The organism is Acidovorax sp. (genome assembly GCF_046314175.1).
Classification (GTDB): domain Bacteria; phylum Pseudomonadota; class Gammaproteobacteria; order Burkholderiales; family Burkholderiaceae_C; genus Acidovorax.
This window is the reverse complement of the sequence record NZ_JBKBXG010000023.1, coordinates 1-54,599: the sequence shown is the minus strand read 5'-3', so window position 1 is coordinate 54,599 and position 54,599 is coordinate 1. Positions and strand designations below refer to the sequence as shown.

Genomic DNA, 54,599 nt, shown 5'->3' with positions numbered 1-54,599 from the left:
GCAGGCAACCTGCTGCGGATTCAGCGGCACTATCCGAGCAGCCTCCACATCAAAGCCCCAGGCGGCTTCCACGCCTGGCGGCCCTTGCACTGTGGCTTCCCCTTTCCACCGTACCAAGGCCACAAAGCTGCTTCCTCCACCCCCATCCAGATCGCACTGCCCGGCAAAGGAGTCCACAAGCTCCAGGAGCCCGGAGCCATCTCCGTCTGCGCCGTAGTTTGAAACTTTGGGCAGCTTCTGGACGGCAAGGATCCTATTGCGTGGATAGGGCTGAGGCGGGTTCCCGCCGGACACCGCAAACTGCGTAACTCCAATGTTCTTGGCCAAGAACAGGTACGGCACGCTCTCACCGCACAGCAGCAGGCCGCGGGTCCAGCCGGACATCTCGACGCCTGCCTGCCACACGTCATCAGTCGCGGCGAACTTGCACGCAAGCCCCTCGGCAACGGTGTCGCTGAACGGGACAACAGCATACTCATGCCCGATCAAGCGGGAAGCCACAGCGGTCGTCTCAGCCCTCCTGTTATCTGGAGGACTGCATGCTGGCAGTGCCACACACAAAAGCGCCCAAAGAATATGTTTGGCCTTCACCATCGCCGCATATCCTGCGCATTGATCTTGAGACCCGCGCCACTAGATTTCAGCAATCGCTTTTGCCCATGAGATTCAACGATTGCGTATTCGCGAGGTGCTCTTCCGTAAAGTGTTTGGGGGTCAACGCGTCCGCTAAGCCCCCTTCCGGCTTCCAGTTCATTGCGAATTTCAAAATGCAAGTGCTGGTCCTCGCCCGTCATGCCATTCGCATTGCCGGACGTCCCCGTATACGCAATGACCTCCCCTTGCGTAACTTTGGTTCCTCGTGCTACCGATGCGATGCTGAGGTGCGAATACAACGCAAAAAGAGTGCGCCCTTGAAATAGAAACTCAAGGACCACCAATTTGCCGTGTCCTTTAGCATCGTGGTCCTCTCTTTTGCGAATCACCCCATCCGCAATCGCATAACAAGCTGTAAGCGGAGTCGCCACCAAATCCCACCCCTGGTGATCGCGCTTCGTGCCGTCGGCATTACGACGGACTGTGCCAAAAGTATTGTTCGTTACGTCGCGCCGAATGCGGTTCGTTTCCAAAGGCCAAGCCAAAAAACCCATCGATGAAATCCCTCCATGATTCGCAGCAGCCTCTGTCGGGCGTTAGCGGCGGAAATCATAGGAGTCAAGGCGAATCGGCGCAGTGGGCTGCGCGTAACAGTCTGACTCGGGTGTAACGGCTGATACAGATCAAACCTGCGTAGCGCAGCCAACTGCGATGCGGGTTATCCATCTGCACGGATCAGTGCGTCGCGCTTAAAACAATGAGCACACATATGAAAGGCAAACAATGATCCGGATCGCTCAACAACACCGTCGCTACGCCCTGTCCACCATTGCTGCGCTAGCACTTGGTTCGATCTCCGCTTTGGCGACCACGGCCGCGCACGCGCAGACAGCCTGGCCCAGCAAACCCGTGCGCATCGTCGTGCCCTTTGCGCCTGGTGGCACCACCGACATCCTGGCCCGCGCTTTGGTACCGGATCTCAGCGCGGCCCTGGGCCAGCAGTTCATCGTGGACAACCGCGCGGGCGCCGGCGGCAACGTGGGCGCCGACATCGTGGCCAAGTCTCCGGGCGACGGCTACACCCTGCTAATGGGCACCGTGGGCACGCACGGCATCAACCGCGCGCTGTACGCCAAGCTGCCCTACGACCCCATCAAGGATTTTGTGCCCATCACGCTCGTGGCAGCGGTGCCCAACGTGATGGTGATGAACGCCGACAAGGCCCGGCAAATGGGCGTGAAGAACGTGCAGGACTTCATCCGCGTGGCCAAGGCCAACCCGGGCAAGATGAACATGGCATCGAGTGGCAACGGCACGTCGATCCACCTGGCGGGCGAGCTGTTCAAGAGCATGACCGGCACCTACATGCTGCACCTGCCGTATCGCGGCTCAGGCCCCGCGCTGATGGACATGGTAGCGGGCAACGCGGATGTGATGTTTGACAACCTGCCTTCGTCGATGGCGCAGATCAAGGGCGGTAAGCTGACCGCCCTGGCAGTGACAAGCGCCGAACGTTCGAGCGCACTGCCAGACATCCCGACGGTGGAACAGGCCGGTGGCCCTGCGCTCAAGGGCTACGAGGCAAGCTCGTGGTTTGGCCTGCTGGCCCCGGCTGGCACGCCGCCCGAGATCGTGAACCGGATTCAGCAGGAGGTTGCCAAGTCGCTGGCGTCACCCGCGATGAAGGAGCGCCTGATGGCGCAGGGCGCCATCCCCGGAGGCAATACGCCTGCCGAGTTTGCCAAACACATTGACAGCGAGCACAAGAAGTGGGCGCAGGTGGTGAAAACCTCGGGCGCCAAGGTGGACTGACAGGGACTGGCACAAGGGCAAGGGCGCTGCCCCCGGCGGCACGCCTGCACCACGACTACGTTTGCTACCCCGCTTCAAGGTGGAGGCAGCAGGCGTTTTTCACCCGTGGCAAACGAAGCCCGCTGGATACGCCCATCCACCACTTCATACACACACAACATCTCCAGCGTGCCCAGGCCCTCGGGAAAGTTGCGGGTGATAAGCTCCGAGTCCACCACCGTAGCACCCACCACGGTGCGCGACAGCAGACGTGCATGCAGGTCGGGCTCTGCAAAACGGGCCAGAAAGCGATCACGCATCTGCGCATGCCCTTGCGCCAGCCGCTCGCCGTGCAACACGTACTGCTCGGCATCGGGGGCATAGGTGGCCAGCAGCGCGTCAATGTCCTTGGCGTTGTAGGCATCGAGCTGCGCCTGCACCACCGCCAGGGGCGATAACACCGGGGCCATGGCTACACGCCCCAGACCACATCCACCTGCTCGGCGGCACTGCGGCGCAGCATCTCGATGAGGGGCGTGACACGCTGGCGCAGGCGTACCGCCTCGACGGGCTCCTGCTCCGTCACCTCTTCGCCTGTCTCACTCTCCGGCGGCTGGGCTTCTTCGGCAGCCACGGCGGCCTCAAGCGCAGCGATGGCGCCCGGGATCTGTGCCACCGTCACGATGCCATTGGCACCCGGTGTCTTGCCCATGATGGTCACGATCTGCCGCCCCTGGGGCTCCAGCATGATCAGATCAGCGGTGGCGCGGGACTTGAATTTGTAAAGCATGGAGAGAGTCCTTTCCTGGTGATTCCCACAGTGGCCGCGCAGGCAGCACGGCACCTTCAGGGTGATTGTGCGCCGGTCGGGTGGCAGAAGCCACGAAAGTCGGCTCGGGAACGCCCCATTGACAGCAATTTGTTTAGGCCTAAACTATTTTGACATGAACATCCTCTGCATTGGCGGTGGGCCCGCCGGTCTCTATTTCGCCCTGCTCATGAAGCAGCAAAACCAAGCGCACCGCGTCACGGTGGTCGAACGCAACCGGCCGTTCGACACTTTTGGCTGGGGCGTGGTGCTGTCGGACCAGACGCTGGCCAACCTGCAGGCGGCCGATGCCCCCACGGCTGCATTGATTGGCGATGCGTTCAACCACTGGGACGACATTGAGGTGTTCTTCAAGGGCCGCAGCGTGCGCTCCACAGGCCACGGTTTTTGTGGCATTGGCCGCAAGCGGCTGCTCAACATCCTGCAGGACCGGTGCCTGGCGGTGGGTGTGGAGCTGGTGTTCGAGACCGACGTGGCCGACGACCAGCAGCTCGCCGCACAGTACAACGCCGACCTGGTGATTGCGAGCGACGGCCTCAACAGCCGCATCCGCACCCGCTACGCCAGCACCTACCGGCCCGACATCGACCTGCGCGAATGCCGCTTCGTGTGGCTGGGCTCCAAGAAAAAGTTCGACGCTTTCACCTTCGCCTTCGAGCAGACCGAACACGGCTGGTTCCAGGCGCACGCCTACCAGTTCGATGCCGACACCTCCACCTTCATCATCGAAACGCCCGAGGCGGTGTGGAAGGCCCACGGCCTGGACCAGATGGAGCAGCCCGAGGCGATTGCGTTCTGCGAAAAACTGTTTGCCAAATACCTGGACGGCAACGCGCTCATCAGCAATGCCACGCACCTGCGCGGCTCGGCCAACTGGATCCGCTTTCCGCGCGTGATCTGCAACACCTGGGTGCACCGCGAAACCGTCAAAGGCAAGCAGGTTCCTATCGTGCTGATGGGTGATGCGGCGCACACGGCGCATTTTTCGATTGGCAGCGGGACCAAACTGGCGCTCGAAGATGCGATTGATCTGGCCAACGAATTCGCCACCGGATTGCCCATGGACGACGTGCTGCAGCACTACGAAGCGCGCCGCAGCGTCGAGGTGCTCAAGATCCAGAACGCCGCGCGCAACTCCACCGAATGGTTCGAGAACGTGGCCCGCTACACCGGCATGGAAGTGGAGCAGTTCGCCTATTCGCTGCTCACGCGCAGCCAGCGCATCAGCCATGAGAACCTGCGGCTGCGCGATGCGGCGTGGCTCGAAGGGTACGAGGCATGGCTCGCAGGCGGCAAATCTGCCGTGCCGCCGATGCTCACGCCTTTCACGCTCAAGGGCCTCACGCTCAAGAACCGTATCGTCGTCTCGCCCATGGCCACCTACAGCGCGGTCGATGGTGTGCCGCAGGACTTCCACCTGGTGCACCTGGGCGCCCGCGCACTGGGCGGCGCGGCGCTGGTGATGGTGGAGATGACCAGCCCCACGCCCGAGGGCCGCATCACGCCCGCCTGCACGGGGTTGTGGAACGACGAACAACAAGCGGCGTTCACGCGCATCGTGAACTTCGTACATAGCAGCACAGCCAAGATAGGTCTGCAGTTGGGCCACAGCGGGCCCAAGGGGTCTACCCGTGTGGGATGGGAAGGCACGGACGAGCCACTGGATGCGGGCAACTGGTCCCTGCTCGCCGCGAGCCCTATCGCCTATGGCGCACAGAATCAGACACCCGCCGCGATGACCCGCGCGGACATGGACAGCATGACCGCCGCGTTTGTCGCCAGCGCCCGACGCGCCGTGGCCTGCGGCTTCGACTGGCTGGAGCTGCACTGCGCGCATGGCTACCTGCTGGCCAGCTTCATCAGCCCCATCACCAACCAGCGCACGGATGAATACGGCGGCAACTTGGACAACCGCTGCCGCTATCCGCTCGAGGTGTTCACCGCGCTACGCGCCGTGTGGCCACAGGACAAGCCGCTCTCCGTGCGCATATCGGCCCACGACTGGGTGCCCGGCGGCACCACGCCGGACGACGCGGTGGAGATTGCGCGGCTGTTCAAGGCAGCAGGCGCGGACCTGATCGATGTGTCGTCCGGCCAGACCACGCGCGCAGCCAAGCCGGTATACGGCCGCATGTACCAGACACCGTTTGCCGACCGCATCCGCAACGAGGTCGGCATTGCCACCATGGCCGTGGGCGCCATCACAGAGGCCGACCACGCCAACAGCATCATCGCCGCAGGCCGCGCCGACCTGTGCGCTATTGCCCGCCCGCACCTGGCCGACCCGGCGTGGACCTTGCACGCCGCCGCGCAACTGAGCCCCGTAGCCGCAGCGCACACCGACTGGCCCGTGCAGTACGCCAGCGGACGCGACCAGATGCTGCGCGAAATTTCAAAGCAAAAACAGGCCGTAGCGCTTGCCAGTCAAGCGCAAGCAGCTACCAAAAGCAGAGCACCCGAGGAAGAAGGCTAGCCATGGACCTCGAAGCCCGCCTGCACGGCTCAGCCCCGAGCGAGCACCCCGAAGCCCTGCGCCTGTGGCTGCGCATGCTCACCTGCACGCAGCTCATCGAAAAGCAGGTGCGCAGCCAGCTGCGCGCGCAGTTCGACACCACCTTGCCGCGCTTCGATTTGATGGCGCAGCTGGAGCGTGCCCCCGATGGCATGAAGATGAAAGACCTCTCGCGCCGCATGATGGTGACCAGCGGCAATATCACCGGCATCACCGACCAGCTAGTGGCCGAAGGACTGGTGGAACGCATGGACGTGGAGGGCGACCGCCGCGCTTACCTGGTGCGCCTCACACCCCAGGGCCGCCAGCAGTTCATCACCATGGCACGCCAGCACGAGCAGTGGATCGTCGAGGCCTTTGCCACGCTGGGCGAGCGCGATATCAGCACCTTGTACCGCCTGCTGGGCAAGGTGAAAGAACACACGCAAAACAATTCTTTGGAGACAGCGGAATGAAACACTTCATCGGGGCGAGCAACCCCATGCGCGAGCAGTTCAACCCCCAGGCCAGCTACGTAGCCGAACATTTCGCGTGGAGTTTCGATGCTGGCGTGGGCACCGTCACGCTCAACCGGCCCGACCGCAAAAATCCGCTCACCTTCCAGAGCTATTCGGAGCTGCGCGACTTCTTCTACGCGCTGCGTTTTGCCACCGATGTGAAAGCCATCGTGGTCACGGGTGCGGGTGGCAACTTCTGCTCGGGCGGCGATGTGCACGAGATCATCGGGCCGCTGACCACCATGACCATGCCCGAGCTGCTGGAGTTCACGCGCATGACGGGCGACCTGGTCAAAGCCATGCGCGCCTGCCCGCAACCACTGCTGGGCGCCATCGACGGCATCTGCGCCGGTGCGGGCGCCATGATGGCGCTGGCCTGCGACATGCGTTACGGCACCGAGGCGACCAAGACCGCCTTTTTGTTCACACGCGTGGGCCTGGCAGGTGCCGACATGGGCGCCTGCGCGCTGCTGCCCCGCATGATCGGCCAGGGCCGCGCCAGCGAGCTGCTGTTCACCGGCCGCGCGATGACGGCGCACGAGGGCCTGGCCTGGGGTTTCTTCAACGACCTGTATGAAAGCGCCGACCTGCTGGCCAACGTGCAGGCCACCGCGCGCGCGCTGGCCGATGGTCCCACCTTTGCCCACGGCATGACCAAGACCATGCTCAGCCAAGAGTGGAGCATGACCATCGAGCAGGCCATCGAGGCCGAGGCCCAGGCCCAGGCGATCTGCATGCAGACCGAAGACTTCCGGCGCGCGTATGAGGCGTTTGCCGCTAAACAGAAGCCCGTGTTCCAGGGAGATTGAACCCATGCACGTCGCCACACCCCCCGCACCCTGCCCGCCCTCCACGGCGCACCTGGCACTGCCCTTTTTTGACGACGCCCACCGCGCGCTCGCCGAGGGCCTGGTGCCCTGGGCTGCTGCGCAAGCGGTCGACGAAACCGACGACCGCGCCGCCTGCCGCGACTGGGTGAAACGCCTGGGCGCAGGCGGCTGGCTGCGCTACTGCGTGCCCGCCGCGCACGGCGGCGCGCTGCCCGCGCTGGACTCGCGCGCGCTGGTGCTGCTGCGCGAGACGCTGGCCTACCACTCGCCGCTGGCGGACTTTGCGTTTGCGATGCAGGGCCTGGGCAGCGGTGCGATCACGCTGGCGGGCAGCCCGGCGCAGCAGGCGCACTACCTGCAGGGCGTGGCGCGCGGCGACCTGATTGCGGCATTTGCGCTGAGCGAGCCCGAAGCAGGTTCGGACGTGGGCGCTATGCAAACAATAGCTACTTGCGCTTATCCATCAAGCGCTAGCGGCCAAAAAGACTCATATTCCCTGAGCGGAACCAAGACCTGGATCAGCAATGGCGGCATTGCGGACTTCTACTGCGTGTTTGCGAAGACCGACCCGGCGGGCGGCACGCGGGGCATCAGCGCCTTCATCGTCGATGCCAACACGCCGGGGCTCGATGCCTCGCGCCACATCCACGTGATAGCGCCCCACCCGCTGGCCACGCTGCAGTTCGATCAATGCAACGTGCCCGCCAGCGCGCTGCTGGGCGACGAGAACGGCGGCTTCAAGCTTGCCATGCGCACGCTCGACATCTTCCGCGCATCCGTGGCCGCCGCCGCCCTGGGCATGGCGCGCCGCGCACTGGCCGAGGCGGTGCACCACGCACGCCAGCGCCGTATGTTCGGCCAGACGCTGGCGGACTTCCAGCTCACGCAGGCCAAGATCGGCGAGATGGCGGCGCTGGTGGACAGCGCCGCGCTGCTCACCTACCGCGCTGCGTGGTTGCGTGACACGGGCCAGGCGCGCGTGACTGCCGAGGCGGCCATGGCAAAAATGACCGCCACCGAAAACGCCCAGCGTGTGATCGACATGGCGCTGCAACTGCACGGCGGGCGCGGCGTGGAAGTGGGCAGCAAGGTCGAGTCGCTGTACCGCGACATCCGCTCGCTGCGCATCTATGAAGGCGCCACCGAAGTGCAGCAACTCATCATCGGCAAGGCCGTTTTGCAGGAGTAATCGCATGAAAGCCGCATCCGCCCAGCCCGACCACTTTGTGCACGACCGTTTACCACCACCCGAGGCCTGGCCCACGCTGCGCTACGACCTGCCCGAGCTGCAGATCGCAGACCAGGTCAACTTGGTGCAGGCCCTGTTCGACCAGGCCGAGCGCGCCGGCAACTTCGACCTGCCCTTGCTGCGCGGCCCACACCGCACCTACACCTACCGCGATGCGCGCGACGAAGCCGCTCGCATTGCCGAGGTGCTGACGCAGGACCACGGCCTGGTGCCCGGCAACCGCGTGCTGCTGCGCGGCGGTAACACGGTGGAAATGACACTGGCGTGGCTTGGCACGGTCTACGCGGGGCTGATCGCGGTGGCCACCATGCCGCTGCTGCGCGCGGGCGAACTCGCCAGCATCATCGAACGCGCACGGCCCACGCTGGCGCTGTGCGACGGCCGCCTGCTGGCCGAGCTGCAGATGGCACAGGCGCAGCACCCGGTGCTGGCCACCATCGTGCCCTTTCACACCACGCCCGATGCAGCCGACCTGATCACGCGCGCCCAAGAAAAACCCGGCACCACCCCGCCCTGCCCCACGGCGGCGGACGATATTGCGCTGATGGCCTTCACCTCTGGCACCACGGGCGCGCCCAAGGCCGCCGTACACACGCACCGCGACGTGCTCGCGGGCTGCGAGGCCTGGCCACGCCACGTGCTCAAGGCCACACCCGACGACATCGTTGCGGGCTCGCCGCCGCTGGCATTCACGTTCGGTCTGGGCGGACTGCTGGTGTTCCCAATGTGGGCCGGGGCCAGCGTGTACTTCCCCGACCAGCCTTACACGCCAGAAACCATGGTGGTACTGATGCGCGACGCAGGCGTCACCATCTGCTACACCGCGCCCACGTTCTACCGGCAGATGGCGCCGTTCGCCAAGAAGATCGGTCTGCCACAACTGCGCATCTGCGTGAGCGCAGGCGAGGGCCTGCCGGACGCCACGCGCCAGCTCTGGAAAGCAGCCACCGGCATCGACATGACCGACGGCATCGGTGCCACGGAAATGTTCCACATCTTTGTCTCGTCCGCAGGTGGGGAGACACGCGCGGGCGCCATCGGCAAGGTGGTGCCCGGCTACACCGCCAAAGTGGTGGATGACGACGGCAACGAGGTGCCCTACGGCACGGTGGGCAAACTCGCGGTGATCGGCCCGACCGGCTGCAAATACCTCGATGACCCGCGCCAAGCCAAGTACGTGAAGGGCGGCTGGAACTACCCGGGCGACGCCTTCACGCAAGACGCCGACGGCTACTTCTTCTACCAGGCGCGCGACGACGACATGATCATCACCGCGGGCTACAACGTGGGCGGTCCCGAGGTGGAAGACGCCCTGCTGCGCCACCCCGCCGTGGCCGAGTGCGGCGTGATCGGCGTGCCCGACGATGAGCGCGGCATGGTGGTCAAGGCCATCTGCGTTTTGAAGCCCGGCCACCCCGGCGACGCCGCCATGGTCAAGACCTTGCAGGACCATGTGAAAGCGACCATCGCACCATTCAAGTACCCACGCGTGGTGGAGTTCGTCACCGCACTACCGCGCACCGAGACGGGCAAGCTGCAGCGGTTCAAGCTGCGCCAGGGCGCGGCGTCTGCAGCTTCTTCTTCAACAAAAACAACATGATGAAAAACACCCTTTTGCAACCCGAAGGTTGGGTCACGCCCAAGGGCTACGCCAACGGTATGTCCGCCCGCGGAACGATGGTTTTCACTGGCGGCCAGATCGGCTGGAATGCGCAGCAGCAATTTGAAAGCGATGACTTCATCGACCAGACGAAGCAGACGCTGCTGAATGTGCGCGCGGTGCTGGAGGCTGGCGGTGCAGGGCCTGAGCACTTGGTGCGGCTGACCTGGTACGTGGTGGACCGCAAGGAATACAACGCGCGTTTGAAGGAGCTGGGCGCTGTGTACCGCGAGGTGCTGGGCAAAAATTTCCCGGCGATGGCGTGTGTGCAGGTGGCGGGTTTGATGGAGGAGCGGGCGAAGGTGGAGATTGAGGCAACGGCGGTAGTGCCGGATGCAGCCTGAAGCGCAGCGCAATTTTTGACACTTCTTAAAGCACTGCTGTGATGTCACGCCTGAAGCCGCTGCCACCCGAGACCACGCCTGAGCTCAAGGAGCATTTCGATTTTTTCCTGGGGACGCTGGGCTTCACGCCCAACAGCGTGCTGACCATGCAGCGCAAGCCCGCACTCGTGCAAGCGTTTGCGCAACTCAACGCGGCCGTCATGGACCCAGCAGGTGAGGTGGACCTGGGATTTCGCAGACTGATCGGCCATCTGGCGAGCAAGGCAGCTGGCTGCCTGTACTGCCAGGCGCACACCCTGCTCGGAGCGGCCAACTTTGGCGTCAGCGAAGAGAAGCTTGCCGCAGTGTGGACCTACGCCACCAGCCCGCTCTACAACGACAAGGAGCGCGTGGCGCTGGAGTTTTCTCTAGCGGCAGCAGCGCAACCCAACGCGGTCACAGATGACCTTTTCGAGCGACTGCGCGCCCACTGGAGTGAGGCGCAGATCGTCGAGATCCTGGGTGTGGTGGCCATGTTTGGGTTTCTGAATCGCTGGAATGACAGCATGGCCACGCCACTCGAAGCAGTGCCTCTGGCGGTGGCGCAGAAAGCGCTGGGGCCCGCGACCTGGAGCCCTGGGAAACACGCGAATTGATGCCCGCTTGTCCGGCCGCACGCAGCCCCACCAGCCCAGATCGGCTCCCAGGTTTGGCCGCTCACGCATCTACCCACCGGTCGACGAATTCACGCCCGGCGGCAGCAGCGCCTGTGCATCCGGGCTGCTGCGCCGCCAGATGCGCTGTAGTGCCGGGCCGTACAAGATAAACACCAACGCCGCAGCAATCAGAGGCAACGCCGCAAACACCCACCCCGTCAACAGCTCCCCCCCCAGCGCCACCCCCACCAGCAACGCCACCGCCGGGTTCACAAACGAGTAGCTCCCCGCCAGCGCAGCCGACGTGTTCTGCAACAGCCACAAATACGCATTGAGCGCCACCAGCGTGCCAAACACCAGCAGGTAGATCCATGCCGCCCAAGACCTGGCGCTGACCTGGCCCAAGGCGCTCAATGGCTCAAACCACAGCGCCACCACCAACCCCATGGCACCGCCCGCAAACCACTGCGCCGCAGACGCCATGGCCGGGGCGGGCAAAGACAACTTGCGCGATGCGTACGAACCCACGCTCCAGGCCAAGGGGGCGCCAAAGGCCAGCAACGCACCCAGCCAGGTGGCAGAAAAATCTCCTTCCAGCGCCAGCAACAGCGCGCCCACCACGCCCAGCGCCAGGCCGATCCAGCTGGTGACCGGCACCCGCTCACCACCCCAGCGCGACCACAGCGCCAGCCACATCGGCATGGTGGTCACCACCGTGGCCATCAGGCCCGAGCCGATGCCGAGTTTTTGCGCAAAGCCGATGAAATTCATGGCCAGAAACACCATGAGCCCGCCCACCAGCGCTGAGTTGCGCCACTGCGCGCGCGTGGGCAGTGCGTGCCCCTGCCACACGGCAATCAGCAGCATGACGCCGCCTGCGCACAGAAAGCGGATGGCGTTCATCAACAGCGGCGGCATGCTCGTCAGCGCAATGCCGATGGCGAAATACGTGGTACCCCACACCACGTACACCAGCAGCAAGGCCACTGCGACGGCCCAGTTGCGCTGCGCGCGGGGTTGCGCATTGAAAATTGTCGGCATATTCTTCACCTGACCGAATAATTTATGGGAATCCGAAGGATTTCGGAATTTTTACCAAAATCAAGACCATATGCAAGCAAATATTCAGACGGATGACATGGACGCCAGAATTATTTCGGCATTGGGGGCCGATGGCCGACGTTCCTATGCCGATGTGGGGGCTGAAGTGGGGCTGTCTACGGCGGCCGTGCACGAGCGAGTGAAGAAGCTGCTGGACAAGGGCGTGATCCGCCGGTTTTCGATCAGCGTGGACCCGGAGCGTGTGGGCCTGAACTTCACCGCGTTCGTGGCGATCCGCAACGATGGCGGCATCCACTGCCGCGACGTGGCGCCGCGCCTGCGCGCCATGCCCCAGGTCGAAGAGCTGCACAGTGTGGCGGGCGAATACGACTTTCTGGCCAAGATCCGCACCACGCATGCCCGCGCGCTGGAAGACGTGATCTACGAGATCAAGGCCATCGCGGGCGTGGCCCGCACCACCAGTACAGTGGTGCTCAACACCGAGTTCGAGGACCGCCCGCTGGACCTGGGTTGGATGAATGGCGACAAGGCCAGCTGACGCGAGGCCCCCGCCCTGGGCGCGCAGCGCCGCTGCTTACGCCGCCACGGCCACGGAGACCCCGGCAGCCCCGGCAACAGCGTCAGCAGCAGGGGCCTGCGCCATGCGTTGCACCAGCGCCATGTAGTAGCCCAGCGGTGACGTAGCCAGCCCCGGCACCTTGGCATGGTCGTCATAGCGGCGCAGGCGGATGGCCTCCTGCGCAAAAGGCTGGGCCGCAAACTGCATTGCTTCTTGGGGCGTGAAGGCGCCCCCTTGCAGCACCAGACTGTGCTGCGACGCGGGCGACAACGCCTCCCAATACCCCGGCTCCATCGCGCACAGGTAGCGCTTGGCATCCACATGCAGGCGGATGGGCTCCAGCACCGCGTCGGGCAGCAGTCCACGCAAGAACGGGATGGCGATGTACTGGTGCAGATCGTCCTGCTCGGCCGTGTCGCCCCCGGGTGCCAGCAGGTGCCCCAGGTCGTGCAGCAGGGCAGCGACGATGGTGGCTGGGTTTTCGCCCGATTTTTCGGCCCATTGCGCGCACTGCAGTGCATGCTCGAGCTGACTGACCGCCTCGCGGCCGTACTGGTTCACGCCCCGGGTAGCGAGCAGGTGGGCGACGTCTTCAAGGCTCAAGGCCATGGGGTGCTCCTCAGAACTTAGACCAGGGACTTGCGGATGCGGGCCGACACCAGGTCGATCACGCTCACAGTGACCACGATGATGAGCATGACTGCGCAGGTCTCGGCGTACTGGAAGCCCCGGATGATTTCCCACAACACCACCCCAATGCCCCCCGCGCCCACCATGCCCACCACCGAGGCCGATCGCACGTTGGCTTCAAACCGGTAGAGCGTGTAAGAGATCCACAGCGGCATCACTTGCGGGATCACGCCATAGATGATTTCGTGCAGCGCGCTCGCACCGGTGGAGCGAATGCCCTCCACCGGCTGCGGGTCGATGGCCTCTACGGCTTCGGAGAACAGCTTGGCCAGCGTGCCCGAAGTGTGGATCCACAGCGCCAGGACGCCGGCAAACGGCCCCAGGCCTACCGCCACCACGAACAGCATGGCGAACACCATTTCGTTGATGGCACGGAACGCGTCGAGCACGCGGCGCACAGGCTGGTACACCCACCAGGGAACGATGTTGGACGAGGCCAGCAGCGCCAGCGGCACGGCGGTAACCACTGCCAGGGCCGTACCCCACAGCGCGATCTGCAGCGTGACCAGCATCTCCTGCACATAGAGCTGCCACTGCGAGAAATTAGGCGGGAAGAACTCCGCAGCGTAACGGGCCATGTTGCCCGAATCGCTCAAAAGGTCGAGCGGGCGCATGTCGGCGCCCTTCCAGGAAGCCGCCAGCAACACGAGCAGGATGCCCCAGGACAGGTACCAGACCAGGCTGCGTTTGGGCGCCGTGGTGCTGGCCAGCGTGGCCAGCGAGGGATTCAGAGCAGAAGACATGGGCACACCTGGGCTGCGATAAAAACGAGCCGCTTACTTCAGCGACGCCAATTGCTGGTCAATTTCGGCCAGGCGGGTCTTCTTGTCGGCGTCGGCCAGCGTGGTGTCGGCTTCGATCCTGTTGCGCTTGCCAAACAGGTCGAGCTGACGGATGGGTGTGAGTTGGGCGTTGCTCGATGGCTTGAAGCCCGAGAGCTTGGAGATTTTCATCACGATCTCTTTCTCGCGTGCATCGGTCTTGGCGTAGTTGTAGAAAAAGTCCTTGATCTTGGCCTTGGTGGACTCAGGCATTTCCTTGCTCAGCACCAGCGGGTCCAGCGCAATCAGTGGCGATGTCCAGACGATCTTGATGTCCTTGAACTTCTCAGGCTGGCGCTCCTTGATCTTGTCGAGGTTTTCGCTGTTGTTGGTGGCCACATCCACCTGCTTGTTGGCCACTGCCAGGGCGTTGGTCTCGTGGTTGGCGCTGCGCACGATCTTGAAATGCGTTTTCACATCGACCTTGTTCTGCGCAAAGGCGTAGTAGCCGGGTACCAGAAAGCCCGAGGTCGAGTTGGGGTCACCATTGCCAAAGCTCAGCGATTTGCCGTTCTTGAGCACATCGTCGAGCGTGTTGTAGGGGCTGTCCTTGTGCACGATGAGGTGCGAGTAGTAGCCTTGGGTGCCATCGGCGTTGACCATTTGCGCGAACACTTCACCATTGGCACGGTCCACCGCCTCCATGGCCGACTTGTTGCCCAGCCAGGCCACCTGCACCTTGTTGAAGCGCATGCCTTCGATGATGCCAGCGTAGTCCGGCGCGAAGAAGGCGCGGATCTTGAAGCCGGTTTGCTTGGCCATGTCGTCCAGCAGGGGCTGCCAGTCGGCTTTGAGGTTTTGCGTGGCTTCGGTGGAGATGATGCCGAAATTGATGTCCTGGGCATGGGCACCAGAAAGACCCAGACCCAATGCAAGCGCTGCACACAGTTTCTTGAACATGGAAAAACTCCGAAAAAAGGGGAACAGAAAAAAGCTGTACGTTCAGGCAGCCTGGACCATTGCGGGAGACCAATGAGGTGCGGGCATTGGCGCCGCCACTGGCGCTGCAGGAGAAGCGGCTGCATCCGACAGGATCTCGTCGGCGTGCACGCCATACAGGCTGCGCAGCAGTGCGGGTGTGAGTGCGGCAGAGGGGCCGTCGTACACCACCTGGCCGTGGTGCAATGCCACCACGCGCGGGCAGTATTTGATGGCCACGTCCACCTGGTGCAAGGACACGATGACGGTGCAACGGTCCTCGCGGTTGATGCGTGCCAGGATGTCCATCACCTTGCGCGAGGACTCCGGGTCCAGCGAGGCAATGGGCTCGTCGGCCAGCACCACCTTGGCGCCCTGCACCAGCGTACGCGCAATGGCCGCGCGCTGCTGCTGCCCGCCGGACAAGGTGGAGGCACGCTGTGCATGGCACTCGGCAATGCCCACACGGCCCAGGGCTTCGAGTGCCAGCGCGCGCTCGTGCGGCTTGAACATACGCAGCCAACCGCGCCAGCGGGGGGTGCGATGCAGCAGGCCCACCAGCACATTCATCAGCACCGGCAGGCGGTCCACCAGGTTGAACTGCTGGAACACAAAACCCACCTGCGAGCGCACCTTGCGGATGTCGCTGTGGATGCGCCCACCCTGCTGCACGCAGCGGCCGTCCACCTCGATCAACGAATCGCTGGCCGCGTCGGCCACCACCAGGCCCGCCACGTGGCGCAGCAGGGTGGACTTGCCGGAGCCAGATGCTCCGATCAGCGCCACCATCTCACCGCTCTGCACGGTGAGGTTGATATCACGCAGGGCGTGTTTTCCGTTGGCGAAATGCTTGTTCAGTTGATGGATGTGCAGTGCGGCGGTCATGGCAGCCTCCTGAGGGGGTTAAGTCGTCTAGACAACTGAAGTGTGGTTGTCACGCGTGACAGTGCTTTGACAGTTGGGAGAAGGTTGGATGTCAATCAGAGAGCAATCTGCAGGCGCTTACAGCACACGCTGTCCTTCGCGCCAAACACCGCGCACCACGGCTTGGCGGCCGCCATCGGGCAGTTCGGCCATGTGCACCTGCACCAGGTCCGCACGCAGGCCCGGTGCCAGCTCGCCCCGGTCCGCCATGCCCGCCGCCTTGGCGGGGTTGCGGGTGACGGTGGCTACCGCCTGTGGCAGGGGCAGGATGTCGTCCTGCACCAGCCGCATCACCGCGCTCAGCAGGCTGCCGGGCACGTAGTCGGACGAGAGGATGTCCAAGAGCCCCCGGCGCGCCAGGTCGGCCGCCGCCACGTTGCCCGAGTGCGAACCACCCCGCACTACATTGGGCCCGCCCATCACGGTGAGCAGCCCGCGCTCGTGCGCAGCCTGGGCTGCAGCCAGCGTGGTCGGGAACTCCGACATCGCAGCTCCTTCGGCATGGGCCTGCTCCACATGGGCCACCGTTGTGTCGTCGTGGCTGGCCAGCGAGATGCCGTGCGTGCGACAGTAGTCCACAAAGTACGCCCGGTGCGGCTCGGCGTACTGCGCCTGCAGTGTGGCCGCGTGCGCCACCTGACGCTCGAACTTTTCGGCGCTCCAGCCCTTTTTGCCGGTGTAGTAGGTGCGCGCCTGCTCGATGTTCTCCCACTGCCGCTGGCCCGGGGTGTGGTCCATCAGCGAGATCAGCGACAGGCGCGGGTGGCCGTGGAAGGGCTCGAACAGGTCGATGGTGTTGGGTGCGGGCAGCTCGCAGCGCACATGCAGGTGGTGGTCGGCACGCAGCAGGTTGCGTTTGGTGCAGGTGTCGATGGTGCTGAGCACGCGGTTCCAGGCGCTGCCACGCAGGCTGTCCACATCGGCCTCGCCCACGCCCAGCGCGTCCAGCACCGTCGTGATGCCTGCGGCCGCAATCTCGGCATCGTGCGCCAGCAGTGCAGGCATCTCGGCCCATTGCACCTTGGGGCGCGGCATGAGGTGGCGCTCGAAGTTGTCGGTATGGATTTCCACCAGCCCAGGCAGCAGGTAGTCACCCCCCAGGTCGATGCCCTGCAGGGCCGATGTGCCACCACCGTCCACCGACGCGATGCGCCCAGTATCCACATGCAGACTGCCCAACACCACTTCGCCCGGCAGCACCATGCGGGCGTTCTTGAACACGGTCGCAGTCATGCCGATGCTCCCCGGAAGTCACCCACGTTCACGCGGCGCGTGGCCACTGCCGCACCCACCTGCGCATCGTGAAAGATGCCCACCAGGGCGGCGCCGCGCGCCACGGCCTCGCGGATCATGGCAATCACGGTCTCGGTGTTGGCCGCGTCGAGCGATGCGGTGGGCTCGTCCAGCAACAGCAACGGCTTGGGCTTGATCATGTTGCGGGCAATGTTGATGCGCTGCTGCTCACCACCGGAGAAGGTGGCGGGCGGCAGATGCCACAGCCGCTCGGGGATGCGCAGGCGGGTCAGCCACTGGCGGGCGGCCTCACGCGCTGCCTCGATGCCCACAGGGTCGTCGCCTGCGTCTTCCGCCAGCGGCTCGGCCACCACGTCCAGCGCCGACACGCGCGGGATGACCCGAAGGAACTGGCTCACATAGCCCACCGTGTCCCGCCGCAGCTGCACCAGCGCACGCGGCGTGGCTTGCGTCACGTCCACCACGGTGCCACCGGCGGAGCGCACAGTGATGCTGCCCGCATTGGCGCGATAGTTGGCATAGATCATCTTGAGCAGCGTACTTTTGCCCATGCCCGAAGGGCCGTCGAGCACTACACATTCGCCCGGCTGCACCGCCAGGTCCACGCGCTCCAGCACCGGCAACTCGATACTGTTCTGGTGGTGCAGGGTGAAGCGCTTGGCCACCCCTTGCATCTGAAGAATGGGAAAAGTGTTGTTCATGGCTGCAGTACCGAAGAGACGAGGAGCTGGGTGTAGGGGTGTTGCGGGTCGTCAAGCACCTGGTCGGTCAAGCCCGCCTCCACCACGCGGCCGCGCTGCATGACCACCATGCGGTGCGCCAGCAGGCGCGCCACGGCCAGGTCGTGCGTGACCACAATGGCCGCCAGCTGCATCTGCCGCGTGAGCTGGCGCAGCAGGTCCAACAGGCGCGCCTGCACCGATACATCGAGGCCCGAGGTGGGTTCATCCATGAACACCAGGCGCGGCTGCGTGACCAGGTTGCGCGCAATCTGCAGGCGCTGGCGCATACCGCCCGAGAAGGTGCGCGGTGCATCGTCGATGCGCGCGGCGTCGATCTCCACGCGCTGAAGCCATTCTGTGGCTGTGGCGCGCAGGCGGCCGTAGTGGCGCTCGCCCAGGCCCATCAGGCGCTCACCCACGTTGGCGCCGGCCGACACATCCATGCGAAGGCCGTCCGCCGCGTTCTGGTGCACAAAACCCCAGTCGGTGCGGGCCAGCAAACGCTGCTGCGCTTCGGTCATGGCGTAGATGTCTTGCAGCTCACCACTGCGCTGGCGGAACTGCACCGTGCCTTCGTCTGGTGCGCTGCGCGCCGCAATGGCGTTGAGCAGCGTGGACTTGCCGGAGCCCGACTCGCCGACCACGGCGAGCACTTCGCCAGGCCACAGGTCAAAGGACGCGCCTTGCAGCGCCACGCGGTCGCCATAGCGCTTGCTGACATTGCGCACGCTCAGCAGCGGCGCAGCAGGTTCGGGGTGGTTCATGTGAGGGTCTCGACGACAAAGCTCAGGCCATGCTGCGCAAAGCCGAGGGATTCATAAAAGGCATGGGCGCCCGCACGGCGGGCGTTGGACGAGAGCGCGAGCTTGTAGCAGCCGGCCTCGCGGGCCTGCTGCATCGCATGGGCCATCATCTGGCGCCCAATGCCACGGCCCTGCTGGTCCTGTGCCACCACCACGTCTTCAACGATGGCCGACGGCGCCCCCCGGTGGGCCAGGTTGTGCATGATGAGCAGCGCATAGGTGCCCACCACCGCATCGTGCTGCGCAGGGTCACAGGCCACCCACAAGCGGTAGCTGGGGTAGCGCGCAAACTGGGCCCAAACGGCCTGGGCTTCGTCCAGGGTCAGCACATCTGCGGGGCTGTCTTCAATGGCTGCATACAGGGCCAGTACGTTCTCCAGGTCATCGCGCCGGGCTTCGCGAATGGGCACGGTGCTCATGCGGCCCCGCCTTCCACCAGCGCTGATTCGGCTTGCTGCGCCTGGCGCTCCTGGCAATAGTCCGAGTCGGAACACACATGCATGCGCCCGCCCTGGTCATCGGTGATGACCTCGTCCAGAAAGCTGTCGGTGGCGCCACACAGCGCGCAGGCAGCGTCCCAGCGCTGCACTTCGAACGGGTGGTCCTCAAAACCCAGACTCTCCACCGGCGTGTAAGGCGGCACGGCGTAGATGCGCTTTTCGCGGCCCGCACCAAACAGCTGCAGCGCGGGGTTCATGTGCATCTTGGGGTTGTCAAACTTGGGGATGGGGGATGGCGCCATCACGTACCGCCCGTTCACAAGCACGGGGTAGTCATAGGTGGTGGCAATGTGGCCGTAGCGTGCGATGTCTTCGTAGAGCTTGACGTGCATGAGCCCGTACTCGGCCAGGCCATGCAGCGTGCGCGTCTCGGTCTCGCGCGGCTCCAGGCGCTGCATGGGCTCGGGCACTGGCACCTGGTAGACGATGACCTGGCCTTCGGCCAGTGGCGTCTCAGGGATGCGGTGGCGCGTCTGAATCAGCGTGGCATCGCGCGTGCGGGTGGTGGTGGCCACCGCCGTGGTGCGCTCAAAGAAGCGGCGAATGTTGACCGCGTTGACCGTGTCGTCCGAGCCCTGGTCGATGACCTTGAGGCAGTCCTGCGGGCCGATGATGGATGCCGTCACCTGGATGCCGCCCGTGCCCCAGCCATAGGGCAGCGGCATTTCGCGGGAGCCAAAGGGCACCTGGTAGCCGGGGATCGCCACCGCCTTCAGGATGGCGCGGCGGATCATGCGCTTGGTGCGCTCGTCCAGGTAGGCAAAGTTGAAGTGGCCGTCCACCGGTGTGGCGTCGGCGGGCAGGCCCATTACGGCGGGTTCCATGGGCGCATTCATGCGGCATCCTCCTCAGCAGGGGTTTTGGGGTGGGCGACATCGGCGCGCATCTTGCGCACCAGCTCCAGCTCAGACTGAAAGTCCACGTAGTGCGGCAGCTTCAGGTGCTGCACAAAGCCCGAGGCTTCGAGGCTGTCGCTATGGCCCAGCACAAACTCCTGCATCTGTGCGGGGGACTCAACCGGCTCACCCAACTCGTCGGCGCGCAGGGCGCGGTCCACCAGGCTCATGGCCATCGCCTTGCGCTCGCTGTGGCCAAACGCCAGGCCGTAGCCACGCGTGAACTGCGGGGGCTGGCTCTTGCTGCCTGCAAACTGGTTCACCATCTCGCATTCGGTGATTTCGATGTCGCCGATGTCGATGGCAAAGCCCAGCTCTTCCGTTTCGATCTCCACCGCCACCGTGCCCAGGCGCACCTCGCCCACAAAGGGGTGCGAGTGCGAATAGCCGCGCTGCGTGGAATACGCCATGGCGAGCAAGAAGCCCTCATCCCCGCGCGCAAGGTTTTGCAGTCGTGTGGCCCGACTGGCGGGGAAGCGCAGTGGCTCGCGGGTCAGGTCCATGGGCGCAGGGTCGCCCGGTGGGACGGGGCGGGTCTCGATCAGGCCTTCGTGGTTGAGCAGGTCCACCACACGCGGCGTGGGGCTTGGCGGTGTTGCGGATGGCGCTGCGGCAGTGCCCGCAGACTCCATCCCAGGGCCCTCGGCCAGCAGTTCGAAGTCGAGCAGGCGCTGCGTGTAGTCGTACGTGGGGCCCAGCACCTGGCCGCCCGGCAGGTCCTTGAACGTGGCGGAGATGCGCCGGTCCAGCGCCATGCAGCTGGTGTCCAGCGGGCAGGTGGCGCCCAGGCGTGGCAGCGTGGCGCGGTAGGCGCGCAGCAAAAAGATGGCTTCCACCAGGTCGCCCGCCGCCTGCTTGATGGCCAGGGCCGCGAGTTCGGGGTCGTACACCGATCCCTCAGTCATGACGCGGTCCACCGCTAGCTTGAGCTGCTGGCGGATCTGCGCCACCGACAGTTCAGGCTGTGCGGTATCGCCCCGGCGCTGGCGGGCCAGCAACTGGTAGCTGTTGAGAATGGCGGCTTCTCCGCCCTTGACGGCAACGTACATGCTCAGACCTCCTGAAGGGCGGCGGCACCGCGCGTCGCCCGCGTTGTGCGCGGCAATCCCACGATGTGGCCCGCCGTGCCCAACAACACATCCACACCACACGGGAACACTGCGTGGTTGGCCGCCCACTGGGCCTCGAAGTCGTCGGACAAACCGTCCACCTGCAAAGCCGCCACGTCCTGGATGCCAGGTCCGCGCAACTGCCATGCCCCAGGGGCGTCCACCATGGTTGCAACGGTACGTGCCACGTCCACCACGCAGGTCGCCGACTGGTCGGGGTAGATGTCACTGCCCTGAGCCAGGCTGTGCAGCGCAGGCAGGGCGTCGCCCTGCGCCACCCACACAAATCGGGCCAGCGCAGCGTCGGCCACCAAGGTACAGCCCGTATGGAAGCGCAGCCACGCCCCCGCATCGCTGGCCGCCAGGCGGGGCGATAGCCACAACGTGCAGTCGCTGTCGAGCAGCGCCAGCAGCACGGCAGCCGATGCGGCATGCCCCACAGCCGGGGTCTGCGCGTCGTGCTCTACCGCCACAGTGCGGCCGGGGAGCGACAGCGCCAGCAGCACGGCGCGGAACACGGCCTGGCTGCCAAAGGCTTCATTCGAAAATCCGGCACCCAGTGATGCCAAAGGGGTCGTGCTCATTCGGTCTCCTCCTCGTTGTCGGAACCGCTCTCGCGCGCCACGGTGAAAAAGTCCACCTTGGTACTGGCGGCACGCGCATGGCGCTCGGCCTGGGTGTGGCGCAGGTGGGTGCGGATCGGCTCCAGCAATTGAGCGTCCAGCACCGGTTGCTGTGCAGGGTCTTGCAGTAGCGCATCGGCCAGTGCTGCCAACTGCACCTGACGGTGCGAGCGGCCCAGCACATAGGCCACGCCCACGGTAGCCTCGGCGGCGTCCGATGGGTTCGCCACGCGCAGCGCACACCGGGTCACGGTGACCTCGCCCAGGTTGAAGCGCTCGCCCGTGCCACCGGCGCGGCCCTGCACCATCATCAGACCGGTCTCGGGTGCACGCAGCCAACGCGCAGGGCGGGTGGCATGCTCTTGCAACGCGGATTCGAGCAGCCCCAGCGGCGCCCGGGCCAGCAGCGCCATCCACTGCGCGCGGCCCAGGGGGCAATCTGGCCCTGGGTTGTCAAAGGCTTGAAACATGGAAGTGGTACCCTGAAAGTTGTATAGACAAATTGAACAACTGGCGCCAGCTTAAAGAGCGCGCATGTAGGTTTCATGACAGCCAGCACTACCACCCTCTCGACCTCCTTGCAGGCCCCAACCTCGCCGTCGTTGCGCCCTGCGCGCGACAGCTTCTGGACACGTATCGCCACTGAACTGGCAGAGGCCATTGGCAGCGGCATCTACGCCCCAGGCCAGCGACTTCCTTCGGAACACGCGCTGGCCGAGCAGTTCGGCGTGAACCGCCACACCATCCGCCGCTCTCTCGCCAGCCTGTGCAGCCAGGGGCTGGTGCGCATCACGCAGGGCAGCGGCACCTATGTCGAAGACTTCGCGGTGGACCTGGTGCTGGGCAAACGCACGCGCCACCAGCAGGGCCTGGCCCAGGCGGGGTTGCGCGGCAGCCTGGTGGTGCTCGGAGAACAGACGGTGCGCGCCACTGCCGCCTTGGCCAAGGCCCTGCAGGTGCCCGCACGCAGCCCGCTTCTGGCGCTGCACGTGATGGGCGAGGCCGAGGGCCAGCCCCTGCACCTGAGCGAGCGCTACTTTCCCCTGCCCCGCTTCGCAGGACTGGCGGACGTAGTGCGCAATACCGGCTCCATCACCGCCGGGTTTGCCGCCCATGGCGTGGCCGACTACACCCGCCGCGAAAGCCGCATCACCGCCGAGCTGCCCAGCGCCGAAGTGGCCGCCCAACTGCGCCAGCCCACGTCACGCCCCGTGCTGCAAGTGGAGAGCCTGAACGTGGACCTGGCGGGCACGCCCATCGAATGGGCGCGCGCCTGGTTTGCGGGCGACCGCGTGAAACTGACCATTGACCACGATGAACACGCCTGAAATGCCACCCACACACCACCGCTATGCGATCTATTTCGCACCCAACCCGGGCAGTCTGGGCTGGCTGGCGGGTAGCCACTGGCTGGGGCGCTGCGCCGCGCTGCTGCAGCCCCTGCAGCAACTCGCCATCGAAGGCGTTGCGGCGGACGCCCTGCACCGCCTGACTGCGGCGCCCCGCCGCTATGGCTGGCACGCCACGCTCAAGGCACCTTTTGAGCTGGCACCCGGCACCGACTGGATCACGCTGCACCAGGCCGTGCAGGCTGTGGCGCGCGGGCTGCAACCCTTTGTGCTGCCGCCCCTGCAGGTGCAACGCATTGATGACTTCCTGGCGCTAGTGCCCCCGGCGTTGCACCCGGCCAATGCACAGATACAGGAGACCGCTGCCACCTGCGTGACGGCGCTGCAGCCCTTGGCAGCGCCACTGTCCGACGCCGACCTCGCCCGGCGCCGCGCGGCCGGGCTCACCGCCCGGCAGGACGCCCTGCTGCAGCAATGGGGCTATCCGTTTGTGCTGGACGAGTTCCGCTTTCACATGTCGCTCACCGGCAGCCTGGCGCAGGTGGACACACAGACGCAGGCGCTGGTGCTCGATGCCGCGCAAGAGTTCTTCTCGGACCTTCCCATCCTGAAGTTCAACAGCCTGGCCTTGTTCGCAGAGCCCACGCACGGCGCCGACCTTGTGCTGCTGGACCACCTGGAGATGGGCGCATGACACCAGGCCGCCTGATCTACTGCATGGGCCCCTCGGGTGCGGGCAAGGACAGCCTGCTGGACTGGTTGCGGGCTCACCTGCCCCAGCCCTGCCCCGTGCACTGGGCGCAGCGTACCATCAGCCGTACAGCAGCGCCTGGCGGCGAAGCCCATGAAAGCGTTTCGCCCGAAGCGTTTGCTGGGTTGCGCCACGAACAGGCCTTTGCCCTGCACTGGGAGGCCAATGGCCTGGGCTACGGCGTGCGGCATGCGCAACTGGCACCGCTGGCACAAGGCCACTGGGTGCTGCTCAACGGCTCGCGCGCCTACCTTCCTGAGGCCCTGGCACGCTTCCAGAACCTCGTAGCGGTGCACATCACCGCCAGCCCCCAGGTGCTGCGCCAGCGACTACTGTCGCGGGGCCGCGAGACTCCTGAGCAAGTGGAGGCCCGCGTGCAACGGGCCATGGCCTACACACCGCCCCTAGGTTCTGCCAGCCTGGAAGTGCACAACGACGGCGCGCTGAGCGATGCAGGCCAGCAGCTACTGAACGCGCTGGAGCAGTTACCAGGCTGGCCCCTGCACAGTGGCAAACTTTCACGCCAGCAACCCGCCTATTCGTAACCCCGCGTAACCCACGCCATCCCGTCAGCCATCCACAGCGCCCCATGACCGCCATCACCATCTATCACAACCCCAAATGCGGTACATCCCGCAACGCGCTGGCCTTGATCCGCAACAGCGGCGTGGAGCCCGAGGTCATTGAATACCTTAAAACCCCACCCGACCGTGCCACGCTGGTGGCGCTGATTGCAGCCACGGGCGAGCCGATGATCAACGCCGTGCGCGCCAAGGAGGCCGTGTTTACCGAGCTGCAACTGGGCGCCCCTGGCGTCACGGACGAGCAGCTCATCGACGCGATGCTGCAGCACCCCATCCTCATCAACCGCCCCATCGTGGTCACGCCGCTGGGCACGCGGCTGTGCCGCCCGTCAGAAGTGGTGCTGGACATCTTGCCCGCGCCGCAGCAAGGCGCTTTCACCAAGGAAGACGGCCAGGTGGTGGTCAATGCGAAGGGCGAACGTGTCTGAGGCCGCCGCTACCCACCCCCCGGACCTTGCGGACCTGCCGCAGCTGCAAGCTGCCCTCTTCCGCGTGCCTGCCGTAGCGCAGCTGCAGCCACCGCAGCCAAGCACCCATGCACCGCGCTTCTTGCTGCTGTATGGATCGCTGCGCGCGCGTTCGTTCAGCCGCCTGGTGACCGAAGAGGCCGCGCGCCTGCTGACGGTCATGGGCGGCGAAGTGCGCATCTTCAATCCCAGCGGGCTGCCGCTGGCCGACGACGCCCCAGACACCCACCCCAAGGTGCAGGAGCTGCGCCACCTGGCCCAATGGGCCGAGGGCATGGTGTGGTGCTCGCCCGAGCGCCATGGCGCCATGACCGGCATCATGAAAACGCAGATCGACTGGATACCGCTGGCCGTGGGCGCAGTGCGGCCCACACAGGGCAAGACGCTGGCAGTGATGCAGGTGAGCGGCGGCTCGCAGTCGTTCAATGCCGTCAACCAGATGCGCGTGCTGGGCCGGTGGATGCGCATGCTCACCATCCCCAACCAGTCGTCGGTGGCCAAGGCGTTTCAGGAGTTTGGCGACGATGACCGCATGAAACCGTCGGCTTACTACGACCGCGTGGTGGACGTGATGGAAGAGCTGTTCAAGTTCACTTTGCTCACGCGCGACGTAGCGCCCTACCTGGTGGACCGCTACAGCGAGCGCAAGGAGAGCGCGGAGGAACTGTCGCGCCGGGTGAACCAGCCCAAGGCGGTTTGATGCCCGCTCCTCGACCCGTGACACCAAACACCGTTCGGGCTGAGCCTGCCGAAGCCGCGGCGCTGTTCATTTTGCTCGCGCCATCAACGGCATGACAGCCTCCTCCCAACGCTGGGCCGTGGCACGCCTGGGCACGGCCCAGACGCTGGCCTGGGCCTCGTCGTACTACCTGCCAGCCATGCTGGCCGTGCCCATGGCACGCGACCTGGGGGTGGCCACGCCCACGGTGTTTGCAGCGTTTTCGGTAGCGCTCATCGTGTCAGCGCTGCTCGGCCCCCTGGCAGGCCGGGCCATCGACCAGCATGGCGGGCGGCCGGTGCTGGCGGGCACCAATCTGCTGTTTTCGGCAGCGTTGGCAGGCATGGCGCTGGCACAGGGCCCCGTGGGCCTGTTCGCCGCCTGGGTGCTGATGGGGGTGGCCATGGGGTCGGGCCTGTACGAGGCGGCCTTTGCCACGCTGGTGCGGCTGTACGGCCAGGGCGCGCGCGGCGCCATCACCGGCATCACACTGATTGCGGGCTTTGCCAGCACGGTAGGCTGGCCGCTGTCGGCCTGGATGGAGGTGCAATGGGGCTGGCGCGGCGCGTGTTTTGGGTGGGCGGTGCTGCACCTGTTGTTGGGCGTGCCGCTCAATGGCTGGCTGCCGCGTGTGCAACCGCCTGTGCAGCACGATGCTCCAGATGCCGCACTGCAAGCCGCATCGGGATCGGCATCCGCCGCCAACAATTCAACAACACCACCGCCCAGCACCTTGCGCGCCACCGTGCTGCTGTCATTTGTGTTTGCGGTGACCTGGTTCACCAGCACAGCCATGGCCGCGCACTTGCCGCGCCTGCTGCAAGCCAGTGGCACATCGCTGCAGACGGCCGTGGCCATTGCAGCGCTGGTAGGCCCCGCGCAGGTGGTGGCGCGTCTGCTGGAATTTGGCCTGCTGCGCCGTGTGCATCCGCTGATGTCGGCCCAGCTGGCGGCTGCCGCCCACCCGGTGGGCGCTGCCATCCTGATGGTGGTGGGCGGGCCCGCTGCGGCAGTGTTTACCGTGCTGCACGGCGCGGGCAACGGCATTCTGACCATTGCCAAGGGCACGCTGCCGCTGGTGCTGTTCGGCCCGGCAGGCTACGGCGCGCGCCAGGGGCTGATGATGGTGCCCGCCCGTGTGGCACAGGCGTTTGCGCCAGTGCTGTTTGGCATGCTGCTCGACGGTGTGGGGGCAGCGGCCGTGTGGCTTACAACGCTGCTGGGTGTGGCCGCGCTGATCGCACTGTGGGCGCTGCGGCCCGTGGCAAATAAATAATCCGTCAGCTGCGGGGCACCACAAAATCCGCCCGGGCCTTCAGAGCCAGCTCACGCGTGTGGCAGCCCTCCAGGTGGTCGTTGACCAACCCCATCGCCTGCATGAAGGCATACACCGTGGTGGGGCCCACAAAGGTCCAGCCGCGCTTTTTAAGGTCTTTGGACATGGCGATGGACGCGGCCGAGGTGGACAGCGTGCGCGCCACTTCGCGCGTGATGCGCTCGGGCCGGTCGGCGGCAGCGGGTTCATACCGCCACACGTAGTGCGCGAGCGAGCCAAACTCGCGCCGGAGCTCCAGCACACGCTGGGCGTTGTTGATGGTGGAGATGATCTTGCCGCGGTGCCGCACGATGGCAGCGTCCTGCACCAGGCGCTCCACGTCATGCGCTTCAAACGCGGCGACCTTTTCAGCATCAAAGTTGGCAAACGCTGCACGAAAACCCTCGCGCTTGTTCAGGATGGTGAGCCAGCTCAGCCCCGACTGAAAGCCCTCCAGGCAGATCTTTTCAAACAGCCTGCGGTCGTCCGCCACCGGGAAGCCCCATTCGCTGTCGTGGTACTGGCGGTAAAACGGCGTGGCCTGGCACCAGGTGCAGCGCGGGCAACCGGCCTCGTCGGCAAACAGGCCTTCGGGCAAGGCCTGCGGTTCTGGGGTGGGTTCAGCAGTCATGCGCTGCATTCTAGAAACCGGCCAGGCCAAGCTGCTGACAACGCGTTGGCACAAGGCCTTTGGATCTGCCCATAAACTGCCCCCATGCGCCTGCCCATTCTTCGCCTGCGTCCCTTGCCCGCCCTGCTGATCTGCCTGACCCTGGCGGGCTGCGCCAGCACCACCGGCCCCACCAGCGCTTTGGGGTACTACTGGCAATCGGTGCGCGGCCACATGCAGCTGATGCACGCGGCCGAGCCCATCGACCGGTGGATTGCCCGCCCCGACATTTCACCCGCCCTGCGCGAGCGGCTGCAGCTTGCGCAGCGGGCCCGCGCCTTTGCTGTGGCCGAGCTGGGCCTGCCCGACAACGCCAGCTATCGCCGCTATGCGGACCTCAAACGCCCCGCCGCCGTGTGGAACGTGGTGGCCGCGCCACCCTATGCGCTGACACTGCACACCTGGTGTTTCCCGGTCACGGGCTGCATCGGCTACCGCGGCTATTTCACCGAGGCCGACGCGCAGGCCGAGGCAGCCGAGTTGGCCGCACAGGGCCTGGAGGTGGAGGTGTACGGCGTGCCCGCGTACTCCACGCTGGGCTACATGAACTGGGCCGGCGGCGACCCGCTGCTGTCCACCTTCATTGCCTGGCCCGAAGGCGATTTTGTGCGCCTGCTGTTCCACGAACTGGCGCACCAGGTCGTCTATGCCAAGGACGACACCTTGTTCAACGAATCTTTTGCCACAGCGGTGGAGCGCATCGGCATTGCGCAGTGGTTGTCTACACAGTCCACCCCCGAGGCGCGGGCGGCGTTTGCTACCAGCGAGGCGCGGCGCAGCGCCTTTCGCGCGCTGACGCGGGCCACCCGGGCAAGGCTGGCCGCAGTTTATGAACAAAAAGAGGCTCTAGCGCTTGATGGTAAAGCGCTAGCAGCTATGAAAACAGAAGCAATGCAGCAGTTCTACGCCGACTACGCCATGCTGCGCGCGCAGTGGCTGGCCGCGCCCGCAGGCACCGCGCCGCTGGCCACCACGGCGCAGGTGGCAGGCTACGACCGCTGGGTGGCCAAGGCCAACAATGCCAGTTTTGCCGCCCAGGCCGCGTACGACGAGCTGGTACCCGCGTTCGAAGCCCTGTTCGAGCGCGAGGGCCGCGACTGGCCCCGGTTTTATGATGCGGTGCGACAACTGACCCTGCAGCCGCTGCCGCAGCGCCACGACACCCTGCGCGCCCAGCTGCCAACCCCCAACAAAGCCCCATAACACGCACCAAGGAGACGCCCCGTGCCAGACATTCACATCCACCGCGACCACCAACTGGGCTTCAAGGAAGCCCGCAAAGTAGCCTTTTCGTGGGCCGAGAAGGCCGAAGAGAAGTTCGACATGGAGTGCACCTACGAAGAGGGCGAGACGGAGGACTTGCTGACCTTCACCCGCTCGGGCGTCAAGGGCACGCTGCTGGTGGACGCCACGCAGTTTGAAATGAAGGCCCAACTCGGCTTTCTGTTCGGCGCGTTCAAGGACCGCATCGAATCCGAAATTGGCGAGCAGCTGGACGCACTGCTGAACGCACCCCACCCCGCTGCCAAAAAGACCGCTGCGGCCAGTGCTGGCAAGAAGAAAGACAAGGCGGAAAAAGTGGCAGATGCCGAGTCTAAAAAGGCGGCGGCCAAGCACGCTGCCAAGGCCAAGAAAGCCTAGAGGCAGCGCCCAGCATGGCCGCCTCGAACACAACACCGATCCCCACTGTGCAGGCAGCAGCGGCGACGGCCACCGCATCAGACCATGCCGCAGACAGTGCCGCCTTCCAAACCCTGTCGGACCTGCTCCACACCCGCTACAGCTGCCGCGCGTTTTTGCCCAACGCCCTGCCCCGTGCAACCATAGACCGCATGCTGGCCACCGCGCAGCGCACAGCATCGTGGTGCAATGCGCAGCCCTGGCAGCTGCACATCGCCAGCGGAAACACCCTGGAACGCCTGCGCAGCACGCTGCAGGCGCACGTGGCCACCGCTGCACCCAGCCCCGACCTGCCCTGGCCGCGCGAATACCGCGGCGTGTACCAGGATCGGCGGCGCGAATGTGGCTGGGGGTTGTACGAAGCGCTGGGCATTGCCAAGGGCGACCGCGAGGCATCGGCCCGCCAGGCCGCGCAGAACTTCACCATGTTTGGCGCGCCGCATGTAGGCATCGTCACCAGCGACGAGGCGCTGGGCGTGTATGGCGCGGTGGACTGCGGTGCTTATGTGAGCAGCTTCATGCTGGCCGCGCACAGCCTGGGGGTGGGCTCCATCGCACAGGCTGCGCTGGCGGCGTACCCAGGCGTGTTGCGCGAGGTGCTGGGCATTGGCGATGACCGCAGCATTGTGTGTGGCATCTCGTTTGGCCTGCCCGACCTGGCGCACGCAGCCAACCAGTTTCGGACCACACGGGCTGATGTGACGAGCAGCGTGGTGTGGAGGGACTAACCCCATGACTGCAGGTGCCATCCCTTCGCTGCCGGATACGGTGCTCATCAGCGAAGTCGGCCCGCGCGACGGGCTGCAGTCAGTGAAGGCCACCATGCCCACGGCCGACAAGCTGCGCTGGATTGACGCCCTGGTGGCCGCTGGCCTGCGCGAGATTGAAGTGGGCTCGTTTGTGCCCGCGCGCCTGTTGCCGCAGATGGCCGACGTGGCCGAGGTGGTGCGCCACACGCTCACCCACCCCGGCGTCACAGTGATGGCGCTGGCCCCCAACCTGCGCGGCGCCCAGGCGGCCATTGCAGCGGGGGTGCACAAGGTGACGCTGCCCGTTTCCGCCAGCGCGGCCCATTCGCTGGCCAACGTGCGCAAGACGCGCGAGGCCATGGTGCACGAGGTGCGGGCCGTGGCGCAATGGCGCAACGACGTGGCACCGGGCGTGCTGGTGGAGGTGGGTGTGTCGACGGCATTTGGCTGCACCCTGCAGGGCCTGGTGCCTGAGGACGATGTGATCTGGCTGGCCACGCAATGCGCCGGCGCGGGGGCCGACGAGGTAGGCCTGTCGGACACCACTGGCATGGCCAACCCGGCGCAAGTGCGCCGCCTGTTCACCCGCCTGCAAGCCGAGTTGGGCACCAAAGCGGGGGCGGCACACATGCACAACACCCGGGGGCAGGGACTGGCCAACTGCCTGGCGGCTTACGACGTTGGGGTGCGCACGTTTGACGCATCGCTGGGCGGGTTGGGCGGCTGCCCCTATGCGCCGGGTGCATCTGGCAACGTGGTGACCGAAGACCTGGTGTTCATGTTCGAGGCCATGGGGGTTGCCACCAGCGTGGACCTGGAACGCCTCATGGCTGCACGCGCGCCGCTGCGGGCAGGGCTGCCGGGCGAGCCGATCTACGGCATGACACCGGAGGCGGGGCTCCCAAAGGGGTGGGCTCAGGCCCACGTGTAGGCACACCCCCGTTCAACAAAAATGGCGACCAGGGTCGCCATTTTTTTTGGGGAAAACCGCCGAATCAGCTCAGCGACTGGATCAGGTCCACGTACTGCTGCTTGGCCTCGTCGGCACCGGTGCCCTTCAGCTTTTCCCACGCGTCCCACTTGGCGCGGCCCACCATGTCCGAGAAGCTGGGCTTCTTTTCGGCGTTGTCGCCTGCGGTGGCCTGCTTGTACAGCGCATAGATTTTGAGCAGCGTGGCGTTGTCAGGGCGCTCGCTCAGATTCTTGGAATTGGCCACAGCGGCTTCGAAGGTGGCGTTCAGATCGGCCATGTCAGTGTGCTCCTAGGGATGTTTGGGGGGAGGGAAAGAACGGTATCGGCAAGGAATTGCTGCGTTGTATCTTACGGGCTGCGCGCCACGCCAAGTGGCGCCATCCATAGAGGCAAGCCCCCAAAAACAACCACAACAGGTGTACATCTGATGGTGACCCGCATTTCCTCCCCCGCTGCCACCGCAGCCAAAGGCGCCGCCTCCACTTTGCGCAAGGTGCGTACTCAGGCGCCCGATGTGGCACGCCACGCCGCCCAGGCCCTGCCCCCCGCCGCCCGCAAGGCAGCCACCGTGGTACAGAAGAACGTACGCCGTGCCGCCACCGGCATGCTGGGCATTTCGGGCGAGCGCATGAGCAAGGTCGACACCGCCTGGCTGCGCATGGACTCGCACAGCAACCTGATGATGATCAACGGCGTGTGGACCCTCTCGCCCGGCATCACCTGGGACGCCCTGTGCGAGCGCGTGCAGCAGCGCCTGCTGCAGTACCCGCGCTTTCGCCAGCGCGTGGTGGAAGACGCTGCGGGCGCCACCTGGGTCGAAGACCGCAACTTCGACATCGCCGCGCATGTGCTGCGCGAAACGCTGCCGCGCACGCAAGGGCAGAGCATGCAGCGCGCGCTGCAAGACCGCGTGGGCGAACTGGCCATGCAGCCGCTCGATACGCGTCGCCCGCTGTGGCAGATGCACCTGGTCGAAGACTTTGTGGGCGACGACGGGCAGCCCGGCAGCGCCCTTATCGTGCGCATCCACCACTGCATTGCCGACGGCATTGCGCTGATCTCGGTGACCATGTCGCTGGTCGATGGTGGCTCGGAGCCGCCCAAGCGCAAGCCCCGCGCAGACAAGGACGGCGCCGCAACGACGGAGGACTGGATCGCTGACGCCCTCATCAAACCCTTTACCGGCATGACCGTGAAGGCGCTGGACCTGGCGGGTAACGGCGCCGCCAAGTCGTTCAAGATGCTGGGCGACCCTGAAAAGGCCATGCACCACGGGCTGGCTGGCAGCATGGACATGGCGCGCGTGGCCTACCAGCTGATGAGCGATGCGGCCGCCTTGGCGCTGATGCCCGACGATTCGCCCACGCGCCTCAAAGGGCAGCCCGGCAGCGCCAAGCGTGTTGCCTGGTGCCCGCCCATCCCGCTGGAGGAGGTCAAGGCCATCGGCAAGGCGCTCAACTGCTCTATCAACGACGTATTGCTGTCATGCGTGGCGGGCGCCATCGGCGGCTACTTGCGCAGCCAGGGCGACGACCCCACGGGCCAGGAGATCCGCGCCATGATCCCCGTCAACCTGCGCCCCATGGAAGAAGCCTGGAAGCTGGGCAACCGATTTGGCCTGGTGCCGCTGGTGCTGCCGATTGGCGTGGCCAACCCGGTGGAGCGCGTGTACGAGGTGCGCAAGCGCATGAATGCCCTGAAGGGCAGCACCCAGCCCCTTCTGGCCTTTGCCATGTTGGCGGTGGCGGGTCTGATGATCAAGCCCGCACAGGATGCGCTTCTCAGCCTGTTTGGCCGCAAGACCACGGCCGTGATGACCAACGTGCCCGGCCCCAAGGAGCAGCTCACGCTGTGCGGTGCCCGCGTCACGCAGTGCATGTTCTGGGTGCCGCAGTCGGGTGACATTGGCCTGGGCGTGTCCATACTGAGCTATGGCGGCGGCGTGCAGCTTGGCGTGATCACCGACACCACGCTGTGCCCTGAACCGCAGCAGATCATCGACGCGTTTGCGCCCGAGTTCGAACAGCTGTCGCTGCTCACGCTGATGCTGCCCTGGGGCGAGTGAAGGCCCGCCCCACGGTCATCGGCGTGCGGGCCGCCGCAGCGGCCCGCAGCCTTCAGTTCGCAGAGCAGCTAAAGCTCTCCGCCTTGGCCGGATCACCCGTGCCATTGTATCGCGGGAACTTCGGGTACTCGCACACCGGGCGCTGCGCCACGGGCGTGCTGGTGCCAGGGGCAAATTTCGTGGCCACGAGCTTGTCGGGGGCCGTGCCCTTTTCCACCCAGGCGTCGAGTGCAGCCAGCAGATCCATCGACAGCGGGTCGGTACCGGGGCCGTCAAGGTTGTGTCCGACAGAGGGTGAGGTCAGCATGCGCGCGAAGCCCTGCACCTTGTTGGCGCCCAGTTGCTGTTTGACAGAATCGAAGTATTCCGCGGTGCGGTACAGCGACACGCAGGTGTCCGACAGTCCGTACCAAACTAGCAGCTTGCCCCCGTTGTCGGCAAAGGCGCCCATGTCGGGATCGGTGCCGTCGATCATTTGTGCCAGCCGCAGATACTGGGCCTGGTAGCGCGTGGGGTCGTGGCTGAGAATGTCTGCAACAGGGTTGCCCTCCACCACGCGGGCGGCCTCGGTCACCGCCATGTGGTTGAAGGATTCGCGCGCCTCAAAGCTCGGGCCGAACATGTACGACTCCCAGTCTGACGTGGCCGCACCACCCCGGCCAAAACGCGGATAACCCACGGCACCGCGTGAGAGGGTCACCGGCGTCTTGTGGTCGCTGTAGATGAGGCGGATGGTTTCGATCTGCCCGGCCGTCAGGCAGCTGTCGCTATCAGCGCCCTTGCACAGCAGGTCGGTGGGCACGTAGTTGCAGGCCTCGACGTTGCCGATGATGCCGTCTTTCAGGCCATCGAGCCCGTCGCATGCAGCGGTCTCGGCCTGGGCGTACAGCGCCACCTTGGCGGGGCTGAGCCAGTTGTCCCGATTCTTGAAGATGTGCTGAATCACGTTGGGGCCCAGGTTGACCTGGTGCGCCTGCTGGCTGATGGCGGGCTCCATGGCCACCACGCCGTCGTAGTCCTTGGGGTACTTCTGCGCGGAGATAAGGCCTGAGCGGCCGCCGTTCGAATGGCCCATGTGATAACGCCGCACGGGGCGCTTGCCGTAGAACTCGGAGGCAATGGTGGTGCCCACTTCCAGCACGAAATGGTTCGCGTCAAAGGCATGGTTGCGCAGCGCCACGTCGTTCTTGGCCCACTCAAAGCCCCGGCTCTGGTGGCCCGAGTCGGAGCTGATCTTCACGTACGGGTTGGCTGACGGCCCCACAAGCTGCTGGTACCACGGGTCATCGGTGGGAATGAAGCCGTCCAGCCCTCCGCCACCGATGGTGAGAGTCTTGCCGTTCCACTGCGCCAGCGCTGGCAGCTCCACCGCCCACTGGATGGTGGACTCCGGCGAAGACACGATCTGCCCTCGCACGATGCAGACCTCGGGCAGGCTGCCTTGCGCCTGGCGGACCTCTGTGCGTGTGATCTTTGCGCCATGGGGCAAGGCGGCCGAGGTGTAGGCAGGGCAGCCCTCGGCCAGTGGCTTGCTGGCCAGCGGCTGGGGGTCGCTGCCACTACCGCAGGCAGCCAATGCCAGCGCCATGGAGGCACTCAGGGTACAGATGGCCCACCGCCTTGTGGTTATAGCGCACGGAATGCGGCGGTGGCGCGCCGGGGCGGCGATGGATGGGTTCGTGAACATACGGGTGTCTCCTGTTATGACGGTTTCTTCAGGAGCCGGCCCTTTGCGGCGACGCAGCCACCGCCGGCCTTGTGGCTCCGGGGTGAACGATAGAAAAGGAAGGCCCCGTTGCAGCCCCTGCAAATGCAGAGGGCGAGGGAAACTACCGAGCTGCGCACAGCCGCGGCACAGAACGCGAAGCCGCTATGCGCTGCGCAGCGCGGCCACCAGGTCCACCTTGTTGCTCACACCCAGCGCGGCATAGGCGGTGCGCAGGTAAGTGCGCACGGTGGCAGGCGTGAGCCCCAGCGTGGCGGCAATGTCCTTGTGCGAGCGCCCTTGTGCGTAGAGCATGGCCGCACTCATTTCGCGCGGCGCCAGCGCGGACTTTTGGTGGCGTGAAGCCACGCTGATGGCCACCAGGGCGCCACACGGCTCCAGCCGCAAGCGACAGGACTTGCCCACCGTGAGGCTGCATGGAACACGCGGCAATGCCTGTGCCACCTCAGGCGGCAGGCACGTGCCTGCCCAGCCAGGGCACGCCTCGCTCAGCGCCAAGCTGATGCGCAGGCCTGCAAACAACAGCTCGCCCGACGGCTCTGCCAGCGCAAAGCTGTCCCAGGGACGGGTGGGCGAATCCATCTGCAACCGCTGCAGCAGATGGCGCCAGTGCTGCAGCAAGTGCGCGACAAACTCACCGAACAGCACGGCCTCCTCGTCTGTGAAATCTGGCCGCGTCGGAGGACGGTACACCGAGACAAAAAACATCAACCCACTGCGCGGCAGCTCTGCCGTGATGGCCATGCAGTGGTACAGGCCGTGCCGCTGGGCGAACGCCATCATCTGGGGGTGTTCCGGGATCTCACCCATCACGTCGCGCTCGCGGATCACCACCCCCAGTCTGCGCATGGACTGCTGCGCAAACTCATCCACCGTCGCCAGAGCGTTCCATTCTTCAGCGAAGTTTTGGCTCAAGCCGATGCTGCCATGCAGCCAGTTGCGTGGCCCGGTGTGCATATCGCCCGCGGATACCTCGCCCCACCAGGCTGAGTCAAATGGAACCAGACCACAGAGGGTGTGCAAGGCCTGGTGCAGCATGTCCTGCGGCTGTGCATGCTGGGCTTGTTCGGAGAGCGTGAGCAGGCTGCGGCTCAGCGCACGCAGAGAATCACCAGACGGGCGGTCTGGCTGCATGCGCAGTGCCACGTTTGCACAGGGCACGCTCACGGGCATGTTGAGTCCAGCAAGCGAACAGCGTGGACAGCGGGCATGGTGTCTCCTCGTTTTTCAGGCGATGGTAGCTGCCGCGCCCCGCGCGCACAGGAGAGACCAAAAACCAATGCACAAAAGCGCGCGCTCAAACCCCGCCGCTGGCAGGTTTAAACGAAGAGAACACTATCAATTAAATAGCTGTCAGCGCTTATCCATCAAGCGCTAGCGGCCCTTTTTATTCAAAATTCACCGAACCAACCCATTCACCGCCTGGAACATCGACTGGCGCGCCTGGCTGATGATCTGCCCCTTCCACTCGTCTGTGTCGGTGTAGAACGCGGCCAGCATCTGCGCCTTGATCTGCGCAGCCTTGTCGGCAGGGGTGTCGGGGTGCAGGTTGAGCCACTGCTCGGCGCGGATGGCGTTCATCACGTCAAGCACGGGCACCGTGCCGTACTCCATGGCGATGCCGGTGTACTCGGCGTGGGGGCATTCGTCGTAGATCGAGGTCCACATCAGGCCGGTGAGGAAGGCCGAGGTGGACGAGCCGTCGTAGATGGAGGTGACCGGCGTGGCGCCGCCACCGTCCCACCAGGCACGCGCACGCGCCACCGCTACGGCGTTGTCATTGCCTGCATAGATACGCTCGCCATGGCCGCTGGGGCCCAGGCCCGTGTGCAGGTCGATCCACGCGATGCGCGATGCGTGGGCGCCGTGCTGGCGCAGCACCTGGCGCAGAGTGCGGTTGCTCCAGGTGGGCTCGGTGCCACCAAAGAACACGCCTTGCGGAAACTCGTGCTGGCCTTGGGAGATGGCGGCCTGCCAGGCGGCTTCGCCCTTGGTGGCGATGTACTGCTCCACGGCGGCCACGTTGTCGGGGCCGGGTGGCCACTGCTCGGGCAGCAGCAAAGGTTGAACTTCGCGGTAGGCCGCATTCACTGGCAAGGGTTTTGAAAAATCCTGGAAGTTGCGGTTCAGGTCCACGTTCTCGTGCGTGAAACGGCGCACATGCGAGAAACCGTAGGGGTTGAGCGCGTGGATGTAGAGCGTGGCCACGCCCGCGGCATGTGCCTTGGCGCGCCATTCGGCGTCGTGCAGCGCAAACACCTGCACACCGCTGCCGCAATAGCCTTCCACACCGTGGCAGGCGCTGCTCACGATGAGCAGCTTTTTCGCATCAGCCGGGCCGTCACGCACCACATCCATGGCCAGGTCTTCGCCGTCGCGACCCTTGAGCGGGTGGGCGTGCGACTCGATGGGCAGGCCCGCAGCAGCGGCGGCCTCCAGGAACTTCTTGCGGGCCTGTGCGTAACTGGGCGAGAAGGCTTCAACGATTCCGGTCATGGGCGGGGGCTTTCAGGAGTCAAAGAGTGGACAAGTAAAAATGAAAACCCGGGGCACGCGCACGGTGCGCCCGGGGCAGGGGGTGGCAAGCCTCAACCGTCAGGCGGTTTGCGTGGGCTGTGCCAACCACTCTTCGGCAAGCTTGACCCAGTAGGTTGCGCCCAGTGGGATCAGGTCGTCGTTGAAGTCGTAGCTGGGGTTGTGCAGCATGCAGGGGCCGCCGCCGTGGCCCATTTCGCGGTGGGCACCGTCGCCGTTGGCGATGAAGCAGTACGCGCCAGGCTTGGCTTGCAGCATGTAGGCAAAGTCTTCAGCGCCCATGGTGGGCTCCTGGGCCAGTACACGCTCTTCGCCCACGATGGTGGCCATGACCTTGCGCGCAAACTCGGCCTCGGCGGGCGAGTTGATGGTGGGCGGGTAGTTGCGCACAAACTCGAACTCGCAGGTGGCGTCGTGTGCGGCGCAGGTGTGCTCGGCCACCTGGCGCATGCGCTTTTCGATCAGGTCAAGCACTTCCACGGTGAAAGTGCGCACAGTGCCCTGCAGCTCGACGCTGTCGGGCACCACATTGGTGGCCTCGCCCGCGTGGATCATGGTGACCGAGATCACGCCCGCGTCCACCGGCTTCTTGTTGCGGCTGATGATGGTCTGGAAGGTCTGCACCATCTGGCAGGCAATCGGCACCGGGTCGATGCCTGTGTGCGGCAGGGCCGCATGGCCGCCTTTGCCGCGCAGGGTGATCTTGAATTCGCTGGTCGATGCCATGACCGGGCCGGGGCTCACGGCAAACGTGCCCACGGGCATGCCGGGCCAGTTGTGCATTCCGTACACAGCCTGCATGGGGAACTGCTCGAACAGGCCATCTTCAATCATCACGCGTGCACCGCCGCCGCCTTCTTCGGCGGGCTGAAAGATCAGGTACACGGTGCCATCAAAGTTGCGGTGCTTGGCAAAGTGCTGGGCCGCCGCCAGCAGCATGGCCACATGGCCGTCGTGGCCGCAGGCGTGCATCTTGCCCTTGTGGACGCTGGCGTGGGCGAAGGTGTTGAACTCCTGCATGGGCAGGGCGTCCATGTCGGCGCGCAAGCCGATGGCCCGGCCGCTGGCGCCGCCGTCGCGGCCCTTGACGATGCCCACCACGCCCGTTTTTCCCAGGCCGCGGTGGATGGGAATGCCCCATTCGGTGAGCTTTTGCGCCACCACGTCGGCGGTGCGCACCTCTTCGAAGCACAGCTCGGGGTGGGCGTGAATGTCCCGGCGCACCGCTGCAATACTGGCCGCCTGCGTGACGATGGAGTCAATAACGTTCATGATATGTGTCCTTACGATCTCACAGTCTAGCCCGGGAGCAACACACGTGCCAACCCGGGGTATTCGCTAGCCACCCCATGATTTCTGCCCACGCCCTCGAACTTGCGCGAACCCTTGTGCGCATGAACACCGTCAGCCACCACTCCAACCTGGAGCTGATCCACTTCATCCGCGACTACCTCGCCAAGTTTGGCGTGAAAAGCCGCCTGACCTTTAACGAGGACAAGACCAAGGCCAACCTGTTCGCCACGCTGGGCGAAGGCAAACCGGCGGGCGTGATTCTGTCGGGCCACACCGACACGGTGCCGTGGGATGGACAAGACTGGACCATGGACCCACTGAGTGCGCTGGTCAAGGACGGCAACCTGTACGGGCGCGGCAGCGCCGACATGAAGGCCTTCATTGGCATTGCCGTCTCACATGCCGAACAGTTCCTGAACAGCGATGCGCCTTTTGCGGTCCATCTGGCATTCAGCTACGAAGAAGAGATCGGCTGCTTTGGGGTCAAGGAGCTGATCGCCGACCTGCGTGACGCAAACATCAAACCCCTGGCCTGCATCGTGGGCGAGCCCACCAGCATGGTGCCCGCCATTGCCCACAAGGGCGTGTACCGCTACAAGTGCTGCGTGCGCGGCAAAGAGGCGCACTCCTCCCTCACGCCCCACTCCGTCAACGCCATCGAAATGGCCGCCCGCGTGGTGGGCCGTGTGCGCGACATGGCGGAAGACTTTGAAAAGAACGAGCCCCGGTTCGAGGGTTTTGACGTGCCGTTCTCGACCACCAGCGTGGGCCAGTTCCACGGCGGCATTGCCGACAACGTGGTGCCGCGTGATGCAGAGTTCCGCTACGAGTTCCGCGACCTGCCCACGGCCAATGCGGCGCAGATGCAGTCCGAGGTGGTGGCCTATGCCAAGTCGCTGGAGCCTGCGATGAAGAAGGTGGCGCCTGCAGCGGGCTTTGAGTTTGAGACCATCTGCGAGATCCCCAGCTTTCTGGGCAGCAAGGATGACCCGGTGACACGGCTGGCGCAGGCGCTGAGCGGAGAAAAAGGCACCACGCTGGTGGCCTTTGGCACTGAGGCGGGGCTGTTCAAGAACGCGGGCATCTCCACGGTGGTGTGTGGCCCGGGCAGCATCCAGCAGGCGCACCAGCCGGATGAATACGTGAGCCTGGAGCAGTTGGGCCGCTGCGAGGCATTCATGCAGGGGTTGGCGCGCACCACGTCCATCGACTAACCTGCGTCCAGCAAGCAATCAGAGCAACTGGAGCCTGCGAGCGCTGCAACCGGCGCGACCCATGCCAGCGCCACCGTGGAACTGGCTTTGCCAGGCCACCGGTGGCGTCCCCCTCAGGGGGGAAGACGCGAAGCGGCTCAGGGGGAAATCAAGTCCTTACGCGGCCGTCGCCCGTCAGCATCGACATCTCCACAAACTTGGATGCCGCGTGGCTGGTGGCGCTGTACGACACCGGAAAGCCCGAGATCACCTGGTTGCCGATGGATTCGAGCCCAGTGATGAGGCTGTCGCGCGTGAGCTTGCCACTGCCCTGGGCCTGGCGCAGGCCCTCGGTCAGCACGCGCGCCGCCAAAAAACCCTCCATGCTGGAGTAGTTGGCCTGCACCTTGTCGCCACCCTTTTTGATGGCCTCCAGAAACTCGCGCGTGATCTGGCGTGAGGGCTGGTAGGGCGAGGGCACCACCTGCGACACGACCACGCCCGCGCCGTCTTTGCCCAGCTCGTCGGCCAGCGCCTGCGTACCCACAAACGACACGTTGTAGAACGTGCCGCCAAAGCTGGCCTTGCGTGCAGCGCGCACAAAAGCTGCCGCCGAAGCGTAAGCCGTGATCTGAACGATGGCATCCGGCATGGCAGGCACCAGCTTTTCAACGGCGGCTTTGACGTCGGTTGAATTGCGTTCGACCGTCGCCGTCGCCACCGGCGCGAGCTTGAGTTCGGTCAGCGCCTTGGTCACCCCGTCGAGCCCCGCCTTGCCGTAAGCGTCGTTCTGATAGAACACCGCGATTTTCTTGAGCCCCAGGTTGGTGAGTTGGCGCACGATAAGCGCGGTTTCGTCGAAATACGAAGCGCGCACATGAAAGATGAGGCGATTGAAGGGCTGACGCAGCGCCTCGGCACCGGTAAAGGGCCCAAAAAACGGAACGCGTTCTTTGGTGAAGATGGGCATGGCGGCCAGGCTGGTGGGTGTGCCGATGTAGCCAAACAGCGCAAACACGTCGTCGGCAATCAGCTTGCGGGTGTTTTCGGCGCAGCGGTCGGGCTCATAGCCATCGTCCATGGTGCGGATTTCTACCGAGCGCTTGCCCACGCCGCCCTGGGCGTTCAGCTGGTCAAAAAACAGCTTGGCGCCCAGGTTGAACTGCACGCCCAGTTGGGCAGCCGGGCCCGTGAAGGCAGCCGACTGGCCCAGCACTATCTTGCCTTCGCTTTGCGCGTTGGCCACATGAAACCCGCCCAGAGCGGCAGCGCCCAAGCCCACGGAAAATTGCCTGCGTCCCAAGCCATTGCGGTTCATGGTGAAATCCCTGCATCTAAGTAAAACGGTTGCCTGACCAGTGGCTCTGCCACCGATGGGTAAGAACGTCGGACGTTCCAATCACCCGCGCATTGCTCGCTGCCGACTACGGCAGTCGCGCTGGTGACAGCGTAAGTGTACTAAGTGTTACATCAAATTAGAACCATGCCCTCATCCAGCACACGCCCTTCGGGTCAACCGCACACCGTGCGCGGAGCCTGCCCCCACGATTGCCCGGACACCTGTGCTCTGCTGACCACGGTAGAAAACGGTGTGGCCACCCGTGTGCAGGGCAACCCAGCGCACCCGCACACTGACGGCGTGCTGTGCGCCAAGGTGAGCAAGTACACCGAGCGCAGCTACCATCCCGAACGCATCCTCACGCCGCTCAAACGGACCGGACGCAAGGGCAGCGGCCAGTTCGCCCCGGTCAGCTGGGACGAAGCCCTGGCCGACATCGCGCAGCGCCTGCAGACCATCGCCGCGCGCTCGCCAGAAGCCGTGTTGCCCTACAGCTACGCGGGCACCATGGGCATGGTGCAGGGAGAGAGCATGGACCGGCGGTTCTTTCACAAGTTGGGCGCATCACAGCTGGACCGCACCATCTGCGCATCGGCTGGGGCCGAGGCCTTGGTGCAGACCCTGGGCGGCAAAGTGGGCATGAAGGTGGAGTTTTTTGCCGAATCGCAGCTCATCCTCATCTGGGGCAGCAACTCCATCGGCAGCAACCTGCACTTTTGGCGCTACGCCCAGCAGGCCAAGCGCAATGGCGCCAAGCTGGTGTGCATTGACCCCCGCAAGAGCGAGACGGCCGACAAGTGCCACGAGCACATTGCCCTGCGCCCCGGCACCGACGCCGCGCTGGCGCTGGCACTGATGCACGAGCTGATCGCCCACGACTGGCTGGACCACGACTACATCGCCCGCCACACGCTGGGCTGGGAACAGCTGCGCGAGCGCGCCCTGCAATGGCCACCCGAGCGAGCGGCCGAGGTCTGCGGCGTGCCAGTCGAACAAATTCGCCAACTGGCCAAGGACTACGGCACCACCAAGCCCGCAGCGATTCGCCTGAACTACGGCATGCAGCGCGTGCGCGGCGGCGGCAATGCAGTGCGTGCCGTGGCCTGCCTGCCCGCGCTCACCGGCGCCTGGCGCCACCGCGCGGGCGGCATGCTGCTGTCCAGCTCAGGGCAGTTTCCGGCGCAGCGCGCGGTGCTGCAGCGGCCCGACCTGATGCCCGCTGGCAAGACGCCTCGCACCATCAACATGACAACCATCGGCGACGACCTGCTGCGCGAGGCTTCGCCCGCGTTCGGCCCCAAGGTGGAGGCCATCGTGGTCTACAACAGCAACCCTGTGGCCGTGGCCCCAGACTCAGGAAAGGTCGTGCAGGGCTTTGCGCGCGAGGATCTGTTCACCGTGGTGCTGGAGCATTTTCAGACCGATACGGCCGACTACGCGGACTACATCCTGCCCGCCACCACACAGCTCGAAGCATGGGACATCCACCTGAGCTACGGCCACACTGACGTGCTGCTCAACCGCCCCGCCATTGCGCCGCTGGGCCAGGCGCGCAGCAACGCCCAGATCTTCCGCGACCTGGCCGCGCGCATGGGCTTCACCGACCCCTGTTTTTCAGACACCGACGAGGCGCTGTGCCGCCAGGCTTTTGGCGATGCGGTGGACTACGCGCTGCTTGAATCGCAGGGCTTTGCCACGCTGGCCATTCCCGATGCGCTGTTTGCCGAGGGCAACTTCCCGTCGCCCTCGGGCAAGTGCGAGTTCTACAGCGCCCGCCTGGCCGCGCAAGGCATGGATGGCCTGCCCGACCACCTGCCCAACTACGAGCTGGCCGGCACGGACGCTCGCTACCCGCTGGCCATGATCTCGCCGCCCGCGCGCAACTTTTTGAACTCCACCTTTGTGAACGTGCAAAGCCTGCGCAACATCGAAGGCCGCCCCGTGCTGGAGATTCACCCCGACGACGCCGAGGCGCGTGGCATTGCCAACGACGCCGTGGTGCGCGTGTTCAACGACCGGGGCAGCTATGAATGCCACGCCACCGTCTCGCGCCGCGCGCGGCCCGGCGTGGTCAACGGCCTGGGCATCTGGTGGCGCAAGCTGGGGCTCAATGGCACCAACGTGAATGAAGTGACCAGCCAGGCGCTGACGGACGTGGGGCGTGCGCCCACGTTTTATGACTGCCTGGTGGAGGTGGCATTGAGTGAGACATCGATCGCAGAGGTGACGGCGACGGCAACGGCAACTGAAACGGCCTGATGCCAGAGATTTGCGCAGCACACAGACACTGCAATTTTGATAGCTGCCAGCGCTTTACCATCAAGCGCTAGAGACCATTTTGGCTTGAATTTTTAGCCCAAAGACTGCGCGGCATTGCAAAAAAACAAGGGGCCGAAGCCCCTTGTGTTCTTTGATGTCCGCACTCAACCCAGCAGCTTGAGCAGCGCGTGCGCGCCTGGCTCCGACGAGGCTGGGTTTTGCCCTGTGATCAGCGTGCCATCGGTCAGCACATAGGGCGCCCAGTCGGCCCCCTTGGAATAGTTGCCGCCGTTGGCTTTGAGCATGTCTTCCACCAGGAACGGTACGACCTTGGTCAGCTGCACAGCTTCTTCTTCGGTGTTGGTGAAACCCGTGACTTTTTTGCCCTTGACCAGTGGCGAACCGTCGGGCGCCTTGGTGTGGCGCAGCACGCCGGGCGCGTGGCACACCAAGGCCAACGGTTTGCCTGCGGCGAAGGTCTTTTCGATCAGCGCGATGGACTGGGCGTCTTCCGCCAAATCCCACAGCGGGCCGTGGCCGCCGGGGTAGAACACGGCGTCGAAGTCATCAACCTTCACGCTCGACAGCAAGGCGGTGTTGGCCAACTGCTTTTGTGCATCGGCATCGGCCTTGAAGCGGCGGGTCGCGTCGGTCTGTGAATCGGGCTCATCGCTTTTCGGGTCCAGCGGCGGCTGGCCGCCTTGGGGCGATGCGATGGTGATGTCAGCGCCCGCGTCTTTAAAAACGTAATAGGGCGCGGCGAATTCTTCGAGCCAGAAGCCGGTCTTTTTTCCCGTGTCGCCCAGTTGGTCGTGCGACGTGAGAACCATGAGGATGCGTGCCATACAGGTTGCTTTCTTTGATCAATAAATGGGTAGTGCTTCACCGTAACAGTGATCTACCCCGCGCAAAACAGCGGCGGGGCAGATCGCGGTCTTGGCTTACAGCGCGGCTTCGAGAATGCGACGGCTGACTGCGGGGGTGACCTCGCGCTGCTCGCCCAGCTTCACCATGCCGTGTGCTTCGAGCTGGGCCACCACGGTGTCCACCACCTCGGCGCCCAGGCCGTAGCCAGACAGGCGCGTGGCGATGCCCATGCTTTCAAAAAACGCGCGCGTGCGCTCGATGGCGGCGGTGATGCGCTCGTCGTCGGTGCCCGTGGTGATGCCCCACACCCGCTCGCCGTATTGCAGCAACTTGGCGCCCTTGGGGCCACGGCGTTCGTTCAGCAGTGCGGGCAGAACGATGGCAAGCGTGCGCGCATGGTCGATGTTGTGCAGTGCCGTGAGTTCGTGGCCAATCATGTGGGTGGCCCAGTCTTGTGGCACGCCCGCGCCGATGAGTCCGTTGAGCGCCATGGTGGCCGCCCACATCAGGTTGGCGCGGTCGTCATACACCGGCTCGGGTGCGGTCAGCAGGCGCGGGCCGATCTCGATCAGCGTCTGCAAAATGCCCTCGGCAAAGCGGTCTTGCACGGGCGCGTTGACCGGGTAGGTCAGGTACTGCTCCACCGTGTGCACAAACGCATCGACCACACCGTTGGCCAGTTGTTGCGGTGGCAAGGTGTAGGTTTTGGTGGGGTCGAGCACCGAGAACACCGGGTACGTGTGCTTGCTGCCAAACGCCAGCTTGGCGCCCTTGTCGCGGTTCGTGATCACGCCACCGTTGTTCATTTCTGACCCGGTGGCAGGCAGCGTGAGTACCGTGCCAAAAGGCAGCGCGCCCGTGATGTTGCGGCCGTTCTTTTCCAGAATCGCCCAGGGGTCGCTGCCCTCGAAGTTCACGGCCGCCGCAATGAACTTGACCGCATCGATCACCGAACCACCGCCCACGGCCAGCAAAAAGTCGAACCCGCCCTCGCGGATCTGCGCCACGGCCTTCATCGAGGTTTCGTAGCTCGGGTTGGGCTCGATGCCGCTGAAGGTGTCGTGCTGGCGGTCGCCCAGCGCGGTGCGCACTTCGGCCAGCGTGCCGGTCTTTTCGGCGCTGGAGCCGCCGATCAGGATCAGCACCTTGGCCGCTGCGGGCACCAGCTTGGCCAGGTCGGCAATGCGGTCCTTGCCAAAAACAATGTGGGTGGGGTTGTGGAAGTCGAAGTTCAGCATGGTTGTCTTTCGTGGGGGTTTGGTTGTGGGTCGTTTGAGGGGCGAAAAGCGGTGGCAGCCAACGCTGCGCAGAGGGAGTGATCCGTGTTTTTGAGGGCGATGCCCCGCTTCACGCGGCTCGCGCAGGTGCCAAGGCACAGGGAGAGACAGGTGCCATGCCCAACCACTGGTGTGTGGTGTGCAGGGCATGCTCCAACGCAGAGCCATCGCGCCGCAGCTTGGACAGCAGGCTCGCGCCCAGCCACATCTGATACAGGCTGAGCGCGGTGGCGGCGGGCGCTATCGTCTGCGGCACCGAGCCTTCGGCCACGCAGGCCTGCAGACACTGGGCCAGGCGCTGCACGATGTCGTCGGTGCCCTGGCGCAAAGCCATCCGCATCGTTTCAGACATGTCGGCCACCTCGGCACTGAGCTTGACCACCAGACACTTGGAGCCCGCAGCCTCGAGGCTCACATCACCCGCGTCGCCCTGGTGCGAGCCACATTGCGACACGTTCCAGTAAGACCAATAGCGCATCAGCCGATCGCGGGCGGGGGTACCTTGCGCGTCGGGGGCCAACAGGGCATCCATCTGCGCAAGATAGCGCTGCAGGTACTGCGCCAGCAGCGCCTCGCCAAAACGTTCCTTGCTGCCGAAGTAGTGATAGAAGGAGCCTTTGGGCACACCTGCCTCGGCAAGGATCTCCGTCAGGCCAACGCCCACGAAACCTTTGGCGGCGATCAAACGCTCGCCGCAACGCAGGATGTGGGTCTTGGTGGGTGGGGGTTGGGTGTCTGAAGTCACGCAGGCATTGTGCGCCCATTAGACCGGTCGTCTACTCAGCAAAAATCAAGACCCTGAAGGAGATGCAGTTATCGCGCACTTCGCGGCGCAGTCAGATGCCGCGACGTGATGGAAGACTGCCATGGCACAGGCGTGAGCGGCGCCCGAGCCATGGCTGCGTCCGGACCTCTGCGACCCGGGGCATTCGCCGCCGCTGCCTAGCGAACGGTCACACCGGCAAGGTGTGTGGGTCAACCGCTATTGCACGATCTGGGCTATCGAGGCGCCCACACCCTCTTTGGCAGTCCCGCCGTTGGCGTCCATGTTGTCACGCCGGGGCGTGTCGAAGTTGGAGAGGTAAGCACGTTTGCCAACAAACACCACGGCGGAAGGAAACTCCAAAGGCCCTTGGGCCGCATTTTTGGTGATGGTTTTCACCACGCCAGCAGGCGATACCGATACCACGGCGTTCAACTCATTGACCGTCACCCATAGATTGCCGCTGGGGTCAAAGGCCATGCCATCGGCGCCCTCCAACAAGGAGCTCTGCGCCAGCAAAACCGGCTTGCTGCCCTGACCGTCAGCGCCGACCATTACCTTCCAGATCGCCCCGCGCGAGGTGTCGGCCACGTGCAGAACACCCATTGCATCGAACTCCAAGCCATTGGCCACGATGGATTGCTGCGCTTTGCCATCGGGCAAGGTGCGCACGTTCTTTTCGATCTGCGCCACGGCTTGCGCTGCGCCACCGCCAGATCCAACGCGGTAGACGATTCCGCTTGCGCCGCCAGAGACATAGAGGTTGCCCCGCTTGTCGAACACGATGCCGTTGGCACCGGGCACGCCCGTCGCAAAGGTTTGTGCAACGCCTGGCTTGTTGGGGTTCAGGTCAGCACGCGGGATGCGCATGACTTCACCGAAAGGCCCCACACCGACATACAGGTCGCCTTTCGCATCGAAAGCGATGCCGCTGGGCATGGGCGCGACGGTTTTTCCATCGATGGTGCGCGAGCCGATGCGGCCCACCACCACGGGCGCGGGGGACTTAGGGTCCACCCGCAAGATGTTGTTGCTCACGCGGTCTGGGAGATACAAAACGCCCTCGCGATCGGCTGTGATGCTTTCCACAATCACGGTGCGCTCCACACTGGCCGGGTCCAGATCCACCAGGATCGACACGGTGGGGTTGCCTGGCGACAGGCCCGCACAGCCACTCAGGGCAAAAACCAATAGACCAGCGGATAGGAGTTTCATGATTCGCCTTGCAAAGCGAAAAAGCTTATCGCTTCACCAACGCCTGCACGCGACACCGCGTTAAATCACGCGCACGCCGCTGGAGATCTTTACAAAGAGGCACCGCTCCACCGGAGTGATGGGTGCGTCATCGGCTCGACTCTGCACGCCGTGGCGCTCAGGGCTCATTCGTTGATGCGTTGGATTCGTCTGCCCCCATCCCCGACGCTGCACAGACATTGGCGTGGCCACACAGCCACAGGCCGGGCGCGCGTGTCTATTGTTGTGGCCGCTCTCCCGCACTGCCGCACTATCGCAAAAGCGGCGGTCCCGCCCCGCCATCCAGTTGCTCCTAAAAAAATAGCTGCTAGCGCTAACCATCAAGCGCTAGCAGCCTTTTTGACCCAAAACAGCAGCAACCGGCACTGCGGCTGGGCGCTTTACGGGCGGTGACTCAATCCAGCTTCACCCCTGCCGCCTTGATGATCTCGCCCCAGCGCTTGGACTCGGCGCGCGCCATGGTGCGGAACTGCTCGGGCGTGCCGGGCAGGGGTTCCATGCCGAAGTCGGTCATGCGCTTGACCACGGCGGGGTTGAGAAGGGCCTTGTTCAGGTCGCCGTTCAGGCGCGCTGTGATGGCGGCAGGCATGCCGGCGGGGGCCAGGATGCCCTGGAACGCGTAGACCTCGGTGTTGGGCACACCGGCTTCGGCCAGCGTGGGCACGTCGGGCAGTGCGGCGATGCGCTTGGCCGAACCGATGGCCAGGGCACGCACCTTGCCGGACTGGATCACGGGCAGGCCTGCGGCCAGGTCCAGGAACATGCAGGGCACCTGGCCGCCCATCACATCCTGCATGGCAGGCGCGGCCCCGCGGTACGGGATGTGCGTGAGGAAGGTGCTGGTGCGGTTCTTGAACATCTCCATCGCCAGGTGGTGCGGCGAGCCGTTACCGGGCGATGCGTAGTTGAGCTTGCCGGGGTTGGCGCGGGCGTAGGCCAGAAACTCCTTCACCGTCTTGGCTTCGAAAGAGGGATGCACGACCAAGGCCAGCGGAAAGCGGCTGATGCCGCCCACGTAGGTGAAGTCTTTTTCGGGGCTGAACGGCATCTTGGTGAACAGGTGCTCGTTAAAGGCCAGGATGGCGTTGTCGGCCGACATGAAGGTGTTGCCGTCAGGCTTGGCCGTGGCCACCATCTGGCCGCCGATGTTGGTGGCGGCGCCGGGGCGGTTGTCCACCACGATCTGCTGGCCCAGCGTCTGGCGCATGGCTTCGGCCACGGTGCGGGCCAGCACGTCGGTGCCGCCACCGGCGGGGTAGGGCACGACCCAGCGCAGGGGCTGGTCGGGCCAGGCAGATTGGGCAGCGGCCCAGGGGGCGGCGGTGGTGGCACCTGCGGCGGCCAGGGCGGACAAGAGGGTTCTGCGTTGCATGGGGTTGTCTCCTTATATGTAACTATTGAATTGATAGCTGCTAGCGCTTATCCAATAAGCGCTAGAGCCTTTTTTCGCTTGATTTATGCCTGCAGAAGACTGCGCACCGAACTGCCCATGCTTCGACAGGCTCAGCCCGAACGGTTGGGGTGGCGCGGGCAGGTTGGGGCCAGCCTCAGTACGGTGCAGCAGCACAGCAGTTCAACGGCCCCAAAACGGCCTGAGGCATCAGGCTTCGGGTGCGGCGATGCTCTGGTCAATGGCACCAAAGATGCTCGCGCCGTCCTTGCCCTTGACCTCGATGCGGATGGTGTCGCCGAACTTCATGAAGTCCGTGCTGGGCTTGCCGTCCTGAATGGTTTCGATGCAGCGCTTTTCGGCGATGCAGCTGTAGCCCTTGGGCCATTCGGTGCGGCCCTTGTCGTCGGTCACGCCCTTGTTGCTGACGGTGCCGCTGCCGATGATGGAGCCCGCGCGCAGGTTGCGCGTCTTGGCCACGTGGGCGATCAGCTGGCCGAAGTGGAAGGTCATCTCGGGGCCCGCATCACACATGCCAACCTTGCGGCCGTTCCAGGTGGATTGCACGGTGAGGTTCACGCGGCCGTGGTCCCAGGTGTCGCCCAGCTCGTCCAGCGTGACAGCCACGGGGCTGAAGGCTGTGGCGGGCTTGCTCTGGAAGAAGCCGAAACCCTTGGCCAGCTCGGCCGGGATCAGGTTGCGCAGGCTCACGTCGTTGGCAATCATCACCAGACGGATGCCGTCGAGCGCCTGGTCGGCGTTGGTGCCCATCTTCACATCGCCGGTGATGACGGCGATCTCGGCCTCGAAGTCGATGCCCATGGCCTCGCTGGGCACCACGACGTCGTCGCAGGGGCCGATGAAATCGTCGCTACCGCCCTGGTACATCAGGGGGTCGGTGTAGAAGCTCTCAGGTACTTCGGAGTTGCGCGCTTTTCGCACCAGTTCAACGTGGTTTATGTACGCCGAGCCATCTGCCCACTGGTAGGCGCGCGGCAGCGGGGCCATGCACTGCTTGGGGTCGAAGGGGAATGCGTGGCGGGCGCGGCCGCTGTTGAGCTGGTCGTACAGGTCCTGCAGCTGGGGCGAGAGGAAGCCCCAGTCGTCCAGCACCTGCTGCATCTTGCTGGCAATGCCGGTCGCATAATGGGCCGTGCCCAGGTCGCGGGAGACGACAACCAGTTGGCCGTCGCGCGAGCCGTCTTTGTAGGTAGCGAGTTTCATGGTGGCAGGACCTTTGTCTCAAGGGGTTGAAAGTCTTCACCCAACACGAATTACGCTTGGGTAAATTGATTTAACTAAACAAAACTCGCAAATTTTAGTGCACATGGACAAAGAACGTGCAGGAATTCAATCGGTCGAGGTGGGTTTTGCCCTGCTGGAGGGGCTCACACGCTCGCGCGGGCCGCTGATGCTCAAGGATGTGGCGGCCTCGGCTGGCATGAGCGCGGCCAAGGCGCACCGGTATCTGGTGAGCTTTCAGCGCCTGGGCCTGGTCACGCAGGACCCGCGCAACGCCCGCTACGACCTGGGCCCGGCCGCCCTCAAGCTGGGGCTGGCCTCGCTAGCCCGGCTGGACGCCGTGCGCCTGGCGCGCGAGCGCATGCCCGAGCTGATGGAAAGCATCGGCCACACGCTGGCGCTGGCCGTGTGGGGCAACCACGGTCCGACCATCGTGCACTGGGAGGAGTCAACCCAGGCCGTGACCGCCAACCTGCGCCTGGGCGATGTGATGCCGCTGCTGTCGTCTGCCACGGGCCGCTGCTTTGCGGCGCACATGGCGCCTGATGTGGTGGCGCCGCTGCTCAAAGACGAGCTGGCTCGCGCCGTCAAAATGCGGCGCACCGACCTGCCCTCGACCATGACCGAAGTGAACGCCCTGCTGGCCGAGGTGCGCGAGCGCGGAGCCGCCCGGGTGGTGGACACGCTGCTGCCCGGTATCGTGGCGTTCTGCGCGCCGGTGTTCGACTCGGACGGGCACCTGGAGCTGGGCATCACCACCCTGGGCTCCATCGCCACCTTTGACCCCGAATGGGGTGGCGCCATTGATGCCCAGCTGCGCGCTGCGGCCGCTCAGCTGTCAAGCGACCTGGGCGCGGGCAGCGCATGACGACGGCCCCGGCACGCAGGTAGATGCCACGGCGCGCGCTTTTTTTCATCACCGCGCTGGTGCTGGCCCTGCACTGGCTGGTGCTGAGCGGCGTGCCGCTGAGCTGGGACAGCCCGGCCGAACCCTCGGGGCGCGTGTTCAGCACCCGCAGCATTGCGGCCGCACCACCGCCACCGCCACCTGCTGCGGCTGCACCCGTGGCCGTGGCCCCTGCCGCAGCATTGCCCAAACCGCCTGCCCGCCCACGGCCACCCGCGCGTCCGCAGCCCAAGGCGCCGTCGCCAGACACCCCCAACCCGGCCCCGACCCCCGTTGAGGCTGCGGACGCATCCATGGACGTGGGCACCGACGTCGCCCTCGCGCCCCCCGCAGATGCTGCGGCCGAGCAGGACAACCCGGCAACCGCCGCCGAGTCGGCAGCATCAGCCCCGCAAGCCCCTGCTGCACCCGCAGCATCAGCCCCCGCATCGGCAGCCCCTGCCCCATTGACCCCGCCCACGGCCGAACCGGCCTCAGGCGTGGACATCACCCCGCCGGGCGCCGGAACAGGCCAGGCCCCCAGCACCACACCCCCACCCGTGCGCCTGCCACCGCCTACCCGACTGGCGTTTGACGTGAACGGGCAGGCCAAAAAGTTCACGTACCACGCGCGCGCCGAACTGCTGTGGCAGCACGACGGCAGCCGCTACGAGGCGCGCCAGGAGCTGAGCGCGTTCCTGGTGGGCTCTCGCGCGCAGCGCAGCGTGGGCGCCATCACTGCCCAAGGGCTGCTGCCTGAGCGGTTTTCAGACCGGTCCCGCAGCGAACAGGCCGCCCACTTTGACTACGCCAAGGGCCGCGTCACCTTCAGCGCCAACACGCCCGACGCACCCATGGGCCCTGGCACGCAAGACCGGTTGAGCGTGTTCATCCAGCTGGGCGCCCTGCTGGCCGCCGACCCGGGCCGCTTTGTGCCAGGCACCCAGCTCACACTGACCACCGTCAGCGCACGCAGCGCCGACCGCTGGACCTTCACCATCGAAGGGCCCGAAACGCTGGACCTGCCCGTCGGGCCAACGTCCGTGCTCAAGCTGCAGCGCCTGCCACGCAAGGACTACGATCAGAAGGCTGAGCTGTGGGTGGCCCCCGCGCTGGGCTATCTGCCGGTACGCATACGGCTTACACAGGCCAATGGGGACTTTGCGGATCTGCAGCTGCGCAGCAGCAGCGCGCCCTGACGGCCGGGATGACTTGTAAAGACGTGTTGCGCAGGAGCCCCGCCCAGGCGACAAAAAGCCCGCGAACCTGGCGCACTTGGGTTTTCATGAAATACTGCACCGGCAGGGAGACAAACGCCACAGGCTTTGCCGGTGGCTCTTGAACTCCGCGCACCCGCTGTCATCTGACATCTATATCGACAAGGGGAACACGATGCACATGCTCTACGACTCAGAATCCTTTGTGGTGGTCCACATGCTGCCCGACGCCGTGGAGAAAAAGAGCACCCAGGTGCTCAACGACACCGCCCCCGCCATTCCCCAGCTGGCACGCCACGGTTTTGAAATCGTGGACAAACGCTCCGGCAAAGAGGTGTACTTGGACGGCTCGTGGGCCGAGATGTTTCAGGAACAGATCCTGGCCTGGCAGCGCGACACGCCCACCCAGGAAGAAGTGGAAGATGCGCTGGACCGGTACGCAGGTTTGGCGCAGAACCCGGTGGTGGTGCATTAATCCCCCCTGAGGCGCTGCGCGCCTTCCCCCCAGGGGGACGCACCCGGCGGCCCGGCAAAGCCGGTTCCACGGGTGCCCTGGCGATGGCGTAGCGCCAGTTTCAAACGCTGCGGCGGGCGTTAAGGGTTAAGTGGAGTTCTCTTGCGGCGGGTAGATCCACCGGTACATCGGCTCTACCAGCATCAGCACCGAAATCAACCGGCACACCTGAAACGCCGTAACCAACGGCACGCCCAGCTGCAGCACCTTGGCGGTGATGGCCATTTCGGTGATGCCGCCGGGTGATGTGCCCAGCAGCAGCGTGACCCAGGGCAGGCCCGTGGCCCAGGCCAGCAGCGCGGCAAACAGCGCGCAGATGCCCATCAGCCCCAGCGTGCCCACGGCCACAGACGCGAGCCAGCGCGGCGCGGTGTGTAAGAACTCTTTGCGAAAGCGCACGCCCAGGCTCACGCCGATCACCAGCTGAGCGGCATTCACCAGCCACTGCGGCACGGCAGACAGGCTGTAACCGGCCATGGTGAAGCCCATGGACACCAGCATAGCGCCCATGAACCAGGGGTTGGCGCGGCCCAGGCGGTCCATCAGCAGCGCGCCCGCCCCGGTCAGCACGGCCATCAGCGCCAGGCCGGGCCAGCTCACCGCCCGCACGGTGGGGGGCAATATGTCCAGGCCGTGCAGGCCGCTCCACTGCAGCGCAAACGGAATCGTCACCGTGACGATGAGCAGCCGCAGGCTGTGGCTGGCGGCCACGAGGTCGGTGCGGGCGTTTTCGCGCTCGGACAGCAGCGTCATCTCGGACGCCGCGCCGATGGCGCCAGAGAAGTAGCTCGTCGCGCGCATCATGGGGGCAGGCACGCCATGCATGCGCGGCGCATGCACCCGGTACAGCCAGGCGCCAAACAGCCACCCCAGCAGCAGCGCCCAGACGATTCCCAGCGCAATGGCCCACCACAACCCGCTGATCAACCCCACCACCTGGGGCGTGAAGTACAGGCCCAGCGCCGCGCCAATGGTCCACTGCCCGGCGTTGCGCAGCGGGCCCCAGCTCTCCGTGGGGCCGCCAGCGATGGACACCAGCGACGTGGCCAGCAGCGGGCCGATCATCCATGGCAAGGGGGTGCTCAGCCCCACACAGGCGGCGGCGGCCGCCCAGGCCAGGGCCAGTGTGGCGACGGTGCGAAGGGCGAAAGTCAGGCGCATGCGCTGTGAAAAGGGTGCGGGGGAACGGGGGATAAAGAAGAAGGCGCAGGGCAGAGCCCGGCAGAACGGGCACGCCAAGTATCGCGCCGCCGCCACGCGGTCACGGCGGGCGGGGCTTGGCGGGCCTTGCCCAGGCAGCATGGCAGGCATCGCCAGAGGGAAGCGGCTGCGACGCTGGGTGTTACCCCCTCGCCCCTCGCGGGAGAGGGTTGGGGAGAGGGGGACTGCCCCCGCGCCGCGCCCGTTTCACCCCCTCTCCCCGGCCCTCTCCCACAAGGGGCGAGGGTGTGAAAGCGATCTGAGACAGGCAAAAAATCAAGCCAAATTGACCTCAAGCGCTTATCCAAAAAGCGCTAGCAGCTATCAATTTTGCTGCACTTTACATATTGACCCAGCTTCAATCCACTCGAACCGTTCACGCTGAGGTTCTATGGTTCCAGTCAAGCATTAACTGCGTTGCCAGAGACCAATGCGAGATCAAACCGTTTGTGGTTCTTGAACAGGCTGAAGGCCACACGCACCATTTTGCGAGCCAGCACG

The 54,599-nt window shown here is 65.1% G+C and carries 56 protein-coding genes (1 of these 56 running past the window's edge); 25 read left to right on the top strand and 31 right to left on the bottom strand.

Annotated features, from left to right (window positions below; genetic code table 11):
- Window positions 1–594: the 5' portion of a hypothetical protein gene (locus ACK4OE_RS08855; protein WP_409884398.1), read on the bottom strand. It extends 21 nt beyond the left edge of the window; the window shows 594 of its 615 coding nt (coding positions 1–594); it begins with the start codon at window positions 592–594; its stop codon lies beyond the left edge, outside the window.
- Window positions 588–1,148, bottom strand: coding sequence for a M23 family metallopeptidase (locus ACK4OE_RS08850; RefSeq protein WP_409884397.1), 561 nt, complete (start codon window positions 1,146–1,148; stop codon window positions 588–590). Before ACK4OE_RS08850 ends, ACK4OE_RS08855 begins: the two co-directional genes overlap by 7 nt.
- 229 nt (window positions 1,149–1,377) lie before the next feature.
- Here ACK4OE_RS08850 and ACK4OE_RS08845 point away from each other — a divergent pair, with 229 nt between their 5' ends.
- Window positions 1,378–2,406, top strand: coding sequence for a Bug family tripartite tricarboxylate transporter substrate binding protein (locus tag ACK4OE_RS08845; RefSeq protein ID WP_409884396.1), 1,029 nt, complete (start codon window positions 1,378–1,380; stop codon window positions 2,404–2,406).
- Between the two features lie 74 nt (window positions 2,407–2,480).
- Here the strand turns inward: ACK4OE_RS08845 and ACK4OE_RS08840 are convergent, their stop codons facing one another.
- Together ACK4OE_RS08840 and ACK4OE_RS08835 are read right to left on the bottom strand one after the other, a co-directional pair.
- The gene (locus ACK4OE_RS08840; RefSeq protein ID WP_409884395.1) at window positions 2,481–2,855 is read right to left on the bottom strand and encodes a nuclear transport factor 2 family protein; all 375 of its coding nucleotides are present in this window, start codon (window positions 2,853–2,855) and stop codon (window positions 2,481–2,483) included.
- Window positions 2,856–2,857: 2 nt separating this feature from the next.
- Window positions 2,858–3,175 carry a DUF1840 domain-containing protein gene (locus tag ACK4OE_RS08835; protein WP_409884394.1) on the bottom strand — a complete coding sequence of 106 codons (318 nt, stop codon included), beginning with the start codon at window positions 3,173–3,175 and terminating at the stop codon, window positions 2,858–2,860.
- Between the two features lie 154 nt (window positions 3,176–3,329).
- Here ACK4OE_RS08835 and ACK4OE_RS08830 point away from each other — a divergent pair, with 154 nt between their 5' ends.
- Genes ACK4OE_RS08830 through ACK4OE_RS08800 form a run of 7 tightly spaced genes read left to right on the top strand, consistent with a single transcriptional unit; the run spans window position 3,330 to window position 10,941 of the window.
- Window positions 3,330–5,687: a bifunctional salicylyl-CoA 5-hydroxylase/oxidoreductase gene (locus ACK4OE_RS08830; RefSeq protein ID WP_409884393.1), complete on the top strand. Its 2,358-nt coding sequence runs from the start codon at window positions 3,330–3,332 to the stop codon at window positions 5,685–5,687.
- A 2-nt stretch (window positions 5,688–5,689) separates the two neighbouring features.
- Window positions 5,690–6,181, top strand: a complete 492-nt coding sequence (locus tag ACK4OE_RS08825) for a MarR family winged helix-turn-helix transcriptional regulator (protein ID WP_409884392.1) — start codon at window positions 5,690–5,692, stop codon at window positions 6,179–6,181.
- Window positions 6,178–7,032, top strand: a complete 855-nt coding sequence (locus ACK4OE_RS08820; RefSeq protein WP_409884389.1) for an enoyl-CoA hydratase family protein — start codon at window positions 6,178–6,180, stop codon at window positions 7,030–7,032. Before ACK4OE_RS08825 ends, ACK4OE_RS08820 begins: the two co-directional genes overlap by 4 nt.
- Before the next feature lie 4 nt (window positions 7,033–7,036).
- Window positions 7,037–8,242 carry an acyl-CoA dehydrogenase family protein gene (locus ACK4OE_RS08815; RefSeq protein WP_409884388.1) on the top strand — a complete coding sequence of 402 codons (1,206 nt, stop codon included), beginning with the start codon at window positions 7,037–7,039 and terminating at the stop codon, window positions 8,240–8,242.
- Window positions 8,243–8,246: 4 nt separating this feature from the next.
- The gene (locus ACK4OE_RS08810) at window positions 8,247–9,902 is read left to right on the top strand and encodes an AMP-binding protein (RefSeq protein ID WP_409884387.1); all 1,656 of its coding nucleotides are present in this window, start codon (window positions 8,247–8,249) and stop codon (window positions 9,900–9,902) included.
- Window positions 9,902–10,306 carry a RidA family protein gene (locus ACK4OE_RS08805; RefSeq protein ID WP_409884386.1) on the top strand — a complete coding sequence of 135 codons (405 nt, stop codon included), beginning with the start codon at window positions 9,902–9,904 and terminating at the stop codon, window positions 10,304–10,306. Before ACK4OE_RS08810 ends, ACK4OE_RS08805 begins: the two co-directional genes overlap by 1 nt.
- A gap of 41 nt (window positions 10,307–10,347) precedes the next feature.
- A complete protein-coding gene (locus ACK4OE_RS08800) occupies window positions 10,348–10,941 on the top strand; it encodes a carboxymuconolactone decarboxylase family protein (protein ID WP_409884385.1) in 594 nt (197 codons plus the stop codon).
- A 69-nt stretch (window positions 10,942–11,010) separates the two neighbouring features.
- Here ACK4OE_RS08800 and ACK4OE_RS08795 read toward each other — a convergent pair whose 3' ends face one another.
- On the bottom strand, window positions 11,011–11,982 hold the full coding sequence (locus ACK4OE_RS08795; protein ID WP_409884384.1) for an EamA family transporter: 972 nt from the start codon (window positions 11,980–11,982) through the stop codon (window positions 11,011–11,013).
- Window positions 11,983–12,079: 97 nt separating this feature from the next.
- Between ACK4OE_RS08795 and ACK4OE_RS08790 the strand changes: the two genes are divergently transcribed.
- The gene (locus ACK4OE_RS08790; RefSeq protein ID WP_409884382.1) at window positions 12,080–12,541 is read left to right on the top strand and encodes an Lrp/AsnC family transcriptional regulator; all 462 of its coding nucleotides are present in this window, start codon (window positions 12,080–12,082) and stop codon (window positions 12,539–12,541) included.
- 36 nt (window positions 12,542–12,577) lie between these two features.
- On the opposite strand, the gene ACK4OE_RS08785 is transcribed toward ACK4OE_RS08790, so the two are convergent.
- From ACK4OE_RS08785 to phnG, 12 genes are all read right to left on the bottom strand, one after another.
- The gene (locus tag ACK4OE_RS08785; RefSeq protein ID WP_409884381.1) at window positions 12,578–13,171 is read right to left on the bottom strand and encodes a phosphonate degradation HD-domain oxygenase; all 594 of its coding nucleotides are present in this window, start codon (window positions 13,169–13,171) and stop codon (window positions 12,578–12,580) included.
- 17 nt (window positions 13,172–13,188) lie between these two features.
- On the bottom strand, window positions 13,189–13,995 hold the full coding sequence (gene phnE / locus ACK4OE_RS08780) for a phosphonate ABC transporter, permease protein PhnE (protein ID WP_409884379.1): 807 nt from the start codon (window positions 13,993–13,995) through the stop codon (window positions 13,189–13,191).
- A 33-nt stretch (window positions 13,996–14,028) separates the two neighbouring features.
- Window positions 14,029–14,973 carry a phosphonate ABC transporter substrate-binding protein gene (gene phnD, locus ACK4OE_RS08775; RefSeq protein WP_409884378.1) on the bottom strand — a complete coding sequence of 315 codons (945 nt, stop codon included), beginning with the start codon at window positions 14,971–14,973 and terminating at the stop codon, window positions 14,029–14,031.
- Between the two features lie 42 nt (window positions 14,974–15,015).
- On the bottom strand, window positions 15,016–15,876 hold the full coding sequence (gene phnC / locus ACK4OE_RS08770; RefSeq protein ID WP_409884377.1) for a phosphonate ABC transporter ATP-binding protein: 861 nt from the start codon (window positions 15,874–15,876) through the stop codon (window positions 15,016–15,018).
- Window positions 15,877–15,993: 117 nt separating this feature from the next.
- Entirely contained in the window at window positions 15,994–17,148 is a 1,155-nt protein-coding gene (locus ACK4OE_RS08765) for an alpha-D-ribose 1-methylphosphonate 5-triphosphate diphosphatase (protein WP_409884376.1), read from the bottom strand.
- Entirely contained in the window at window positions 17,145–17,870 is a 726-nt protein-coding gene (gene phnL / locus ACK4OE_RS08760) for a phosphonate C-P lyase system protein PhnL (RefSeq protein ID WP_409884375.1), read from the bottom strand. Before phnL ends, ACK4OE_RS08765 begins: the two co-directional genes overlap by 4 nt.
- Window positions 17,867–18,655 carry a phosphonate C-P lyase system protein PhnK gene (gene phnK / locus ACK4OE_RS08755; protein ID WP_291438187.1) on the bottom strand — a complete coding sequence of 263 codons (789 nt, stop codon included), beginning with the start codon at window positions 18,653–18,655 and terminating at the stop codon, window positions 17,867–17,869. The genes phnL and phnK overlap by 4 nt, the downstream gene beginning before the upstream one ends.
- On the bottom strand, window positions 18,652–19,113 hold the full coding sequence (locus ACK4OE_RS08750) for an N-acetyltransferase family protein (protein WP_409884373.1): 462 nt from the start codon (window positions 19,111–19,113) through the stop codon (window positions 18,652–18,654). Before ACK4OE_RS08750 ends, phnK begins: the two co-directional genes overlap by 4 nt.
- On the bottom strand, window positions 19,110–20,030 hold the full coding sequence (locus ACK4OE_RS08745; protein WP_409884371.1) for an alpha-D-ribose 1-methylphosphonate 5-phosphate C-P-lyase PhnJ: 921 nt from the start codon (window positions 20,028–20,030) through the stop codon (window positions 19,110–19,112). Before ACK4OE_RS08745 ends, ACK4OE_RS08750 begins: the two co-directional genes overlap by 4 nt.
- Window positions 20,027–21,139 carry a carbon-phosphorus lyase complex subunit PhnI gene (locus tag ACK4OE_RS08740; protein ID WP_409884369.1) on the bottom strand — a complete coding sequence of 371 codons (1,113 nt, stop codon included), beginning with the start codon at window positions 21,137–21,139 and terminating at the stop codon, window positions 20,027–20,029. The genes ACK4OE_RS08745 and ACK4OE_RS08740 overlap by 4 nt, the downstream gene beginning before the upstream one ends.
- 2 nt (window positions 21,140–21,141) lie before the next feature.
- On the bottom strand, window positions 21,142–21,783 hold the full coding sequence (gene phnH, locus ACK4OE_RS08735) for a phosphonate C-P lyase system protein PhnH (protein WP_409884368.1): 642 nt from the start codon (window positions 21,781–21,783) through the stop codon (window positions 21,142–21,144).
- Window positions 21,780–22,292, bottom strand: a complete 513-nt coding sequence (gene phnG / locus ACK4OE_RS08730; protein ID WP_409884366.1) for a phosphonate C-P lyase system protein PhnG — start codon at window positions 22,290–22,292, stop codon at window positions 21,780–21,782. Before phnG ends, phnH begins: the two co-directional genes overlap by 4 nt.
- 75 nt (window positions 22,293–22,367) lie before the next feature.
- Here phnG and phnF point away from each other — a divergent pair, with 75 nt between their 5' ends.
- The 6 genes from phnF (at window position 22,368) to ACK4OE_RS08700 (ending at window position 26,967) form a co-directional block, all read left to right on the top strand.
- The gene (gene phnF / locus ACK4OE_RS08725) at window positions 22,368–23,150 is read left to right on the top strand and encodes a phosphonate metabolism transcriptional regulator PhnF (protein ID WP_409884364.1); all 783 of its coding nucleotides are present in this window, start codon (window positions 22,368–22,370) and stop codon (window positions 23,148–23,150) included.
- Window positions 23,137–23,865: a DUF1045 domain-containing protein gene (locus tag ACK4OE_RS08720; protein ID WP_409884362.1), complete on the top strand. Its 729-nt coding sequence runs from the start codon at window positions 23,137–23,139 to the stop codon at window positions 23,863–23,865. Before phnF ends, ACK4OE_RS08720 begins: the two co-directional genes overlap by 14 nt.
- Window positions 23,862–24,467 (top strand): phosphonate metabolism protein/1,5-bisphosphokinase (PRPP-forming) PhnN, encoded by a 606-nt coding sequence (phnN, locus tag ACK4OE_RS08715; protein ID WP_409884360.1) that lies wholly within the window; start codon window positions 23,862–23,864, stop codon window positions 24,465–24,467. The genes ACK4OE_RS08720 and phnN overlap by 4 nt, the downstream gene beginning before the upstream one ends.
- Window positions 24,468–24,511: 44 nt before the next feature.
- Window positions 24,512–24,934 (top strand): arsenate reductase (glutaredoxin), encoded by a 423-nt coding sequence (gene arsC / locus ACK4OE_RS08710; protein ID WP_409884357.1) that lies wholly within the window; start codon window positions 24,512–24,514, stop codon window positions 24,932–24,934.
- Window positions 24,912–25,673 (top strand): arsenical resistance protein ArsH, encoded by a 762-nt coding sequence (gene arsH / locus ACK4OE_RS08705; protein ID WP_409884355.1) that lies wholly within the window; start codon window positions 24,912–24,914, stop codon window positions 25,671–25,673. Before arsC ends, arsH begins: the two co-directional genes overlap by 23 nt.
- Before the next feature lie 91 nt (window positions 25,674–25,764).
- Window positions 25,765–26,967, top strand: a complete 1,203-nt coding sequence (locus tag ACK4OE_RS08700) for an MFS transporter (RefSeq protein ID WP_409884353.1) — start codon at window positions 25,765–25,767, stop codon at window positions 26,965–26,967.
- 4 nt (window positions 26,968–26,971) lie between these two features.
- Here the strand turns inward: ACK4OE_RS08700 and ACK4OE_RS08695 are convergent, their stop codons facing one another.
- Window positions 26,972–27,637, bottom strand: a complete 666-nt coding sequence (locus tag ACK4OE_RS08695) for a DNA-3-methyladenine glycosylase I (protein ID WP_409884352.1) — start codon at window positions 27,635–27,637, stop codon at window positions 26,972–26,974.
- Window positions 27,638–27,721: 84 nt separating this feature from the next.
- On the opposite strand from ACK4OE_RS08695, the gene ACK4OE_RS08690 reads away from it, so the two are divergent.
- The 4 genes from ACK4OE_RS08690 to ACK4OE_RS08675 are packed head-to-tail and all read left to right on the top strand — an operon-like array spanning window position 27,722 to window position 31,036.
- Window positions 27,722–28,879, top strand: a complete 1,158-nt coding sequence (locus ACK4OE_RS08690; RefSeq protein WP_409884351.1) for an aminopeptidase — start codon at window positions 27,722–27,724, stop codon at window positions 28,877–28,879.
- A gap of 21 nt (window positions 28,880–28,900) precedes the next feature.
- Window positions 28,901–29,317 carry a polyhydroxyalkanoic acid system family protein gene (locus tag ACK4OE_RS08685; protein WP_409884350.1) on the top strand — a complete coding sequence of 139 codons (417 nt, stop codon included), beginning with the start codon at window positions 28,901–28,903 and terminating at the stop codon, window positions 29,315–29,317.
- A 14-nt stretch (window positions 29,318–29,331) separates the two neighbouring features.
- The gene (locus ACK4OE_RS08680) at window positions 29,332–30,084 is read left to right on the top strand and encodes a nitroreductase (RefSeq protein WP_409884349.1); all 753 of its coding nucleotides are present in this window, start codon (window positions 29,332–29,334) and stop codon (window positions 30,082–30,084) included.
- A 4-nt stretch (window positions 30,085–30,088) separates the two neighbouring features.
- Window positions 30,089–31,036, top strand: a complete 948-nt coding sequence (locus tag ACK4OE_RS08675; protein ID WP_409884348.1) for a hydroxymethylglutaryl-CoA lyase — start codon at window positions 30,089–30,091, stop codon at window positions 31,034–31,036.
- A 64-nt stretch (window positions 31,037–31,100) separates the two neighbouring features.
- Here the strand turns inward: ACK4OE_RS08675 and ACK4OE_RS08670 are convergent, their stop codons facing one another.
- Window positions 31,101–31,355 (bottom strand): acyl-CoA-binding protein, encoded by a 255-nt coding sequence (locus ACK4OE_RS08670; protein WP_409884347.1) that lies wholly within the window; start codon window positions 31,353–31,355, stop codon window positions 31,101–31,103.
- 150 nt (window positions 31,356–31,505) lie between these two features.
- Between ACK4OE_RS08670 and ACK4OE_RS08665 the strand changes: the two genes are divergently transcribed.
- Window positions 31,506–33,143 carry a wax ester/triacylglycerol synthase family O-acyltransferase gene (locus ACK4OE_RS08665; RefSeq protein WP_409884346.1) on the top strand — a complete coding sequence of 546 codons (1,638 nt, stop codon included), beginning with the start codon at window positions 31,506–31,508 and terminating at the stop codon, window positions 33,141–33,143.
- A gap of 52 nt (window positions 33,144–33,195) precedes the next feature.
- On the opposite strand, the gene ACK4OE_RS08660 is transcribed toward ACK4OE_RS08665, so the two are convergent.
- The 4 genes from ACK4OE_RS08660 to ACK4OE_RS08645 all read right to left on the bottom strand — a co-directional run bounded on the left by ACK4OE_RS08660 (window position 33,196) and on the right by ACK4OE_RS08645 (window position 38,676).
- The gene (locus tag ACK4OE_RS08660) at window positions 33,196–34,830 is read right to left on the bottom strand and encodes a tannase/feruloyl esterase family alpha/beta hydrolase (RefSeq protein ID WP_409884345.1); all 1,635 of its coding nucleotides are present in this window, start codon (window positions 34,828–34,830) and stop codon (window positions 33,196–33,198) included.
- A gap of 183 nt (window positions 34,831–35,013) precedes the next feature.
- Window positions 35,014–36,042: a helix-turn-helix transcriptional regulator gene (locus tag ACK4OE_RS08655; protein WP_409884344.1), complete on the bottom strand. Its 1,029-nt coding sequence runs from the start codon at window positions 36,040–36,042 to the stop codon at window positions 35,014–35,016.
- 225 nt (window positions 36,043–36,267) lie between these two features.
- A complete protein-coding gene (locus ACK4OE_RS08650) occupies window positions 36,268–37,365 on the bottom strand; it encodes a M14 family metallopeptidase (RefSeq protein ID WP_409884342.1) in 1,098 nt (365 codons plus the stop codon).
- Between the two features lie 99 nt (window positions 37,366–37,464).
- On the bottom strand, window positions 37,465–38,676 hold the full coding sequence (locus ACK4OE_RS08645; RefSeq protein ID WP_409884340.1) for a M20 aminoacylase family protein: 1,212 nt from the start codon (window positions 38,674–38,676) through the stop codon (window positions 37,465–37,467).
- Window positions 38,677–38,753: 77 nt separating this feature from the next.
- Here ACK4OE_RS08645 and argE point away from each other — a divergent pair, with 77 nt between their 5' ends.
- A complete protein-coding gene (argE, locus tag ACK4OE_RS08640; RefSeq protein ID WP_409884339.1) occupies window positions 38,754–39,911 on the top strand; it encodes an acetylornithine deacetylase in 1,158 nt (385 codons plus the stop codon).
- A 148-nt stretch (window positions 39,912–40,059) separates the two neighbouring features.
- Here argE and ACK4OE_RS08635 read toward each other — a convergent pair whose 3' ends face one another.
- Window positions 40,060–41,208, bottom strand: a complete 1,149-nt coding sequence (locus tag ACK4OE_RS08635; RefSeq protein ID WP_409884338.1) for an ABC transporter substrate-binding protein — start codon at window positions 41,206–41,208, stop codon at window positions 40,060–40,062.
- A gap of 165 nt (window positions 41,209–41,373) precedes the next feature.
- On the opposite strand from ACK4OE_RS08635, the gene ACK4OE_RS08630 reads away from it, so the two are divergent.
- Complete coding sequence (locus ACK4OE_RS08630; RefSeq protein ID WP_409884336.1) at window positions 41,374–43,488, top strand: molybdopterin-dependent oxidoreductase; 2,115 nt, start codon at window positions 41,374–41,376, stop codon at window positions 43,486–43,488.
- Window positions 43,489–43,652: 164 nt separating this feature from the next.
- Here the strand turns inward: ACK4OE_RS08630 and ACK4OE_RS08625 are convergent, their stop codons facing one another.
- The 6 genes from ACK4OE_RS08625 to ACK4OE_RS08600 all read right to left on the bottom strand — a co-directional run bounded on the left by ACK4OE_RS08625 (window position 43,653) and on the right by ACK4OE_RS08600 (window position 50,263).
- Complete coding sequence (locus ACK4OE_RS08625) at window positions 43,653–44,333, bottom strand: type 1 glutamine amidotransferase domain-containing protein (RefSeq protein WP_409884335.1); 681 nt, start codon at window positions 44,331–44,333, stop codon at window positions 43,653–43,655.
- A 96-nt stretch (window positions 44,334–44,429) separates the two neighbouring features.
- Entirely contained in the window at window positions 44,430–45,593 is a 1,164-nt protein-coding gene (locus tag ACK4OE_RS08620) for an iron-containing alcohol dehydrogenase (RefSeq protein WP_409884334.1), read from the bottom strand.
- A 109-nt stretch (window positions 45,594–45,702) separates the two neighbouring features.
- Window positions 45,703–46,377 (bottom strand): TetR/AcrR family transcriptional regulator, encoded by a 675-nt coding sequence (locus ACK4OE_RS08615; RefSeq protein ID WP_409884333.1) that lies wholly within the window; start codon window positions 46,375–46,377, stop codon window positions 45,703–45,705.
- Window positions 46,378–46,614: 237 nt separating this feature from the next.
- Entirely contained in the window at window positions 46,615–47,610 is a 996-nt protein-coding gene (locus ACK4OE_RS08610; protein ID WP_409884332.1) for an SMP-30/gluconolactonase/LRE family protein, read from the bottom strand.
- Between the two features lie 433 nt (window positions 47,611–48,043).
- On the bottom strand, window positions 48,044–49,021 hold the full coding sequence (locus ACK4OE_RS08605) for a Bug family tripartite tricarboxylate transporter substrate binding protein (protein WP_409884331.1): 978 nt from the start codon (window positions 49,019–49,021) through the stop codon (window positions 48,044–48,046).
- A 228-nt stretch (window positions 49,022–49,249) separates the two neighbouring features.
- Window positions 49,250–50,263 (bottom strand): fumarylacetoacetate hydrolase family protein, encoded by a 1,014-nt coding sequence (locus tag ACK4OE_RS08600; protein ID WP_409884329.1) that lies wholly within the window; start codon window positions 50,261–50,263, stop codon window positions 49,250–49,252.
- Between the two features lie 103 nt (window positions 50,264–50,366).
- Between ACK4OE_RS08600 and ACK4OE_RS08595 the strand changes: the two genes are divergently transcribed.
- From ACK4OE_RS08595 to ACK4OE_RS08585, 3 genes are all read left to right on the top strand, one after another.
- The gene (locus tag ACK4OE_RS08595; protein ID WP_409884328.1) at window positions 50,367–51,149 is read left to right on the top strand and encodes an IclR family transcriptional regulator; all 783 of its coding nucleotides are present in this window, start codon (window positions 50,367–50,369) and stop codon (window positions 51,147–51,149) included.
- A gap of 23 nt (window positions 51,150–51,172) precedes the next feature.
- Complete coding sequence (locus ACK4OE_RS08590; protein WP_409884327.1) at window positions 51,173–52,366, top strand: DUF3108 domain-containing protein; 1,194 nt, start codon at window positions 51,173–51,175, stop codon at window positions 52,364–52,366.
- A 193-nt stretch (window positions 52,367–52,559) separates the two neighbouring features.
- A complete protein-coding gene (locus tag ACK4OE_RS08585) occupies window positions 52,560–52,859 on the top strand; it encodes a DUF3567 domain-containing protein (RefSeq protein ID WP_291434102.1) in 300 nt (99 codons plus the stop codon).
- A gap of 126 nt (window positions 52,860–52,985) precedes the next feature.
- Here the strand turns inward: ACK4OE_RS08585 and ACK4OE_RS08580 are convergent, their stop codons facing one another.
- Entirely contained in the window at window positions 52,986–54,059 is a 1,074-nt protein-coding gene (locus ACK4OE_RS08580) for an AbrB family transcriptional regulator (RefSeq protein WP_409884326.1), read from the bottom strand.
- Window positions 54,060–54,599: the final 540 nt, after the last annotated feature.

Bases quoted from the DNA above. Each gene is read 5' to 3' on its own strand.
- ACK4OE_RS08850 (WP_409884397.1), bottom strand. From the start codon at position 1,148: ATGGGTTTTTTGGCTTGGCCTTTGGAAACGAACCGCATTCGGCGCGAC.
- ACK4OE_RS08845 (WP_409884396.1), top strand. From the start codon at position 1,378: ATGATCCGGATCGCTCAACAACACCGTCGCTACGCCCTGTCCACCATT.
- ACK4OE_RS08840 (WP_409884395.1), bottom strand. From the start codon at position 2,855: ATGGCCCCGGTGTTATCGCCCCTGGCGGTGGTGCAGGCGCAGCTCGAT.
- ACK4OE_RS08835 (WP_409884394.1), bottom strand. From the start codon at position 3,175: ATGCTTTACAAATTCAAGTCCCGCGCCACCGCTGATCTGATCATGCTG.
- ACK4OE_RS08830 (WP_409884393.1), top strand. From the start codon at position 3,330: ATGAACATCCTCTGCATTGGCGGTGGGCCCGCCGGTCTCTATTTCGCC.
- ACK4OE_RS08825 (WP_409884392.1), top strand. From the start codon at position 5,690: ATGGACCTCGAAGCCCGCCTGCACGGCTCAGCCCCGAGCGAGCACCCC.
- ACK4OE_RS08820 (WP_409884389.1), top strand. From the start codon at position 6,178: ATGAAACACTTCATCGGGGCGAGCAACCCCATGCGCGAGCAGTTCAAC.
- ACK4OE_RS08815 (WP_409884388.1), top strand. From the start codon at position 7,037: ATGCACGTCGCCACACCCCCCGCACCCTGCCCGCCCTCCACGGCGCAC.
- ACK4OE_RS08810 (WP_409884387.1), top strand. From the start codon at position 8,247: ATGAAAGCCGCATCCGCCCAGCCCGACCACTTTGTGCACGACCGTTTA.
- ACK4OE_RS08805 (WP_409884386.1), top strand. From the start codon at position 9,902: ATGAAAAACACCCTTTTGCAACCCGAAGGTTGGGTCACGCCCAAGGGC.
- ACK4OE_RS08800 (WP_409884385.1), top strand. From the start codon at position 10,348: ATGTCACGCCTGAAGCCGCTGCCACCCGAGACCACGCCTGAGCTCAAG.
- ACK4OE_RS08795 (WP_409884384.1), bottom strand. From the start codon at position 11,982: ATGCCGACAATTTTCAATGCGCAACCCCGCGCGCAGCGCAACTGGGCC.
- ACK4OE_RS08790 (WP_409884382.1), top strand. From the start codon at position 12,080: ATGGACGCCAGAATTATTTCGGCATTGGGGGCCGATGGCCGACGTTCC.
- ACK4OE_RS08785 (WP_409884381.1), bottom strand. From the start codon at position 13,171: ATGGCCTTGAGCCTTGAAGACGTCGCCCACCTGCTCGCTACCCGGGGC.
- phnE (WP_409884379.1), bottom strand. From the start codon at position 13,995: ATGTCTTCTGCTCTGAATCCCTCGCTGGCCACGCTGGCCAGCACCACG.
- phnD (WP_409884378.1), bottom strand. From the start codon at position 14,973: ATGTTCAAGAAACTGTGTGCAGCGCTTGCATTGGGTCTGGGTCTTTCT.
- phnC (WP_409884377.1), bottom strand. From the start codon at position 15,876: ATGACCGCCGCACTGCACATCCATCAACTGAACAAGCATTTCGCCAAC.
- ACK4OE_RS08765 (WP_409884376.1), bottom strand. From the start codon at position 17,148: ATGACTGCGACCGTGTTCAAGAACGCCCGCATGGTGCTGCCGGGCGAA.
- phnL (WP_409884375.1), bottom strand. From the start codon at position 17,870: ATGAACAACACTTTTCCCATTCTTCAGATGCAAGGGGTGGCCAAGCGC.
- phnK (WP_291438187.1), bottom strand. From the start codon at position 18,655: ATGAACCACCCCGAACCTGCTGCGCCGCTGCTGAGCGTGCGCAATGTC.
- ACK4OE_RS08750 (WP_409884373.1), bottom strand. From the start codon at position 19,113: ATGAGCACCGTGCCCATTCGCGAAGCCCGGCGCGATGACCTGGAGAAC.
- ACK4OE_RS08745 (WP_409884371.1), bottom strand. From the start codon at position 20,030: ATGAATGCGCCCATGGAACCCGCCGTAATGGGCCTGCCCGCCGACGCC.
- ACK4OE_RS08740 (WP_409884369.1), bottom strand. From the start codon at position 21,139: ATGTACGTTGCCGTCAAGGGCGGAGAAGCCGCCATTCTCAACAGCTAC.
- phnH (WP_409884368.1), bottom strand. From the start codon at position 21,783: ATGAGCACGACCCCTTTGGCATCACTGGGTGCCGGATTTTCGAATGAA.
- phnG (WP_409884366.1), bottom strand. From the start codon at position 22,292: ATGTTTCAAGCCTTTGACAACCCAGGGCCAGATTGCCCCCTGGGCCGC.
- phnF (WP_409884364.1), top strand. From the start codon at position 22,368: ATGACAGCCAGCACTACCACCCTCTCGACCTCCTTGCAGGCCCCAACC.
- ACK4OE_RS08720 (WP_409884362.1), top strand. From the start codon at position 23,137: ATGAACACGCCTGAAATGCCACCCACACACCACCGCTATGCGATCTAT.
- phnN (WP_409884360.1), top strand. From the start codon at position 23,862: ATGACACCAGGCCGCCTGATCTACTGCATGGGCCCCTCGGGTGCGGGC.
- arsC (WP_409884357.1), top strand. From the start codon at position 24,512: ATGACCGCCATCACCATCTATCACAACCCCAAATGCGGTACATCCCGC.
- arsH (WP_409884355.1), top strand. From the start codon at position 24,912: ATGCGAAGGGCGAACGTGTCTGAGGCCGCCGCTACCCACCCCCCGGAC.
- ACK4OE_RS08700 (WP_409884353.1), top strand. From the start codon at position 25,765: ATGACAGCCTCCTCCCAACGCTGGGCCGTGGCACGCCTGGGCACGGCC.
- ACK4OE_RS08695 (WP_409884352.1), bottom strand. From the start codon at position 27,637: ATGACTGCTGAACCCACCCCAGAACCGCAGGCCTTGCCCGAAGGCCTG.
- ACK4OE_RS08690 (WP_409884351.1), top strand. From the start codon at position 27,722: ATGCGCCTGCCCATTCTTCGCCTGCGTCCCTTGCCCGCCCTGCTGATC.
- ACK4OE_RS08680 (WP_409884349.1), top strand. From the start codon at position 29,332: ATGGCCGCCTCGAACACAACACCGATCCCCACTGTGCAGGCAGCAGCG.
- ACK4OE_RS08675 (WP_409884348.1), top strand. From the start codon at position 30,089: ATGACTGCAGGTGCCATCCCTTCGCTGCCGGATACGGTGCTCATCAGC.
- ACK4OE_RS08670 (WP_409884347.1), bottom strand. From the start codon at position 31,355: ATGGCCGATCTGAACGCCACCTTCGAAGCCGCTGTGGCCAATTCCAAG.
- ACK4OE_RS08665 (WP_409884346.1), top strand. From the start codon at position 31,506: ATGGTGACCCGCATTTCCTCCCCCGCTGCCACCGCAGCCAAAGGCGCC.
- ACK4OE_RS08660 (WP_409884345.1), bottom strand. From the start codon at position 34,830: ATGTTCACGAACCCATCCATCGCCGCCCCGGCGCGCCACCGCCGCATT.
- ACK4OE_RS08655 (WP_409884344.1), bottom strand. From the start codon at position 36,042: ATGCCCGTGAGCGTGCCCTGTGCAAACGTGGCACTGCGCATGCAGCCA.
- ACK4OE_RS08650 (WP_409884342.1), bottom strand. From the start codon at position 37,365: ATGACCGGAATCGTTGAAGCCTTCTCGCCCAGTTACGCACAGGCCCGC.
- ACK4OE_RS08645 (WP_409884340.1), bottom strand. From the start codon at position 38,676: ATGAACGTTATTGACTCCATCGTCACGCAGGCGGCCAGTATTGCAGCG.
- argE (WP_409884339.1), top strand. From the start codon at position 38,754: ATGATTTCTGCCCACGCCCTCGAACTTGCGCGAACCCTTGTGCGCATG.
- ACK4OE_RS08635 (WP_409884338.1), bottom strand. From the start codon at position 41,208: ATGAACCGCAATGGCTTGGGACGCAGGCAATTTTCCGTGGGCTTGGGC.
- ACK4OE_RS08630 (WP_409884336.1), top strand. From the start codon at position 41,374: ATGCCCTCATCCAGCACACGCCCTTCGGGTCAACCGCACACCGTGCGC.
- ACK4OE_RS08625 (WP_409884335.1), bottom strand. From the start codon at position 44,333: ATGGCACGCATCCTCATGGTTCTCACGTCGCACGACCAACTGGGCGAC.
- ACK4OE_RS08620 (WP_409884334.1), bottom strand. From the start codon at position 45,593: ATGCTGAACTTCGACTTCCACAACCCCACCCACATTGTTTTTGGCAAG.
- ACK4OE_RS08610 (WP_409884332.1), bottom strand. From the start codon at position 47,610: ATGAAACTCCTATCCGCTGGTCTATTGGTTTTTGCCCTGAGTGGCTGT.
- ACK4OE_RS08605 (WP_409884331.1), bottom strand. From the start codon at position 49,021: ATGCAACGCAGAACCCTCTTGTCCGCCCTGGCCGCCGCAGGTGCCACC.
- ACK4OE_RS08600 (WP_409884329.1), bottom strand. From the start codon at position 50,263: ATGAAACTCGCTACCTACAAAGACGGCTCGCGCGACGGCCAACTGGTT.
- ACK4OE_RS08595 (WP_409884328.1), top strand. From the start codon at position 50,367: ATGGACAAAGAACGTGCAGGAATTCAATCGGTCGAGGTGGGTTTTGCC.
- ACK4OE_RS08590 (WP_409884327.1), top strand. From the start codon at position 51,173: ATGCCACGGCGCGCGCTTTTTTTCATCACCGCGCTGGTGCTGGCCCTG.
- ACK4OE_RS08585 (WP_291434102.1), top strand. From the start codon at position 52,560: ATGCACATGCTCTACGACTCAGAATCCTTTGTGGTGGTCCACATGCTG.
- ACK4OE_RS08580 (WP_409884326.1), bottom strand. From the start codon at position 54,059: ATGCGCCTGACTTTCGCCCTTCGCACCGTCGCCACACTGGCCCTGGCC.